Source organism: Citrobacter sp. Cpo103 (assembly GCF_030332605.1).
Taxonomy (GTDB): Bacteria; Pseudomonadota; Gammaproteobacteria; order Enterobacterales; family Enterobacteriaceae; genus Citrobacter; species Citrobacter portucalensis.
The window spans coordinates 57,672-115,342 of the sequence record NZ_JAOWHO010000020.1; the positions used below are offsets into that span (position 1 = coordinate 57,672).

Genomic DNA, 57,671 nt, shown 5'->3' on the forward strand with positions numbered 1-57,671 from the left:
AGCTGTAATTAGCGCTGAACTCCCCCACCGAAGCCCGATAGCGCGAGGAGAGATAAGCGCCGTAGCCCACGTTGTTATCGGTGTAGGTTTGCTGAAGGTTGTAATTTAAGTTGTTGTTTTCCAGCAACGAGCCGCTAACGCCCGCCTGGTGCGAGGTGTTACCTTTTTTCGAACTGGTCAGGTTATAGGTGCCCCAGGAGTTCGCCAGCCAGCGCGAGAGCGGAATGTTAATCGAAATCGAAACCTGCTGGTCGTTATCGGTCGATGGCGTTTTCGTCAGGCTATAGTTCAGCGACCAGTTAACGCCCTGCCAGCTGCTGCTGTAACCCAAGCTGACGCTGCGCTCATGGCCTTCCATTCCCCAGTAGTCCTGCTGATAGGCGTTGGCATATACCGACCCCCAGCTATGTAACGACTGTGAAAGGTTTAGCTGTAAGCGGCTCCGGCGGTTAAAAGCATTGCGATAGCTGTAAATGCTGTCGTCGTCATAGGCGTTATTGCGCTGATCGAGAGCCTCCTGAAAGGTATAAAATCCAGAGGTGGAATAACGATAGCTGGCCAGCGTGATCGTGGTATTGGTCAGCGGAAAATCTTTTGCGTACTGCGCGCGCCACGACTGGCCGTTCGCATCTGCGCGACCGTCGTCAAATGCGGTTCTGGCGGCCGTCAAATCCATCGACACTGAACCAAAATCGCGTAAATCGGCCCCGATGCCGACCAGCCCGGCATGATACATCGACGCGCCCTGCAGACCGCCGTAGGCGGTAATTCCGAAAGGTAAGCCGTAAATTGCCGTCGCCTGGCCAAATTCCGGTTCTTCGCCGTTATCCACATCGCGATATTTACCTGCCGCCAGGCTGTACTTCAGCGCGCCTTCGCGCTGCATAATCGGCACCGAGGAGCTGGCCTGAATAAAGCTGCGCTCCGTACCGTCGGCCTCCGTCACGGTGACTTCCAGATCCGCTCCTGCCGTGACCTGGGTTAAATCACGGATTTCAAACGGGCCGGGCGAGACGTTGGTCTGGTAGATGGTGTAACCGTTTTGTTTGATGGCCACTTTGGCATCGCTGTTGGCGATGCCGCGCACCACCGGGGCGAATCCCTGTAATCCGCTGGGCAGCATGCTGGTATCGGTCTCCAGCTTCACCCCGGTCATTTGTACGCTGTCAAACAGTTCGCCGTTGGTGTAGGTTTGCCCAAGCTGAAGCTGGCTGCGCAGGCGTTTGATATCACGCTCCAGCGTTGTGCTTATAGATTGCCAGCCGCTGTCATTCCCCCAGCTACTGGAATTGCGCACTCGCCATGGGCCAATGTTCATACCCGAATTGAGACTGGCCCAGTTAGAGGCATTGTTGTCCCTATTCGACTGCTGATGCGAGCCCGAAACATAGTAGCTGGTCCACAGAGCCGGAATGCCATCGTCCCAGGAAGCGGGATTGCTTTCGCCCGAAATTTGTTTGTCGCGGTAGATTTGCGGAATACGTAATTGCAATACCTGAGTTTCCGGGCTGAAGTCATAGCGCGCATCAGCAATATATTCACTAATATCGCCCAATGCGGCATTATCATTAATATTCTTTAACGCCGGGATGGAATCAACTTTGACGCCCAGTTCACGCAGTTCTGCTTTAGTAAACTGCGGAACCAGTTTGCTGTTATCTTTTGAAAGGACGTAATTTAAATTTCGTTTATCGATGCGATCCCGATCCCAGACAATGGACGTTAAATACCGCCCTGGCGATAGACCATTATTGCGTAAATAAGCTTCCAGCGCGCCGGTATTCTCCAGCGGCGTCCCCGTTTCCAGCGCACTGAGATTGAAATAATCGTCAGCGCAAACGGAACCACTCGCCGTTAATATCGCGAATGTCAGCGTATTGAGCGCAAAAAGCCGGACAGTACGATGAGAAGACATAAACGCCACCCGTAAGAAATCGATAGCTCATTTACAGCGGCTGTTTACGCTGTCCGGTTTCTGATCCGAAATCATTAATCGCGGTCCAGGCTACGTCGCCTTTTGCTCCGGAAGATAACGGGAAACGCTGCTCAGCAAACGGGGCGACCATCATGGTTAATGCCGAGGGTGAATGCTGATCCACTGCGGATTTAATAGCTTTTCCCGCAACCGTAAGCTGGCCGAAGGTGACATAAAATGGCGTGGGATTTTTCACTACCAGTTGATTTTGGCTGCGGCTAAACTGCAATGACTGCCAGGCCGTTTTCGCCTCACTTTCTTTCAGCGAAGCCGGGCGATAGAACAGCTTTAACTTGGTCTTAATTGCAAATTGTAGCGTGTTGTTATCACGTAACTCTTCCGGGATCGCAGAAACCGATTTAACATTCGCCATAAACAACGATTCGCGATCCTGCGGCAGGGCCGTTTTATTACCGGTATAAACTACGTGCAGCAGCGTCTGGCGATTTTCGTCCAACTTATAAATTGGCGGTGTAATAACAAATGGCGCTTTACTGTCATCAATATTACTCACCCAACTTTGCACCAGATAACGTTTATCATTATCTTTATTTTTTAGGGTTACCTGTACTTCAGACTGGCTGGCAGGATAAATAATTCGCGTTCCGCCAATCACCACCCCCGCATGAGCAATATTTATGCCGGTAGTGAGTACCAAAGCTAATATTGTAATAAGTCGTTTCATTTTCCATTCCATTGAAATACTGGCCCAGCCTGGGCCAGTGCGTACAACGATTAACGATAAATCAGGGTATAGGTTGCTTGCGCGGTATAATCACCGGTGGTCGGTACTGTACTGCCAACCTGAATAACTTCAGCTTTATAATTGAAAACCACGCTCTCGCCATTGGCCTTATTCAGCGAATCATCTGGCTCCGAGCCATCAAATTTTACGTAATCACTGCTGCCTTCTGGCAACATACGTACGCCGAGATTTGTCGCCGTCCCCGTCGGTTGCAGCACTTCCTCGCCATAACCGGCAACACGCGTGCCATCAAATTTGATATTGAGGTTGGCAATCGCGGCATCACATTCCGTCAGTATGATGGCAAAAGATTGCGAGTCACCTACTTTTTTATCAGCGCCAAACGCGGTTTGCGACAGATTATTAAAGGTCACTGTACCGTTTGTCGACGTACCGTTGACATCCACGGCACAGCTATCAGGAATAATCTTGCCGTTAAAGGTGACTGTTCCGGTATCAACGGCCAACGCAGGCATCGCGGCCCCCGCCAGCACGCTGCTTACAAACAATGAGGTGAGAATTTTTTTGCACATAACGTATTCCTTACATATGCTCACAAAAACCAACAGAGGAGAAGTCAATTTTAACGAAAGGAAATAGAGACTGGTTGGAGATACAGATGCAACAGCATCCCTGGATGATATAATATATCTTTATCAACTTGTTCAATCCCAAACATTCCTTTGCATGAGTTATTCTACGATTTACGATAAATAAACGCTAACCAACCCATTCACACCAGCAAGGTCAAAATAAAAACAACACACTGATTTTAATAAAAAAATAATTCATGAAAGATTTACTTAAAATTAAATTTAGTTAACTTTAAATTATCACAGGGAATTGTTAATTACTTTTTTTAATACTGTAAAAAAAATAAAAAAAGGTGGAAAATCAATAAAAAAACCCACAAAAAATTAGTCAAAACCAAATATATACAAAAAAAATAATATGTTGAGTTTATGATTAATCGGGAAATGCCCTGCGGAAATTGCCATTACAGATCATAGATGAGGAACATGCAACACATATTAAAATGTGATCCACAACAAATTACAGCCTGACGTGAAGACCAGCAAAGGCATCCAGTTCCCAGAGAGGAAATGAATAGAAAGGCGATAACAGCGCGAAGAAGAAGTCCCCCACACCGGCCTGTGCCGATGCGGGGGAAGAACAGTTAAAACCAAAATCAGTTACTGCCGAACATGTCCTTAATCCAGCCAGCGACACCGTCGCTATCTTTCTTCTCCTGCTGCGGCGGTTGTTGCTGTTGCTGCTGTTGTGGCTGCTGCGACGGCGTTGACTGATCGAACGGATTACCCGACTGCTGCAGCATTTCACCCTGCTGACACAGCGAATCCGGATCGGTGGTCCACACCGGGAGCGTACGCATCCCGCCGCTACATACGAAGTTACCGTCGTAGTCCACGCCCATATCTACCACATCTTCAGGCGGCGTCAGCACCAGCGGGGTCGGCGTCTGGTTCGCCAGATAACGCTGATAAATCGACATCGCGCCGCTGGCACCGTACAGCTTGGTTGGCTGGTTGTTATCACGGCCTACCCAGGTGATGGTCACCTGGCTGCCGTCGATCCCGGCAAACCAGGTATCCACGTTGTTGTTGGTGGTCCCGGTTTTCCCTGCCAGATGCAGACCCGGATACTTCGCGCCGAGCTGGCGACCTGTACCACGCTGAACCACCTGCTGCATAGTCCACAGCGTCATATACGCTGCCTGCGCCGGAACAGCGCGCTCAGCCTGTGGGAAGCTCTGGTACAGCACGGTACCATCTTCGGCAATCACCGAACGCAGCGCCGACAGCGGCGCACGGTTCCCGCCGCTGGCGATAGTCTGGAATGCCTGAGCAACTTCGATTGGCGTCAGGTTCAACGCCCCCAGCAGCATGGCCGGAACCGGATTAAGCTGATCTTTCGGCGCGCCCAGCTTCAACCAGGTATCGGTTACCGCAGGCAGACCCAGCGCCATCCCCAGATTTACCGTTGGCACGTTCATTGAACGCGTTAACGCATCCACCAGCATCACTTTCCCGCTTTCGCTATAGCGACGGTCATCGTTCTGCGGCGACCACACCTGGCCGTTCGGCTGACGCAACGCAATCGGGGCGTCGGCAATCCAGGTATTCAGGCGGTACAGCTTCGGCTGGCTGAGCGCGGTCAGATAGGTCGCAGGCTTGGCCAGAGAACCAATTGAACGACGCGCCTGCATCGCACGGTTATAGCCCGCAAACTGCGGTTCGGCTCCACCGACCATAGCGCGGACTTCACCGCTAAAGCGGTCAACCACCACAATCGCCGTTTCCAGATCGCTCAGCTTACGCTGTTTCTTCAGCACCGGTATGCCTTCCACCGCCGCTTTTTCTGCAGCGTCCTGCGCCACGGAATCAAAGGTGGTGAAAATCTTCACGCCGGAGAGATCTTTAACTTTATCGCCCAGCTTCGCCTGAAGCTCCTGACGCACCATCTGCATAAAGGCTGGCTGCGGGGAGATCACCCCACCACGCGGCTGTACGCCTAACGGACGCGCGCTCAGCATGTCATACAGATCCTGGTCGATAATCTGCTGCTGTTGCAGCAAACGCAGAACCAGGTTACGACGCTCGAGCGCCAGTTTCGGGTTACGCCACGGGTTGTAGATCGACGCCCCTTTAACCATCCCCACCAGCAGCGCCTGCTGGTCGAGGCTCAGCTCTTCTACCGGACGGCCGAAATAATAGAGGCTTGCCAGCGGGAAGCCGCGAATCTCGTTATCACCGCTTTGACCGAGATAGACTTCGTTCATGTACAGCTCAAGAATGCGGTCTTTGCTGTAACGCGCATCCATGATCAGCGCCATATAGGCTTCGTTAGCTTTACGCCAGTAAGAGCGTTCGCTGGAGAGGAACAGGTTTTTCACCAGCTGCTGAGTCAGCGTACTGGCACCCTGTACCGTACGACCCGCCGTCAGGTTCGCCAGCACCGCACGACCGATGGAATAGAGGCTGATACCGTCATGTTCATAGAAGTGACGGTCTTCGGTCGCCAGCAGCGTATCCACCAGCAGATCCGGGAAGCCGCTACGCGGGACAAACAGGCGCTGCTCGCCGTTAGGTGAAGAGAGCATGGTGATCAAACGCGGATCGAGACGGAAGAAACCGAACTGGCGGTTGTTATCCATATTCTCGATGGTCTCCAGATGATCGCCGTCAAAGGTCAGACGCGCGCGCACCTGCCCTTCCTTACTGTCCGGGAAATCAAACGGACGACGAATCATCTCGATGCTCTTCGCCTGCACGGTAAATTCGCCCGGACGCGTCATCTTCGTCACCTGACGGTACTGCGTGGCCTCCAGCAGCTTCACCATCTCGTTCTTGCCGATAGGCATTTCTGGCTCAAGGTTAACCATACGGCCATATACTGCCGCAGGAAGCTGCCAGACTTTGCCATCAATACGGCTACGAATTTTTTGATCCAGATAAACGCCATAAATGGCGATCAGCACCAAAAAGACAATCGACAGTTTTACCAGCAGCCAGAACCAGCCGCGCTTACCACGAGGCTTACGCCCTTTGCCTTTACCCTTACGCGGCATCGGTTCTTCATCCTCATAGTCATCATCATCATAATCGTCGTCATACTCTTCATCTCTGAGTTGACGACGGCTCACCTTTTGTTTCACCGGACGCGAGGGTTTCCCTTTACGTCCAATTGGCTCGCGGTCATTCCCCGCCATGCTTTTTCTCCGCAACATTCAGGCGCAAGGGCCCGATTCTCTGTTCTTCCGTCCTGCGACAGAAGAAGAAATCTCTCAATTATTACCGCTCTTTCGCCGGATGCGGCATAACGCCTTATCCAGCCTACCGTTTCATTACGAATACTTTTTGGTGCGCCGCGTTGGCGCGGTATTCGCCGGATCGTCCGGCCAGACATGTTTGGGATAACGCCCTTTCATCTCTTTTTGCACCTCACGGTACGATCCCTGCCAGAACGCGCTCAGATCGCTCGTCACCTGTAACGGTCTTTGGGCCGGCGACAGCAGCTCCAGCACCAGCGGCACGCGCCCCTGGGCAATGGTTGGGGTCTTTGCTTCACCAAACATTTCCTGCATCCGAACTGCCAATACCGGAGGATTATCCTCATGATAGCGAATGGCAATCCGGCTTCCCGTCGGCACAGTGTAATGCGCTGGCAGTTCACTATCCAGACGTTGCAGCATTGACCAATCCAGCAAACCGCGCAACGCCAGCCCCATATTGAGTGCTTTTAATGCACGTAACGAGTGTACACCGCTCATGTGCGGCAGCAGCCAGCTCTCCAGCGTCGCCAGCAGAGACTCCTCATCTACCGCGGGCCAGTCGTATTCTGGCAACCAGTTTGCCGCACATTGCAGACGCAGGCGAAACTGCTCAGCTTCCGGCGTCCAGTTGAGCACACTTAGCCCTTTATCGCGAATGCCGTTCAACATCGCCTGGTGCAACTCCTCTTCCGAAGGTTTGGCCAATGGCTGTACTTTTACCGTGAGCTGACCAATGCGCGACCGACGCCATGCCTTTAACGTTCCCTGGGTTTCATCCCATTCGATGGTGTCGGACTGTTGTAGCAGCTCAGGACATGCCTGCATCAGCGACTCGATATCCAGCGGCAGAGCCAGCAAGATACGCGCGTCTGGCGAAGCGCTGCCCTGCAACAAAAGTGGCGCTATCAACCATTCATGGCGTCCTGAGGCATCATCGGCATCCAGCATTGCGCCCATGCCATTCGCCAGTTGATAGCGTCCTTCCTGCCCACGTCGACGCGCGATCCGATCGGCAAACGCCCGCGCCAGCAACGGGGAGAGCAGCGTGCTGTCCGGCTGTCCGCTGCTAACATTAAGCCGTTTCAGCAACTGTTGACTGCGCTGCTGCCAGGCAGGCTGGTTTCGCGAAAATGCCACGGTTAGATCGGTACTGCCACCGCGCGGCGGCTCTTCCAGAATCGCAGCCAGTTTTGCCGCCGTAGCCGCTTCGGTATTATTTTTGGCACCGACCAGCATCGCCGCTAAACGAGGATCGTTACCCAACGCCGCCATTTTCTGCCCCGTGGCGCTAAGCCTGTCGCCCTCAAGCGCGCCCAGCATCTGCAACAGCCGTTTTGCCGCCTGCAGGTTGATGGCGGGCGGCGTATCCAGCCAGTTCAGTTGCTCAGGGTCGGTACATCCCCATTGCAGCAACTCCATCAGTAGCCCGGATAGATCGCTCTGCAATATTTCCGCTTCACCCTGCGCTGCCGCTCTTTCTGCCTGCTCTTTGGCAAGCAGATGCAGGCAAATACCGGGCTCCAGACGACCTGCACGTCCCGCGCGCTGAGTCATCGAAGCCTGGCTGATGCGCTGGGTAATCAGTCGCGTCAGACCGGTACGCACGTCATAGCGCGTCACGCGTTCCTGAGCGCAGTCCACCACCAGTCGGATGCCTTCGATCGTCAAGCTGGTTTCAGCAATATTGGTGGCCAGCACCACTTTGCGTTTGCCTTGTGGCGCCGGCACAATCGCCTGACGCTGCTCGGAAAGCGTTAACGCGCCATACAGTGGACACAGCACAACATCGCTGCCCACACGCGTAGCCAATTGTTCCTGTACGCGCAGGATTTCGCCCACACCCGGTAAAAATAGCAGCAGTGACCCGCTTTCATGGCGCAATAGCTCCGCCGTCGCTATCGCCACCGCTTCATCAAAACGCAAATGCGCCGCCAACGGCTGATACCGCCGCTCAACGGGAAATGCGCGGCCTTCAGAAACGATCGTCGGCGCATCGGGCAACATCTGCTGCAAACGCCCGTTATCCAGAGTGGCGGACATGATCAACAGTTTCAGATCGTCCCGCAGCCCTTGCTGCACATCCAGCAATAGCGCCAGCGCCAGATCAGCCTGTAAACTCCGTTCGTGAAATTCGTCGAGGATCACCAGCCCGACGCCCGTCAGCTCGGGATCGCGTTGGATCATCCGCGTCAGGACGCCCTCTGTTACCACTTCCAGCCGGGTCTGCGGCCCTACGCAGCTTTGCGCGCGCATGCGATAACCCACGGTCTCGCCAGGCTTTTCATTCAGCAATTCCGCTAACCGCTGCGCCACGTTACGCGCTGCCAGGCGCCGCGGCTCCAGCAAAATAATCCGTCCCTTGATACTGCGATGCTCAAGAAGTCGTAACGGCAGCCAGGTCGATTTCCCGGCACCGGTCGGCGCCGTCAGCAAAACCTGCGACGAGGTATCAAGAGCGGTAAGCAGTTCAGGCACTACGGCGGCAACGGGCAACGACGTCACAAATGACTCCAGAGGGTTAACATTCTTCGCGCTGCATTGTAGCATCGCGTTAATTCATAACCGAGTATCCATCATGTCTGAACCAAAAAGGCTGTTCTTTGCGATTGAATTGCCAGGCGAGGTTCGGGAGCAGCTAATCCACTGGCGAGCCGCGCAGTTCCCCCCGGAAGCGGGTCGTCCCGTCGCGTCTGATAATTTGCATCTGACACTGGCCTTTCTAGGCGACGTCAGCGACGAGAAGCAGCAGGCGCTGTCGCAACTCGCGGGACGTATTCGCCAGCCGGGTTTTACGCTCAAATTCGATGATGCCGGGCAATGGTTGCGATCCCGGGTTGTGTGGCTGGGAATGCGTCAGCCGCCGCGCGGACTGCTGCAACTGGCGAATATGCTGCGGGCACAGGCCGCACGCAGCGGTTGCTACCAGAGCCCGCAGCCGTTTCATCCACATATCACGCTGCTGCGCGATGCCGGCCACGCGGTGCCAATCCCGCCACCGGGCTTTGGCTGGTCGTTTCCAGTCACGGAATTTGCGCTTTATTCCTCCTCATTTGCACGAGGACGCACGCGTTACACGCAGTTGCAACGCTGGACGCTGACTGAATAATCAAAGGAATGTTTATGCAATTTTCTCCACCTTTACAACCTGCAACGCTCATTCAGCGCTATAAGCGCTTTTTAGCGGATGTGATCACACCAGCTGGCACAGAGTTAACGCTACACTGCCCAAATACCGGTGCGATGACCGGATGCGCAATGCCAGGTGACACCGTTTGGTATTCGACATCAGAAAATACTAAACGCAAATATCCACATACCTGGGAATTAACGCAAACTCAATCCGGTGAATTTATTTGTGTTAACACGCTGTGGGCCAACAGATTAACGAAAGAGGCGATTCAGCAGGCGTTAATTTCGGAAGTTTCAGGCTACAGCACTTTGAAAAGTGAAGTAAAATACGGTGCCGAAGGGAGCCGCATCGACTTTTTGTTACAGGCAGATTCCCGACCTGACTGCTATATTGAAGTGAAATCAGTCACGTTGGCGGAAAAAGAACAGGGTTATTTTCCCGATGCCATCACTGAACGAGGTCAGAAGCATCTTCGGGAATTGATGAGCGTAGCGGCTGAAGGCAAGCGGGCTGTGATATTTTTCGCCGTGCTACATTCAGCCATTACACGGTTTTCACCCGCGCGCCATATCGATGCGAAATATGCGCAATTATTAGTTGAAGCACAGCTTAAGGGGGTAGAAATTCTGGTTTATAAAGCGGAACTTTCTGCCCACGGTATGACTCTTAAAGAGCCGTTGCCCATTACCTTGTAATGGTGTAAATATCTGGTCAATTAGTATTCCGGGCGCGTGGGCAAATACGCTTTTCCTCACAGGGTTGTCAAGTGTTACGTTTAGATAATTGCTATCCGGAAAAGCATCTGCTATTTATAGCGACCTGATTTTTCCCCCGAACATGGGGATCGATAGTGCGTGTTAAGGAGAAGCAACATGCAAGAAGGGCAAAACCGTAAAACATCGTCCCTGAGTATTCTCGCCATCGCTGGGGTGGAGCCGTACCAGGAGAAACCGGGCGAAGAGTATATGAACGAAGCCCAGCTGTCGCACTTCAGGCGTATTCTTGAGGCATGGCGCAATCAACTTAGGGATGAAGTCGATCGCACCGTAACTCATATGCAAGACGAAGCGGCTAACTTCCCTGATCCGGTGGACCGCGCCGCACAGGAAGAAGAATTCAGCCTTGAGCTGCGTAACCGTGACCGTGAGCGCAAACTGATCAAAAAGATCGAGAAGACGCTGAAGAAAGTAGAAGACGAAGATTTCGGCTACTGCGAATCATGCGGCGTAGAAATTGGTATTCGCCGTCTGGAAGCGCGTCCGACAGCCGATCTGTGCATCGACTGTAAAACGCTGGCAGAAATCCGCGAAAAACAAATGGCAGGTTAATTCCGGTCATTTTTACCACGTTTACTACAGGCGGGAGCATCTCCCGCCTTATTATTTGTTAGTCCGCAAAATGAGCGATTCACATTATATTGGCCGCTTCGCCCCTTCCCCCTCCGGCGAACTGCATTTCGGTTCACTGATTGCCGCCCTCGGCAGTTACCTGCAGGCTCGTGCCCGGCGCGGAATCTGGCGAGTACGCATTGAAGATATTGACCCCCCTCGTGAAGTTCCCGGTGCTGCAAATACGATTCTGCATCAGCTGGAACATTACGGACTGCACTGGGATGGCGATATTTTATGGCAATCTCAGCGTCATGACGCCTACCGCGAGGCGCTTGCCTGGCTACACCAGCAGGATCTGAGCTATTACTGCACCTGTACGCGGGCGCGTATTCAAAGCGTCGGCGGTATTTACGATGGTCACTGCCGTGAGCTGCGCTGCGGACCTGAACAGGCCGCAGTTCGCATTAAGCAACGCCATCCGGTAATGCAGTTTACGGACCAGTTGCGCGGGGTGATTCAGGCTGACCCTCAGCTTGCAGGCGAAGATTTTATTATCCACCGACGCGACGGGCTGTTTGCCTATAACCTCGCCGTGGTGGTTGATGACCACTTTCAGGGCGTAACGGAGATTGTACGCGGCGCCGATCTTATCGAACCCACGGTGCGGCAAATCTCTTTGTATCAGCAGTTTGGCTGGCAAGCGCCTGACTATATTCATCTTCCGCTAGCGCTCAACGAACAAGGCGCTAAACTTTCAAAACAAAATCATGCACCTGCGCTGCCGCAAGGCGATCCGCGTCCGGTGATTATTGCCGCGCTACGCTTTCTCGGCCAACGTGCCGATATCCCGTGGCAGGAGATGCGTGTCGACCAGATCCTGGCGTTTGCCGTTGAGAACTGGCGTCTGACAGCGGTGCCTGAATCGGCGATCTTAAATCCGGCATTCTCAAATGCATCATGCTGAGCTATGATTAGCCGCTATTTTTACACAGCAACACTTGTTCTGATTGAAGTTTGACACTACCGAGGTGCACTATTTTTACCCGAGTCGCTAATTTTTGCCGCAAGGTGCTAAGCCGCGAGGAGCGCGAGGCTGAGCTCGCCGTCGCCCGTCCACATATGACGGTAATTCCGCGTGAGCAGCACTCTATCTCCCGCAAAGATATCAGTGAAAATGCCCTGAAGGTAATGTACAGGCTCAATAAGGCCGGATACGAGGCATGGCTGGTTGGCGGTGGTGTACGCGATCTTTTGCTGGGCAAAAAGCCGAAAGATTTTGATGTCACCACTAACGCAACGCCGGATCAGGTGCGCAAACTGTTTCGTAACTGTCGCCTGGTCGGTCGCCGTTTCCGTCTGGCCCATGTCATGTTCGGCCCTGAAATTATCGAAGTGGCGACATTCCGCGGTCATCATGAAGGCAGCGAGTCCGATCGCACAACATCCCAGCGCGGACAAAACGGAATGCTGCTGCGCGACAACATCTTCGGCTCCATTGAAGAAGATGCCCAGCGTCGCGACTTCACGATTAACAGCCTGTATTACAGCGTGGCCGATTTCACCGTACGTGATTACGTCGGGGGAATGCAGGATCTCGAAGAGGGTATCATTCGCCTGATCGGTAATCCGGAAACGCGCTATCGCGAAGATCCTGTGCGCATGCTGCGCGCCGTACGCTTTGCCGCCAAGCTCGACATGCGTATCAGCCCGGAAACCGCAGAGCCGATCCCGCGTCTGGCAACGCTGCTTAACGATATTCCTCCCGCACGCTTGTTTGAAGAAGCACTCAAACTATTACAGGCGGGCTATGGATACGAAACCTATAAAAAGCTGCGTGAGTACAGCCTGTTCCAGCCGCTGTTCCCCACCATTACGCGCTACTTCACCGAAGACGGTGACAGCCCAATGGAACGCATCATTGCCCAGGTATTGAAGAATACCGACAACCGCATTCACAATGATATGCGCGTTAACCCGGCCTTCTTGTTCGCGGCAATGTTCTGGTATCCGCTACTGGAAGCCGCACAGAAAATTGCGCAAGAAAGCGGTCTGGCCTACTACGACGCTTTCGCGCTGGCAATGAACGACGTGCTGGACGAAGCCTGCCGCTCGCTGGCGATCCCGAAACGTCTGACCTCGCTGACCCGCGATATCTGGCAGTTGCAGCTACGGATGTCCCGTCGCCAGGGTAAACGCGCCTGGAAGCTGATGGAACATCCAAAGTTCCGTGCAGCTTACGACCTGTTAGCGCTGCGTGCCGAAGTCGAACACAATGCGGAATTGCAGCGACTGGCGAAATGGTGGGGTGAATTCCAGGTTTCTGCGCCGCCGGAACAAAAAGGTATGCTGAACGAGCTGGATGAAGAGCCAGACGCACGTCGGCGCCATCGTCGCCCGCGTAAACGCGCGCCACGCCGTGAAGGTTCCGCATGACCCATCACGTATACCCAACAAATTTCGAGTCGCATCAAGGTGGTGACACAGATGCAGCTTGAAAAACGACGGGTATATATCGCCCTCGGCAGTAATTTAGCCTCCCCTCTGGAGCAGGTTAATGCTGCCGTTAAAGCGATCGGTGAAATCCCTGACAGCCGAATCGTGGCTGTCTCCTCGTTCTACCGTACACCGCCATTAGGCCCACAGGATCAACCCGATTACCTGAACGCCGCCGTCGCGCTGGAAACCACCCTCGCGCCGGAAGAATTGCTCAATCATACCCAACGTATTGAGTTACAGCAGGGCCGGGTGCGCAAAGCCGAACGCTGGGGGCCACGAACGCTGGACCTCGACATTATGCTGTTTGGCGATGAGGTGATTAACACCGAACGTCTGACGGTACCGCACTACGACATGAAAAACCGTGGTTTTATGCTGTGGCCGTTATTCGAAATTGCCCCTGAGCTTATCTTTCCGGATGGTATCAGCCTGCATCAGCACCTCACCCATCTTGGTGCTGCAAAACCTGCACACTGGTAAAGTATCTTCTCCCCTTTAGCGTTTACTGCTTTAGCGCCAAACGATTGCTTAAAACAATTGCCCCCCTGAATGTGACTGTTAGAATGCCGATAAATATGACTTTCATCATCAGGAAATGTTATGAAACCCACCACCATTTCACTGCTGCAGAAATGCAAGCAAGAGAAAAAACGCTTCGCGACAATTACCGCCTACGACTACAGCTTCGCTAAGTTATTTGCCGACGAAGGTATCAATGTGATGCTGGTTGGCGACTCGCTGGGCATGACGATTCAGGGGCATGACTCCACTCTGCCCGTGACCGTTGAAGATATCGCTTACCACACTCGTGCCGTGCGTCGTGGCGCGCCTAACTGTCTACTGCTCTCCGACCTGCCGTTTATGGCTTATGCCACTCCGGAGCAGGCGTTTGAAAACGCTGCGGTGGTTATGCGCGCGGGCGCTAATATGGTCAAAATCGAAGGCGGCGCCTGGCTGGTAGATACGGTGAAAATGCTCACCGAACGCGCGGTGCCGGTTTGCGGCCATCTGGGATTAACGCCCCAGTCGGTGAATATTTTCGGCGGTTATAAAATTCAGGGCCGCGGCGACGCCGGGCAGGTACTGCTGGATGATGCGCTGGCCTTAGAAGCCGCTGGCGCTCAGCTGCTGGTGCTGGAGTGCGTGCCGGTTGAGCTGGCGAAGCGCGTCACGGAAGCGCTGTCGATTCCGGTGATTGGTATTGGCGCCGGTAACGTCACCGACGGACAAATTCTCGTTATGCATGATGCGTTTGGCATTACCGGCGGCCACATCCCGAAATTTGCGAAGAATTTCCTCAATGAAGCAGGCGACATGCGCGCCGCAGTGCGGCAGTATATGGCTGAAGTGGAGTCCGGCGTTTATCCGGGCGAAGAGCACAGTTTCCATTAAGGAGTCTTGTTGTGTTAATCATTGAAACCCTGCCGCTGCTGCGCCAGCATATTCGTCGTCTGCGTCAGGAAGGTAAACGCGTCGCTCTGGTTCCCACCATGGGCAACCTGCACGACGGCCATATGAAACTGGTCGATGAAGCAAAAGCGCGGGCTGATGTGGTGTTCGTCAGCATTTTCGTTAACCCGATGCAGTTTGACCGACCGGACGATCTGGTGCGCTATCCGCGTACCCTGCAGGAAGATTGCGAAAAGCTGAACAAGCGTAAAGTCGATTATGTCTTTGCTCCGGCCGTTGAAGAGATCTACCCGCATGGTCTGGAAGGCCAGACTTTCGTTGATGTTCCCGGTCTCTCTACCATGCTGGAAGGTGCCAGCCGTCCAGGCCACTTCCGTGGTGTTTCCACTATCGTCAGCAAGTTGTTTAACCTGATCCAACCCGATATCGCCTGCTTTGGTGAAAAAGATTTCCAACAGCTGGCGCTGATCCGCAAAATGGTAGCGGACATGGGTTATGACATTGAGATCGTTGGCGTACCGATTATTCGCGCCAAAGACGGTCTGGCCCTCAGCTCACGTAACGGTTATCTGACGGCAGAACAGCGTAAAATTGCGCCAGGCCTGCACAACGTGATGAACGGTATCGCTGAAAAGCTGATTGCGGGTAATCGTGAGCTGCAAGAAATTATTACCATTGCCGAACAAGAACTGAATGAAAAAGGCTTCCGCGCCGACGATATTCAGATTCGTGATGCCGACACGCTGCTGGAGTTGACTGAAACCAGTAAACGCGCGGTGATTCTGGCCGCTGCATGGCTGGGTCAGGCACGTCTGATCGATAATCAAAGCGTTACATTAGCCCAGTAGACAGGGGTTAAAAATCGGGCAATACTGCCTGAAGATTTCTCAAAGCAGGCCAGTCGCGCCTGCTAAGCCAAGGTAAACGACAGGGTATAGAAGTTATGATTCGCACCATGCTGCAAGGCAAGCTCCACCGCGTAAAAGTCACGCAGGCGGACCTGCATTACGAAGGCTCCTGCGCCATCGACCAGGATTTCCTTGATGCCTCAGGTATTCTGGAAAACGAAGCTATTGATATCTGGAACGTGACCAATGGTAAACGTTTCTCAACCTATGCCATTGCGGCTGAACGCGGCTCCAGAATCATCTCGGTGAACGGTGCAGCGGCACACTGCGCTGAAGTTGGCGACATTGTGATTATCGCAAGCTTCGTCACCATGTCTGACGAAGAAGCCCGTACATGGCGTCCGAAAGTGGCTTACTTCGAAGGTGACAACGAAATGAAGCGCACAGCAAAAGCGATTCCGGTACAGGTTGCCTAAAACAGGTATTCAAAATTTATATACAAGGAGTCAATTAATCATGACTCCTTTTAAGTCTCTCCCCCAAAAAATCAACATAACAACAGACGTTAATCATCATAAATAATGCTCAAATAAATAATATTCAAATAAAAAATATCAAATACACTTTAGAGAAATAAATTATATGATATAAAAATATCACCCCTCCCCTTATTATCTAAAAAACAAATAAAATAAAACAAAAACATACATTGAATTTATTTTAGAAAAATTTAAAAATCATTACACATAAACTAATTTGATGCTGACAACCCACATCTAATACACTCCTCGAAAATTAATATATAACTCAATTAGATGTTATATTTAACGGCAAGAAGCTAAAGATATAAATTATATCTTTAGTCCCTATCAATCAATATGGATATTTATTATCATGGCATTTAAAAAATACACACTGGCTGTAGCAGTAATGGCTATCATGTCTGGTTCTGCAATGGCAGAGAATCTCAACGCTGGTCACATCCAGTTTAACGGTCTGGTAAACCCGAATACCTGTACTGTTAAAATGCTGGCCGATTCAGTGACTCAGAATCAAGAAGATTTCAGAATTGCATTGAAAACCGTAGACATTACTGACTTCACTGGTGCTTCTAATAACGACGTAGCCAGTGTTCTCGGTGAAACTAACTTCACTATGGATGTAACTTGCCCTGGTACAGTTACTCCAGACGCACAGAAAAATATCAGCGTACAGTTCAATACGTTTAACGGCACAACTACCGACTCTAGCGGCCTGTTGTTCCCGCAAGAAAATATTGAAGGCGCAGCCGATAACGTTGCACTGGTGCTGAAAAACGCTGACAACAGCCAGGTCAAAATGGGTCAGGCAAACAATGACCAGAAACAACCGTTAGATGCAAACGGTCATGCTTCACTGACTTATAAAGTTGCCTACACCAAGACAGATACTGCCGTGACTGATGGTACCGTTACCGCTTATACCACTTACACCATTAGCTATGAATAAGTAATAAGGCCGTTGCCTTTCTACATCCCTTGGCGACTCCAGGGGATGTTTCTTTCTAATCCAACAGGAAGTGGATCCCATGATGTTCAGCTCACACACGAAAACAGGGTTAAAAACGCTTATAGCCGCAGTTATTGGTTTCGCCTCTTTTCAGAGTAGCGCCGATGTTGTGATCTCCGGCACGCGAATTGTTTACCAACAATCCATGAAAGATGTGATTGTGAATATGACTAACCGGGGTCAAAACCCACTGCTGTTGCAAATCTGGATGGACGACGGACGCGCAAATATCAGCCCACAAGAATTAAAATTGCCGTTTGTCATAACACCGCCTATTACGCGAATGGATCCTGGCAAAGGCCAGTCTGTCCGCGTGACCTATCTGAATCAACCGTTAGCACAGGATCGGGAGTCGTTATTCTGGTTTAACGTTCTGGAAATCCCCAAAAAATCAGCCCAAAAAGAAGGTGAAGGCCAGAACCAATTGCAGCTCGCTTTTCGCACCCGTATTAAGGTATTTTTCCGTCCTGATGGGCTGAAAGGCACCGCTAAAGAAGCGATGAAACAAGTGAAATGGTCACAAACGCTGCAAGGTGGCAAGCTGTCTGTTGTTGGCCGTAATGACTCCCCGTACAACGTTTCCATCTCTGGCGCGGTATTTAAAATTGGCGACAAAAAATATGAAATTAATACACAGTCAATTAAACCCTTCTCTAGTGAAACGATGCCAGTAAAAGGTCTTAGCAGTACGACCAGTGGTGAAGTGGAATATATCGCTATTAATGATTATGGCGGCACCGAGAAAATAGTATCTAAAGTAACAAAATAAACGAGTTAATACACAACATCATATATAAGAACCATCTTCATTTATTTTCTGGGGTTGCTATGTTTTTTCGACGCTCTTTATTATGCCTCGCTATCAGCGCGACGTTCCCGCTTTCGATTCAAGCGGCTGAAAATACATCTACGCAATCAACTAAGCCTGAAACTGAAGAACAGGTAGAATTTAACGAGCAATTTTTATTGAATATGGGCAGCACTGTTGATGTTAACAGATATGCTCAGGGCAACCCTGTTCCGCCGGGTATTTACCGGGTCAAAATCAGCCTAAACGGAATAAATACCGTTACGCAAGAGGTGGAGTTTAAAGACAACGGCACATCCCGCGCCACGCCTTGTATTACGGCTCAACTGCTTAAACAAGCCGGTATTGATATCAAAGCCGTGCCAGATGATAGCATGGGCGAGTCGACCTGCGTCGATATTAAAAAAATCTACCCCAGCTCATCGGTGAATTTCGACAGTTCAAAACTGGTTCTGGAATTGACCGTGCCACAACTTTACGTGTTAAAGCGTCCACCGGGTTATGTCGATCCGTCTTTATGGGATGCGGGTATTCCCGCAGCGTTATTATCATACAATATTAACAGCTGGCACCGGGAAACCGATGGTTATACAACGGATACCGCCTATGCGGGCCTGCAATATGGCCTCAATTTGGGGGCATGGCATCTGCGTTCTCGCGGCACTCTGGACTGGGATAGCGACAATGGCACATCGTACACCAGCCAGGATATTTATCTCCAACGCGATATTCCCGTGCTATCCGCTCAACTTGTGGCGGGTGAAACCTACACCGATGGCGATACCTTTGATTCCGTCAGTATTCGCGGGATGCGTTTGTACAGCGATGACCGCATGCGCCCGGAAGGGACTACCTCCTATTCGCCTGTAATCCGTGGCGTCGCCAACAGCAACGCCAAAGTCAGCGTCGAGCAAAGCGGCCGAAAAATATATGAAACGACCGTCCCGCCAGGGCCATTCGAATTAAATGATTTGAGTACCACCGGTTTTGGTAACGATCTCGAAGTGACCGTTGAAGAGTCTGACGGCAGCAAGCATACCTTTGTGGTGCCTTACTCTTCTGTGACGCAAATGGTGCGTCCTGGAGCTACACGCTGGGAGTTTGGCGCGGGTGAGCTGAACAATGACTCACTGTATGATGCCCCCCAGGTCGGCTATGCCACCGGTTATTACGGCATCAATAACACCTTTACCGGTTATGCTGGCGTGCAGTTTACCGATATGGATTTTTACGCTGGATTGTTGGGTGTCGCGATGAATACGCGTATCGGTGCTTTTGCATTGGACGTCACGCACTCACAGGCGGATATTGAGAATCTGGGCTCGCTCTCAGGTCAGAGCTACCGTTTGACCTACAGTAAAATGATCGAAGCGACCGACACGTCATTCAACATCGCGGCATATCGCTTCTCAACGAAAGATTATCTCAGCCTGAGCGATGCGGCGCAGCTTAACGACGACATTAAACATGGTCGCGACGATCGCAGCATCTACGACTCTAGCGAAGCGCTCTACAGCAACTATCAGCGTACAAAAAACCAGTATCAGGTAAGCATTAGCCAACCGCTGGACTTTTACGGGGAAAATTACGGCTCTTTCTATGCCTCTGGTTCCTGGGAAGATTACTGGAACAACAGTGGTAACACCTCCAGCTATAACATCGGCTACAGCAACAGCTTCCGCTACGGCAGTTATAGCCTCTCCGTGCAACGCTCCTACGACGAAGAAGGGGAGCGCGACGATAGTATCTACTTTAGCATCAGCGTCCCATTGGATGTGTTCTCCAGCGATGGTAAAGGTGTTGCCGGTTTCAACACGCTGAATATGAGCGTAAATAGCGATACAAAAGGCAGCGCCAATATCAATAACTCCGCGAGCGGCAGCGCCCGGAACGGGTTGTTTAACTACTCCATCAGCACGGCCAACAATATCAACAATGATGATAGTAACCTGAATCAGGTGAGTGGCTATGGTTCATGGCGAAGCCCATACGGGCCGCTCTCTGTTTCGTCCTCGTTCTCTGACGATGGCAGCAGGCAGTATTCCGCGAGCTATAACGGCGGGATGGTGCTGCACTCAGGCGGCGTAACTCTGTCACCCGGTTCATTAGACAACAACTCGCCGATTATTCTCGTTCACGCCAGTGGTGCCGAAGGCGCGAAACTGGGCTACGGACAGGGTGAGTTGAATAGCTCCGGTTACGCGCTTATGCCTTACGCCTCCGCCTACCGTGAAAACCGCGTGGGATTAAATATCAGCACGCTGGAGCGTGATGTGGAAGTGAAAAATACCAGTGAAAACGTCGTACCGCGCGATGGCGCAGTGGTAAAAGTCGAGTTTGCAACTGACGAGGGCCGTTCAGTCATCCTTGAATTATTGCGCGATGATAAGGGCTTTATCCCGCTGGGTGCCGATGTTCTGAGCGAGAAAGGCGAACGGGTTGGCGTTGTGGGTCAGGCGGGACAAGCCTATGTGCGCGGCGTGGAAGAAGAAGGCAATCTGCGGGTGGTCTGGGGTAACGAAGCAGATAGCGACTGTACCGTCCATTATAAAATTACGGATAGCGCACAAAAGGCGGGTTTAACAACCGTCCTGGATGGTCAGCGCTGCCATATGCAATAAGTCATTATTTTACAGGGAGCTTCCTTAATGACACATCAAAACGTTAAATATTGCCGTGGTCTGCCGATCGCCATGTTGGCGTTGGCCATTGGTTCTGCCATTCCTCTCACAACCCATGCGACACCAAGTCAATTTGATGTCACGTTTACCGCCAGAATACTGGCAACGACCTGCAACATGGCGGTTAATGATGGTGCCGCGGGCGGCGCAGCCACTGTTTACATTGGCGACGCCGATCACAAAGTCACGTTGGGTGACCTCATCAATGAGCAAAACAGTACCGCGACCTCGGGCCCGACTATCGCCGCCTTTAATATCAAGGCCAGTGGCTGCCCAACATCGCTGCAAAGCATTAAAACGACCATTACAGGCACCCAAAACGGCAACAAGGTATTAGTTCCCAGCAGCACAAGCGATGGCGACGCAAAAGGCGTCGGTGTGAAGATTGCTCGTGCCAGCGCACCAGATCAACCGTTCACCATCTTCACGAGTAAGACCGCGAGCACGGATGGTTCAGAAGTGATTCTCTGGGACACAGCCAGTGAAGTGGGTGATGGAAAACAACTGGATTTGATTGCCCATTTAGTTCCAACCACGACCACCACAGTCGGTCTGACCACGGGTAAGTTTAACGCGATCGCAACGTTTAACTTTGACTATGAATAATTCCAGCGATGATATTACGGAGCGCTACAATGAAATCTAATTCTCTTTTTCTCGCCCTGGTGATGGCTGGTGGGTTATTCAGCACGGTGAGCTATGCCGCAACGACAGGTACAGACTCATTAGCCATTACGTTTTCATCTGAACTTATTCCTGGCACATGTAATTTTGAGGTGCAGGACGGAACAGGCGCTGCGACAAGTACCGTGGATATTGGCAATATCTATAAAAATGATGTTGGGACAGATGCGGCCAAAAAACCGTTTTACATTGCATTCAAAGAGTGTGCGGGGGTGTCCGATATTTATATTACCGCGCAGGCAACCGGCGGCACCTGCGACAGCACCAATTACCCCACTAACGATGTGACGAATACCAACACCTCCATAAAAATACATCAGGAAGAGCACAGCTCACAGAAAACACCGCATCCGCTTAACTGTGCAATGACCCCCACGGGAGGCGATGACACGATCCACCATAGCTTTGGTGCCAGCAGATTAAGCGCTAGCGTCACCTTTGATATGTACGCCACACTGGTACTGGCAAACGGTAAAACGGCATCAGATATTGGCGTCGGCACAGCTACTGCACCCGTTACCTTTTCAATAAGTTACGAATAAGCCATGGATGGGCAACAATGCAACAGAAACTCCTTTCTACACGACCCATCTTCGTTTTACTGGCTGCGCTGGCAGCGGGGCTATGGTCTGCTGCCAGTCCGGCGGAGGACAGCGGAGTGAACGTGAATTTTACGGCCAGGATCCTTGCGAATACTTGCCAGATAAATTTAAAAGACGGTAGTGATGTGACGTTGCCCACAGTGTCTCAGGACTGGTTTTACAACGCAGATAACAGCAACCGCCTGCAACCAGAGACCGACGCAGGCGGTACGCCGTTTGTCATCCAGGTGGTGAGCTGCGATATTTCCGGTACGGAAAGCAACAACAGCCAGCAGGTTCATTTTCAGTTTACGCCGCAATTTGGTATTGACCCGCTTAATAAACGCGTGTTTGCCAATAATGCCACCAGCGGCCAGGCCAGTAACGTTGGGGTAGTGGTTTTTTCTGAAGCGTTCCATACCAACGTATTGAACGATGATGGCAGTTCCGATGTGGTGTATGACCTTTCCGGGAAAGCCGAACCGCGCTTTCCTGCGGATTACACGTTTTACGCCCGTTATCAGAACACCGGCGACGTAGGCAACGGAGTCATCACCAGTAATGTGGTGGTCGACGTCACCTATCAATAAAGGGATTTATGATGAGATTGCGTTATTTACTGCCGTTACTCTTCTGTGTGCTCTCTACATTTGCAGGACAGGCACTGGCGTATAACTGTTGGTTCAGTAAAAATTATACGATTACACTGCCTGATGTCTGGACGAGCAACCAGGCTATTGGGGCAATAGGTGGCCTGACGCTGCCGGAACCCTTCACTGATGTCAACCCAGAAAGTTCTCTACTGTTTTCCGGTATGAGTGACGTAATAACGTGCCCTGTTGAAGGTACCAATAACGTCGTTGAATTATTCCCACCCGATGCCAGTATGGTGGATGCCACCTACACGGCAACATACACTGACGGTGCGACGGTTGGGCTACTAAAAACCAACGTCCCAGGTATTGTTTATACCTATGTGGTCAGATGTACGAGTAACTGCCTTGGCGGTCAGCAATTGTATTTAAACCTGCCGCCTCAGGGAAAAACAACAAAAAGTAGCGCTTCCAGTGCAGGTTATAAAGGGAGTGAAAAAAACTGGGATGTCTTTTTCACGCTGTACCAGACCCCGGAGTATCGCCCTCATCCAGGGCAGACACAGGTAAGGGCCATAGGCGGCACCATCGGCTCTATGCAGATGGGAACGCTGTACGCAAATAAAGTCACGATGAATATCAGCAGTGGTTCGGTGTTATTCACATTAGCCGAACCCACTTGCCGAAGCTACGGCGTCAATGGCGATGCTTATGATCGCACCGTTAACTTTGGTGATTTCTACACGTCCGATTTTAGCAGCGGTGACACTACGGAGAAGAGAACCTTTACACTCGATTTATTCCAGTGCTCGATGAACAAATTCTCCATAACAGTAAATGGCCCAAGCGATGCTTCAGGCAATTATTTGACCAATGGAGCGAGTGGCACCGCTGAAGGCATTGGTGTCGCACTTGCCGCACAGGTAAACGGCAACTGGCATTCAGTCAAATTTGATGGTACCGAAGCATTTGGTGTAGAATTTTCAGGCGATGCCGATTGGTATCATGAAAGTTACTCCATTCCGTTCACCGGACAGTTAAAGAAACTGGGTACGGTTAAAGCCGGCACTTTCGAAAATGCGGCCACGTTCACCGTCAGCTACGAATAAACATCTTACCCCTGCGGCTGGTTGCTGATCAGCCGCGCCATCGTCTCGAGAGAATCCGTTCTTAAAATATACAAACGCTTCAGTAAGAACGGATTATCCCCCGGCTTCACCTTCCCTTTCACCGTCGTCACCGCCAGATGAAAACCAGCGTCGCTCGCCGCCTGTACCGCCGTAGTGTTATAGCCGCCAAACGGATACGAAAGATACTGGACGTGAGGATTGAACTGGGACAGCGCCCGGCGAGAACGGGCAAAATCAAACAGAATGTTGTGATAGCTTCGACTCAGCAGGATTGGCCGGTGATTGGCATCCACACGGTGCAGGAAATGAGTATGCGACTGGAAGTCGAACACGTCGCGGATCTCGTTCAGTTCAGAAAGGCTCATAAACTGCAGCGATTTCGGATCCCACTTCTGCGGGTGACGCTTGATACGTGAGCTAATGATAAACGCCGTGGCTTTAAAGCCATACTGCTTCAGAATCGGGTAAGCATAACGACTCACCGACTTCAGGCCATCGTCGAACGTCAGCACCACCGCCCGCGCCGGGAGGTTCATATTGTTGCGTACATAGCCTTCCAGTTGATACATCGTCAATGTGGTGTAGCCGCGGTCCTGGAGCCAGGCCATCTGGTTACTGAAGGCACGTACGGAGGTCGTCGTGGAGGTATGGCGAAAGCGGGTATTCTCTTCATCGCGCAGAATATGGTGATACGTTAACACCGGGATGCCGTTGTCTTCCTGCGCATCCAGAGCACTGATATAAGCCAGCCTGCCGCCAATGCGGATCTGGAACCACGTCTGGTTGAGTCGATCTTTAAGCTTACTGATAATGGGATAGCGCAGATTATCTGCCAGCACGCCAAACGGGGCGCTACCGATATCTGGAGCGTTATACACCGGCGTATCTTTCCAGGTTACCAGGCTTTGATTGCTAAGCGGTTTATTGAGATCGCCCAGACCATCGTCAACTTTCTGCCTCCCCTGAACCGGCTCCAGATGTCCCTTATCAATAAATCCGGTGCCAAAGCCAAAGGTAAATTCGTAATAGTCTGCCGCAATCGGCTCAACGGCAAGGATCTGCCCGGCGCGAATATTCCCGACCGTCACCATCTTATTGCCAATCTGCGCCCATACGGCGGCCGCTTCGGTGGTTTGCATATAGCGAGCAGGCAAAGCCGCGGCGACGCTGCCAGAGAACAGGAGCACTACAACAAGCAGAACGCGCATAACCATATGAGATAACCGAGGCGAGAAACCTCGGTTATTGTAGCAAAAGCGCCATCAATACCAATGATTAATACTCATACAAATCATGCTTCAACACGAAGGGGGGATTTTTTTGTTGTTGATGCCAGAGGCTGGAGACTTCGGGGCCGCCAAGCGCGACGATGCAATCGCGAAACGCAGAACTGCTCAGCGATTCCCGCGACGAAACCATTCGTTCAAGTAATGGGTAGCTGATACCTGAAATCACTTCACACTGGGGGTGTTTGTGGCTCATTAACGAGGCCACGCGGTACGGCGCGGCCCCGGCCATATCCGTCAGGAAGATCACGCCCTCGCCTGAGTCGGTGGCATGCAGGGCATGGCACATCATGCGGCTTAACATATTCGAGCTGAGCCCACGCCAGAAACTTACCGCCTGACATTGCTCCAACGGACCGTACTTTTTCTCCAGACGATGCAGCATATCCTGTGCCTTATCGTCATGACAGGTAATTACCCAACCTAACATTGCCTACCTCCTTAGCAGGCAAGTAGTTTATCAGGGTGATAAATCGGTAATGGTGATAAGCATCAAAAGTCTTCCTCTCCCGGCCAGGAAGAGGAAGAAAGAATTAGCTACGCAGGCCGCGTCCGCGCTGAATCAGGTACCAGCACAGCAAGTAAAACGCCGCAATGAACACCACCAGCACGCCAAACGTGGTGACCAGCGGAACATCATGAATACCCAGGAAGCCGTAGCGGAAGCCGCTAATCATGTAGACAATTGGGTTCAGATGCGACAGTCCCTGCCAGAACGGCGGCAGCAGCGTTAACGAATAGAACACGCCACCCAAATAGGTCAGCGGCGTCAACACGAAGGTGGGGATCAGGCTGATATCATCAAAGGTTTTTGCAAAGACTGCGTTCAACAAACCGGCCAGCGAGAACAGTACTGCCGTTAGCACCAGCGTGAGCGCCACAAAGACCCAGGAATGCACCTGGAACGGCACGAAGAACAGTGAAATAGCCGTCACCAGAATGCCTACGCACAGGCCACGCGCCACGCCGCCGCCGACGAAACCGGCAATAATCACGTGCGTCGGCACCGGGGCGACCAGCAGCTCTTCAATATTGCGTTGAAACTTGGCGCTAAAGAACGACGAGGCCACGTTGGCGTACGAGTTGGTGATCACTGCCATCATAATCAGCCCCGGCACAATAAACTGCATGTAGCTAAAGCCATGCATTTCGCCGATACGCGAGCCGATCAGGTTACCAAAGATAATAAAATAGAGCGTCATGGTGATGACGGGAGGCACCAAAGTCTGGACCCAGATACGCATAAAGCGGTGGATCTCTTTCGCCCAGATGCTTTTCAGCGCAACCCAGTAAAGCTGCATCATGCGCGATCTCCTTGTTTTTCATGAACCAGAGAAACAAACAGTTCTTCCAGTCGGTTCGCTTTGTTACGCATACTCAATACCTGAATGCCCTGCGCACTCAGCTGAGAAAAGACGCTGTTGACCCCTTGTTCACGCAGAACCTCCACTTCCAGCGTGGAAGTGTCAACCAGCCGGTACTGATAACCTTCCAGTTTCGGCAGCGGGCTTTTCGGCGCCAGATCGAGGATAAAAGTCTCGGATTTCAGTTTGGAGAGCAGGCTCTTCATCGAAGTATTTTCCACCAACTCACCATGCTGAATAATGCCGATATTGCGACACAGCATTTCCGCTTCTTCGAGATAGTGGGTGGTCAGAATAATGGTGGTGCCTTTGTCGTTTAAATCCTTTAAAAAGCCCCACATTGAACGACGTAACTCAATGTCGACGCCCGCCGTTGGTTCATCCAGAATGAGTAATTTCGGCTCGTGCATCAGCGCACGGGCAATCATCAGACGGCGTTTCATCCCGCCGGAAAGCATGCGCGCACGCTCGTTACGTTTTTCCCATAAATCGAGCTGCTTTAAATATAGTTCGCTGCGTTTGACCGCTTCTTTATGCTCAACACCGTAGTAACCCGCCTGGTTGACCACGATCTGCTGCACGGTTTCAAACGGGTTAAAGTTAAACTCCTGCGGCACCAGACCAAGCTGACGTTTAGCATTAACCGTGTCTTTTTCGAGATCGTACCCGAAGACGCTCACCCGCCCGGAGGTTTTATTCACCAACGAGCTGATTATCCCAATGGTGGTGGACTTTCCTGCGCCATTCGGTCCCAAAAGCGCATAGAAATCACCCGCTTCGACTTGCAAATCTATGCCGCGTAACGCTTGAACGCCACCGGGATAGGTTTTTTTAAGTTGTTGAAGTTCCAGAGCAATGGTCATGTTTTTATACTTACCTTACGTTCTGACATTTTATATATAGTTTAATTAATGCTGGAGTTACCCTATATTAGCCCATCGAATTTATCTGGCTTCGGGTCGTACAACTCCATGAAAGACATAGATACACTCATCAGCAACAATGCACTATGGTCAAAGATGCTGGTAGAAGAGGATCCCGGATTTTTTGAAACGCTGACGCATGCCCAGAATCCGCGTTTTCTATGGATTGGATGTTCCGATAGCCGCGTTCCCGCTGAACGTTTAACCGGTCTTGAACCGGGTGAACTGTTTGTTCACCGTAATGTTGCTAATCTGGTTATTCACACCGATCTGAACTGTCTCTCAGTCGTTCAGTATGCGGTGGATGTGCTGGAAGTGGAACATATTATTATATGCGGCCACTATGGATGCGGCGGCGTCCAGGCGGCAATTGAAAATAAAGAACAGGGGCTGATTGATAACTGGTTACTGCACATCCGCGATATCTGGTTCAAACACAGCTCACTGCTGGGCGAAATGCCGCAGGAACGTCGCATGGACACCCTGTGCGAACTGAATGTCATGGAACAGGTCTATAACCTGGGCCACTCAACCATTATGCGTTCAGCCTGGAAGCGCGGTCAGAAAGTGACCATTCACGGCTGGGCATACGGCATTCATGACGGTCTGCTGCGCGATCTGGACGTCACCGCCACCAGCCGCGAAACGCTGGAGCAGCGCTATCGCCAGGGCTTATCTAACCTGAGTCAGAAACACAGCAACCATAAATAATGTGACATTGCCGGGAGGCGGCGACGCCTTACCCGGCCTACAAACCTACACCGTAGGTCTGATAAGCGAAGCGCCATCAGGCGCTCCAGCCAATTACTCGTCCAGCAGCACCACTTTGCCAACATACGGCAGATGACGATAACGCTGCGCATAATCAATGCCGTAACCGACCACAAACTCATCAGGAATTGAGAAGCCGATAAACTCGACCGGAACATTCACTTCACGACGAGAAGGTTTGTCCAGCAGCGTACAAATAGCCAGGGATTTCGGCTCGCGCAGGCTCAGAATTTCACGCACTTTGGACAACGTATTGCCGGAGTCGATGATGTCTTCGACAATCAGCACGTCCTTGCCACGAATGTCTTCATCCAGGTCTTTCAGGATTTTAACATCACGCGTGGTAGACATTCCGCTACCGTAGCTGGATGCCGTCATGAAATCGACTTCGTGAGAGACATGCACTTCGCGGCACAGATCCGCCATAAACATAAATGAGCCACGTAACAGACCAACCAGCACCATATCGCTGCCGCTGTCCTTGTAACGTTCGTTAATCTGGCGCCCCAGTTCAGCAATACGCGCTTTGATCTCCGCTTCCGGGATCATCACTTCAACAGTATGTTTCATAAACCCTATAACTCACTGATTTTTATCAGTTGACACATCATGCAGATCGAAAGAAAGCGCTTACGTTGATACACCGACTGACAGACGGCGACCCGCTCTAACCACAAAACTTGCGACAGCATACAAACAATTCAGTTGATGAAGTATACCAGTAAAGAGAGCGGGTTCCTCTGATAGTTCACAGGAGAACCCGTTTGCGTCGTTTTTTGTACGCTTATTAATCAACACCAGGAGCGCACGGCAGCCTGTGGCTAAAACGTTTCCCAGTGTGGGTCTTGTGGCGAACTCCCCGCGGAGGTCGCTCGTGGAGTATCCTTAGGTGGTTTTCGATGCTCACTGTTGGAGGCATCGCGAGTGATGCGAAATGCCGCCACGGCCAGGCGTAGCTGTTCAGCTTGTTGTTCCAACGAAGCGGCGGCGGCGGCAGACTCCTCTACCAGCGCGGCGTTTTGTTGTGTGACACTGTCCATCTGCGAGACCGCGAGACTCACCTGCTCAATTCCCCGACTCTGCTCCTCCGAGGCGGAGGCGATTTCCCCCATGATGTCCGTCACGCGGGTAACCGCAGCGACAATCTCTTTCATCGTTTTACCCGCGTCCGACACCTGCTGAGATCCCATCCCCACGCTGTGGGTTGAGTTATCAATCAACGCCTTGATCTCTTTGGCTGCCTGAGCGCTACGGCTTGCCAGGGTACGGACTTCGCCCGCCACAACAGCAAATCCGCGGCCCTGCTCTCCTGCTCTGGCAGCCTCAACCGCCGCATTGAGCGCCAGGATATTGGTCTGGAAAGCAATACTGTCGATGACGCTGGTGATCTGCGCAATTTGCTGTGAACTACCGGCAATTTCACTCATTGTATGCACGACAGTATCAACAACCCGTCCACCACGTGCGGCAGTATCAGACGCATTCTTAGCCAGTTGAGTTGCCTGTTTCGCATTGTCCGTATTTTGCTTCACGGTCGCGGTAAGCTGTTCCATGCTGGCGGCTGTCTCTTCAAGTGAAGCAGCCTGCTGCTCGGTACGCGAAGACAGATCGTTGTTACCTGATGAGATTTCCGCTGCACCGCTATGAATCGTTTCTGAGCTGTTACGCACCGACGTGACTGTCGAAATCAGCGACTGTCGCATTTCATCTAAGCCCGTCGCCAAACGCCCCATTTCATTACGTCCCTGGACGTCGAGTTGATGGGTCAAATCACCACGGGTAATAATGCGAATATGCTCCATAATCTGCGCCAGGGGTTTAAGCAGCATATGCTGCAACCCGCTCCAGATCATGCCCAGAACAATGAGCACAGCGACGACAATTGCCCCTAATGTCCATTGCATGCGGGTAAAGCTGTGTTGATTCTCCGCCGCCGCGTGCTGAAGCAGCGCGTTATTTTCGTTACGCCACTGGTCATAGCTGGCTTCCATCTCATCCTGCGCCTTCTGAGCATCAAGATCGCCATAGGCTTGATAGTTATTCGCGCGCAGATACTCTATCGATAACGCCATCACGTCGTGCATCTGCCGATACTGTTTTTCCATTTCAGATGCAATTTGCGGATTCTGCCCCGACACCTGCGGCAATGACTGATAATGCGCAAAGTATCCCTCAGCCTTCTTCATCGACTCACTCGCCGTTTTTAGCAAAGTATCAATTGCCGCCAATGAGGCCGGATCGCGTTGGTTCTTTAAGAAACGAATTGCTACACGGGTTACCGTTACCCGGGTTTTAATCAGCGTATTGACGCTATCACTCAGATTTTCCTGTTGGGCGTTCAGGGTGCCTGAGTTCTGGAAATTATGGCGATCATTGTTTACCGCAGAATAAAAAAAGCTTCCTGTCACGACCTGTAGCAAACAGAAAATGGCGAGAACCAGAAGAATGCCGGTAATAACGCGCACATTTTTAATCATAGTATTTCATCCATTGAACTCACATTGGGTACCCAATGATTATCGGCTCCAAAGGCGATTACTTTATGTGCAATAGCAGAATTTGCAGGAGGAGGGAGTCGTGCGATGAAACGCTGTAAAGAGACAGTGTTTTATCCGGCCTACGAGAGATTTCTGCAGGCCGGATAAGCACAGCGCGATTTATTTAGACGGTGAAGCCGAGCATCATTCCGGTATCTTCATGCTCTAACAGATGGCAGTGCGCCATATAGGCATGCTCTTTTGGCGCATCGTGGTCAAACTTCACCAATACCTCGCTCACGCCGCCTTCTACCCGCACCGTGTCCTTCCATCCCGCGCGGTGTGCGGCTGGCGCTTTGCCATTCTCAGACAAAATGCGGAACTGCGTGCCGTGAATGTGGAACGGATGCAGCATCATGTCGCCCTGACCGGAAATTACCCAGCGTTCGTGCTGCCCTTTCGCCGCGGCAAACATCGGTTTATTCATATCAAACGCCTGACCATTAATCCGGTTGGCGTTATGGAAATCAAACGATCCGCCATGCTTCATGTTGCCCATATCACCATGCTGCATATTCCCCATCTCACCGTGGTTCATATTGCCATGATTCATATTGCCGTGGCCCATATTGTCATTATTCATATGGCCCATCATCTTCCCATGATCCATACCCGCCATGGCCTGAGCACCGTATTTCTTCATCAGCATTTGCATGCCCATCATATCGAGCATCGGATCCATCGACAGCTGCAGCTTGCGCACCGTCAGACCTTCCAGTGACGGCAGCGATGGCATGGATGTCAGCGAATCTGGCAGCGTGCCGGAAGCGGTAATCAGCAACGGTTGAACGCGCATCACCGGGTGCGGCTTATCAAATGGCGCGATCGCCATCCCCATCTGGCTGACTGGCAGAGTGACCAGATCAAAAGCTTTGCCGTCACTGACATCCACCAGCACTTCAAAGCGCTCACCCATCAGCATAGGAAGCTCGGTCACTTTTACCGGTTCCGCCAACAGTCCACCGTCGCTGGCAATGACGTACAAAGGACGATTGTCGCTGGCCGCAATGTTCAGTGAGCGTGCGTTACAACCATTCAGCAGGCGTAGACGCAACCAGCCACGCGGTGCGGCATGCTGAGGATAAATCGCCCCATTGGTCAGCAGCGTATCGCCAAACCAGCCGACGGCGGCGGTCATGATGTCCAGTTGATAATCAACCTGCCCATCAGCAGAGAACTGTTTGTCCTGAATAATCACCGGTACATCATCAATGCCCCACTGCTTAGGCAGCATCAGCTTGCGAATCTCTTCATCTTCAATCAGCACCAGTCCGGCCAGCCCCATCGCTACCTGACGGCCGGTCTTTCCATGCTGATGCGGGTGGAACCAGCATGTTGCCGCCCGCTGATCCGGCGTGAAGGTCACTGAACGTTTCCCGCCCGCCGGGATAATGCCTTGCGGCCCACCGTCGACTTCACCGGGGATTTCCAGACCGTGCCAGTGCAACGTCGTCTCTTCGGCAAGCTGGTTATGGATATCCACGGTCACCGATTGCCCTTTGTTCAGCTTGACCGCAGGTCCGAGTAAATTGCCGTTATATCCCCACGTCGTCGCTGTTTTACCAGCAAAGCTCGATTTTCCGGCTTGCACCACCAATTGCATACGGTTTGAGGCATCCGCGGTTAGCAGGTCAGGAATGGGCAATGCAGGGCGGTCTGCGGCAAATACGCTCCGGCTCCACAGAGGTAACGCTGACGCGACGCCCAGCGCCACGGAGTACTTTAAAAAGTCACGACGTTGCATAATCACTTCCTTATATTCAGCAGCTTAAGCAGGCTATCTTTTAAGCATAAGCCTTCCCCTTACGGGAAGGTCAAGTGAACGGCTAATAATAAAGGTCGTCGCTTCGCTCGCAGTATGCTAACGTTTAAATTCCGTGATGCAGTGGTAGAAGCAATGAAGACGTTTTTCAGAACAGTTTTGTTCGGCAGCCTGATGGTCGTATGCGCAAATAGCTACGCGCTCAGCGAGTCCGAAGCCGAAGATATGGCCGATTTAACGGCAGTTTTTGTTTTTCTGAAAAATGACTGTGGATACCAGAATTTGCCTAATGGGCAGATTCGTCGCGCACTGGTCTTTTTTGCCCAGCAAAACCAGTGGGACCTGAGTAATTACGACACCTTCAATATGAAAGCGCTGGGTGAAGACAGCTACCGCGATCTCAGCGGTATCGGCATCCCGACGGCAAAGAAATGCAAAGCGCTGGCACGTGACTCTCTGAGCCTGCTGGCCTACGTTAAATAGATAGTTTTGCGGAGCCCTCAGGCTCCGCATGAATTAACGCTGTTGCACAAATTCGCGGTATGCCGCCACAACCTGAAGAAAGTCCTCTACACCACAGAGAGAAAAACTTTCTTCGTCGTAGTAGCTCATCCCCTCTTCCATCTCATCGCCAGAGAACTCCAGCTGATTAGCGCGGACCATCACTTCTTCGCCATCCAGCCAGAGCGTGTATTCATGCCCTGCTCTCTGCCAGGAGCGCTCACTGCCCTTAACCGCACGCGCCGCCTGTTCCACTTCATCAAGTAAGGCCAGGTTTTCTTTCACTTCTTCGTTAAACCAGTGCCCCACCACCTCGTGGCCCATGGACATACGCACTTTTACCACTCCGGTAATATCGCGCAGAAATTCGTAATCCATAATGTCTTCCTCTGCTCCCGGCAATGCGCCAATACCGCATTGCGCCTTGCTGTAATTATCGCAGCAGCGCGGCAGAAAAAAAGCGTAGCGGGTATAAGGAATAAAAATAAAAATGCCCGGAGAAGCAGACTTCTCCGGGCATTGATGTGTTTTTACACAAAACGCGTTAGCGCATTACACCGCGGTCTGGAAAATCACACCATCGGCTTTCTCGGTATACTGAGACAGCTGGTCGAAGTTCAGATAACGGTAAGTATCTACGGCCGTTTTATCTACCTGCGCTACATAGGTCTGGTACTCTTCCGCCGTCGGCAGTTTGCCGATCAGCGCCGCAACCGCCGCCAGCTCCGCAGAAGCCAGATAGACGTTCGCCCCGGTACCTAAACGGTTCGGGAAGTTACGGGTAGAGGTCGACACCACCGTTGCGCCGTCGGCTACACGCGCCTGGTTACCCATGCACAGAGAGCAGCCTGGAATTTCGATACGCGCACCGCTCTTACCGAATACGCTGTAGTAGCCTTCTTCAGTCAGCTGAGCGGCGTCCATACGGGTTGGCGGAGCCACCCACAGACGCGTCGGCAGCTGGCCTTTGTGCGCATCCAGAAGCTTACCAGCGGCACGGAAGTGCCCGATGTTAGTCATGCAGGAGCCGATGAACACTTCGTCAATCTTCTCGCCCTGTACGTCAGACAGCAGACGCGCATCGTCCGGATCGTTCGGTGCACACAGGATTGGCTCTTTGATATCCGCCAGATCGATGTCGATCACCGCCGCGTATTCTGCGTCAGCGTCGGCTTCCAGCAACTGCGGATCCGCCAGCCATTTTTCCATGCCCTGCACACGACGTTCCAGCGTACGACGATCGCCATAACCTTCTGCGATCATCCACTTCAGTAGAACGATGTTAGAGTTCAGATACTCAACGATCGGCTCTTTGTTCAGCTTGATGGTACAACCGGCAGCGGAACGCTCAGCGGAGGCATCGGTCAGTTCGAACGCCTGCTCCACTTTGAGATCCGGCAGACCTTCGATTTCAAGGATGCGGCCAGAGAAGATGTTTTTCTTACCTTTCTTCTCAACGGTCAGCAGACCCTGTTTGATCGCGTACAGCGGAATGGCGTGAACCAGATCGCGCAGGGTGATGCCCGGCTGCATTTTGCCTTTGAAACGCACCAGAACGGATTCCGGCATATCCAGCGGCATCACGCCGGTCGCCGCAGCAAACGCCACCAGACCAGAACCTGCCGGGAAGGAGATCCCGATAGGGAAACGGGTATGGGAGTCACCACCGGTACCTACGGTATCCGGCAGCAGCATACGGTTCAGCCAGGAGTGGATAACGCCATCGCCCGGACGCAGGGAGACACCACCACGGTTCATGATGAAGTCTGGCAGCGTATGGTGCGTATTGACGTCCACCGGCTTCGGATAGGCCGCGGTGTGGCAGAAGGACTGCATCACCAGATCAGCAGAGAAGCCCAGGCACGCCAGGTCTTTCAGTTCGTCACGGGTCATTGGGCCAGTGGTATCCTGAGAACCGACGGAGGTCATCTTCGGTTCGCAGTACGCGCCCGGACGGATACCTTTCACGCCACAGGCGCGGCCAACCATTTTCTGTGCCAGGGAGAAGCCACGGCTGCTTTCCGCCACGTCTTTCGCCTGACGGAATACGTCGCTGTGCGGCAGACCCAGCGCTTCGCGCGCCTTGGTAGTCAGGCCGCGACCAATGATCAGCGGAATACGGCCACCGGCGCGAACTTCGTCGATCAGGACTTCAGTTTTCAGCTCAAAGCTTGCCAGCAGTTCGCCGGTTTCGTGGTTGCGTACTTCGCCTTTGAACGGGTAAACGTCAATCACGTCGCCCATATTCATGTTCGACACGTCCACTTCAATCGGCAGTGCGCCCGCATCTTCCATGGTGTTGAAGAAGATAGGTGCAATTTTGCCGCCGAGGCACAGGCCGCCGCCGCGCTTGTTCGGCACATGAGGAATGTCGTCACCCATGAACCACAGCACGGAGTTGGTTGCGGATTTACGCGAAGAACCGGTACCGACAACATCACCCACATAAGCCAGCGGGTAACCTTTTTTCTGCAATTCTTCGATCTGTTTGATCGGGCCAACCACGCCCGGCTGATCCGGTTCGATACCTTCACGGGCGTTTTTCAGCATCGCCAGCGCGTGCAGAGGGATATCCGGACGAGACCATGCATCCGGTGCCGGAGAAAGGTCATCGGTGTTGGTTTCACCCGTCACTTTGAAGACGGTAACGGTGATTTTTTCAGCCAGAGCCGGACGGTTCAGGAACCATTCGGCATCAGCCCAGGATTGCATTACCTGCTTCGCATATTCGTTGCCCGCTTTGGCTTTTTCTTCTACGTCGTAGAAGTTATCGAACATCAGCAGTGTTGAAGAGAGCGCTTTAGCGGCAATTGGTGCCAGTTTTGCGTCGTCCAGCGCGTCGATCAGCGGATGAATGTTGTAGCCACCCTGCATGGTGCCCAGCAGTTCAATGGCTTTTTCTGGGGTAACCAGCGGGGAGGTGGTGTCGCCTTTCGCGACAGCGGCGAGAAAACCAGCTTTAACATAAGCGGCTTCATCTACGCCAGGAGGAACGCGGTTGATCAACAGGTCTAACAGGAATTCTTCTTCGCCCACAGGCGGGGTCTTCAGCAGCTCGACAAGTGCAGCCATTTGGGTTGCGTCTAAAGGTTTTGGCACAATCCCCTGGGCAGCACGCTCAGCTACGTGCTTACGGTATTCTTCTAGCACGACGATATCTCCTCGCTCTCATTGTCATAATGCGGCGCTTTTGTAGATGGGCGATTCTCTTCACGCTCCTGTGAGACAGTAGTTAGTAGGGTAAATGCCCGGTACCGCATAAGGCACAATAACAGGATTTTCACTAAGTGTTAATCCGTTTACAAAAAAGCAACATAAAAAATTGGCTGAATCGTTAAGAATGGTATAGCGACAAGGCGCAACGCAATTTAGGCTGCCTGAAACCTCCCTGAAACGGTTGATTTTTAAGCGCGATCGGCTGAATATTCCAGCGATTTTCCCGCCATCAGATATAATTGTGTAATAAATCTTCACACTCTTTTTCCGGACTTACCGGGCGAATCCCCAATAAAAGTCAAAACTGTCTAACACGGGTGAATAATACTCGCGGCAACAGGAACGCCTCACGGCACAGCGCTTGTCTCGTTGGAGTCATTTTATGAAGTTGCCCCTTAAGCCACATCTGCTTGTCCTTTTGTGCAGTGCCGGGCTGTTTGCCGCCTCTGGCGTGATGTTCGTTAAAAGTCGCACAACGGAGCCTGCTGCTCCGGCCCCCGTTGCGCAGCAACCGTCAACACCGGCCCCAGCTCCGGTAGCAGCCCCTGCCCCGGTAGAGCAAACTGCGCCCGCCGCGGCACCAACCTACTCGGCAGCACAAATCGATCAGTGGGTTGCGCCTATCGCGCTCTATCCAGACTCGCTGCTGTCGCAAATTTTGATGGCCTCAACCTATCCGGCTAACGTTATCCAGGCCGCACAGTGGTCAAAAGACAATCCCAAAATGCAGGGCGATGCCGCCATTCAGGCCGTTGCCAGCCAACCCTGGGATCCCAGCGTGAAATCGCTGGTTGCCTTTCCTCAGTTGATGTCGCTGATGGGTGAAAATCCGCCGTGGGTACAAAGTCTGGGCGATGCTTTCCTCGCACAGCCGAAAGACGTCATGGATTCCGTTCAACGTCTGCGCGCGCTGGCGCAACAGACCGGTGCGTTGCAATCAACACCGCAACAGACCGTCACTACCGTGACCAAAGCGGCGCCAGCTAAAACCGTCACCAGCGAGTCGACGACCAGTTCAGCGACCACAACAGCCACAACCACCTCAACAAGCCCAACGGTTATCAAGATTGAATCCGCCGATCCGCAGGTGGTGTACGTTCCTACCTATAACCCGAACACGGTTTACGGTACCTGGCCGAATACCGCTTATCCGCCAACTTATCTGCCGCCTACGCCCGGCGAGCAGTTTGGCAACAGCTTCGTTAACGGTTTAGGCTTCAGCCTCGGTGTTGCCACAACCTATGCCATCTTCAGCAACATCGACTGGGATGACGACGATGATCACCATCATAATGATGACTGGGATAACCATGGCGGCTATAACCGTAATGGTGATAACAACATCAACATTAACGTTGATAACTTCAATAAAATCAGTGGGCAACGGCTGACAGATGCCAACCGTACCTGGCAGCATAACCCGGCCTATCGTGAGGGTGTGCCATACCCAAATAACCAGCTCAATAACCGCTTCCACTCCACTAACACAGCTACGGGCTTAAGTTCGACCCAGCAAAGACCGGTCAATCGTGATAGCCAGCGCCAGGCTGCGATGAGCCAAATGGAAAAATCAACGGGGAAAACATTCCCACAGACAGCGCGCTCGGGCACGAAAGACGCTCAGCGTCAGGCGTCCAGCCAACAGCTGAAGCAAATTTCACAGCGTAATAACTACCGCGGTTACGATACCAAGCCACAAACCGCGAAACGGACAAGCACACAGCAACGTGAGAATCGTCAGGCAGTCGCCCAGCGACAGGAGAAAAGGGTCACGCAACCGGCGCAGCAACGCAATGTGCAACAGCGCAATCTTCAACAGCGAACCAGTCAGCCGCGCGCTAATGCGCTGAGCGGTAACGACAGTCGCTCCGCCAACTGGCAGGCACAGCAACAGCGAGGTGCCCAGAGCCGGCAGGTCGCCCGTAATCAGCCATCGCGCCAGCCTTCTGGCGGGCGTGCTGAGCACCGTGAATTCCGTCATCGTTAAGGGAACCAACATGAAAAATAAACTACTCAGTGGAATGGTGTTGTTCATGGTTTCGGCTACCGCGATGGCACAACAATCCTTCAGCACACCAGACCAGGCGACCGATGCGCTGGCAAACGCGATCAGTGAGCAAAATGAAAGTGCAATGAGCAACCTGCTCGGGGAAAACTGGCGTGATTTTCTGCCGCCAGAAGGCGTCGATCCTGATGCGGTTGACCGCTTCCTGCGCGACTGGAAGGTTCGCCATAGCACCGTTATCGACGGCAATACGGCGCATCTTGTGGTTGGGGACAGCGACTGGCAACTGCCAATCCCGGTCGTCAAAAACGCTTCAGGCTGGCAATTTGATATCAAGGAAGCGGCCGAAGAGATCCTGACTCGTGAGATTGGACGCAACGAACTTGCTGCCATCGAGGCGTTGCACGCCTATGTGGATGCTCAGCAGAGCTATTTTGCGATGAACCAGAAATACGCGCAAAAGATTGTCAGTTCTGAAGGGAAAAAGGATGGTCTGTACTGGCCTGTTTCGCCCGGCGAAGCGCCAAGCCCGCTTGGCCCAGCCTTCAGTCCACAGGAGCCGGGCATGGGCTATCACGGCTATAGCTTCCGAATCCTTCCCGATAAAACCAGCGGCTTTGCCATGGTGGCCTGGCCCGTTAGCTACGATCACACCGGCGTGATGAGTTTTATGATTAACGGTGAAGACAAAGTCTACCAGGCCGATCTCGGTGTTGAATCACAGCAGAAAGCACAAGCGTTAACCACATTCCATCCGGATAAAAACTGGCAACCCGTAGCACCGTAAAGCGAGGTTAAGCCGTAGGCCGGGTTAGCACTAGCGCCACCCGGCATGTTGCCCGAAATAACGGGTAGCTTCAGGCAAAAAAAAACGCCTCCGAAGAGGCGTTTTCACAAAAGGGAGAAGATTACTTCTTCTTCGCTTTCGGGTTTGGCAGGTCGGTAATGCTACCTTCAAAGATTTCTGCCGCCAGGCCCACTGACTCGTGCAGAGTCGGGTGCGCGTGGATGGTCAGCGCGATATCTTCAGCGTCACAACCCATTTCGATCGCCAGACCGATTTCGCCCAGCAGCTCGCCGCCGTTGGTACCGACAATCGCACCACCGATAACACGGTGAGATTCTTTGTCGAAAATCAGTTTGGTCATACCGTCTGCACAGTCGGAAGCGATAGCACGGCCAGAAGCAGCCCACGGGAAGGTGGCGGTTTCGTAGCTAATGCCTTTTTCTTTCGCTTCTTTCTCGGTCAGACCAACCCATGCAACTTCTGGTTCAGTGTATGCAATGGATGGGATAACTTTCGGATCGAAGTAGTGTTTCTTGCCGGCGATAACTTCAGCGGCAACATGACCTTCATGAACACCTTTGTGTGCCAGCATCGGCTGACCGACGATATCGCCGATAGCAAAGATGTGCGGCACGTTGGTGCGCAGCTGTTTGTCAACGCGGATGAAGCCACGGTCGTCAACTTCCACGCCAGCTTTGCCCGCGTCGAGGTTTTTACCGTTCGGTACACGACCGATAGCAACCAACACAGCATCGTAACGCTGAGCTTCGGCAGGGGCTTTTTTACCTTCCATGGAAACGTAGATACCGTCTTCTTTCGCTTCAACGGCGGTCACTTTGGTTTCCAGCATCAGGTTGAATTTCTTGCTGATGCGCTTGGTGAAGACTTTAACCACGTCTTTGTCGGCAGCCGGGATAACCTGGTCGAACATTTCAACCACGTCGATCTCTGAACCCAGCGCATGGTACACGGTACCCATTTCCAGACCGATGATACCGCCGCCCATTACCAGCAGGCGCTTAGGAACAGTTTTAAGTTCCAGTGCATCGGTGGAATCCCACACGCGCGGATCTTCATGCGGAATAAACGGCAGTTCGATCGGACGGGAACCCGCCGCGATGATCGCGTTGTCGAAGTTGATCACGGTTTTGCCGTTTTCGCCTTCAACTTCCAGGGTGTTTGCCCCGGTAAATTTACCCAGACCGTTAACCACTTTCACTTTACGGCCTTTGGCCATACCCGCCAGACCGCCGGTCAGCTGAGTGATAACTTTTTCTTTCCAGGTACGAATCTTGTCGATATCGGTTTTCGGCTCGCCAAAAACGATACCGTGTTCAGCCAGTGCTTTGGCTTCTTCGATAACTTTTGCTACGTGCAGCAGCGCTTTAGAAGGGATACAGCCGACGTTCAGACAAACACCGCCAAGGGTGCTGTAACGTTCTACGATGACGGTCTCCAGACCTAAATCTGCGCAACGGAAGGCAGCAGAGTAACCTGCAGGGCCTGCCCCAAGTACCACGACCTGAGTTTTGATTTCAGTGCTCATCATGACCTCTTAATTTATACCCGTCGTCCAGCGGGTCGTTCTATCCGCCCGTATTTTACAAAATTGTTAACAATTTTGAAACAACAAACGGCAACCGATTTGTCTTTCGCACAATAACCTCACTGACTTCATGAGATTACCAGAAAAAAGCCGGCCGTCGGGCCGGCTTTTTCGCTTACATCACCAGGCGGCGAATGTCAGACAGCATGTTGTTGATGATGGTGATAAAGCGCGCACCATCCGCACCGTCAATTACACGGTGGTCGAAGGAGAGCGAAATCGGCATCATCAGACGCGGCATAAACTCTTTACCGTTCCACACTGGCTCCATAGAGGACTTGGAGACACCGAGGATAGCCACTTCCGGCGCGTTCACAATCGGCGCGAAGTGGGTAGTACCCAAGCCACCGATGCTGGAGATGGTGAAGCAACCGCCCTGCATTTCGCCAGCGGTCAGCTTGCCATCACGCGCTTTCTTGGAGATCACGGTCAGTTCACGAGACAGCTCGGTAATGCTCTTCTTGTTCACGTCTTTGAAGACCGGAACAACCAGACCATTCGGAGTATCAACCGCTACACCGATGTTGATGTATTTCTTCAGGGTCAGGCGCTGACCGTCTTCAGACAGGGAGCTGTTGAAGCGCGGCATCTGTTCCAGAGCTGCGGCAACGGCTTTCATGATGAAGACTACTGGGGTGAATTTCACGTCCAGTTTACGTTTTTCAGCTTCGGCGTTCTGCTGTTTACGGAACGCTTCCAGATCGGTGATATCGGTCTTATCGAAGTGAGTAACGTGCGGGATCATCACCCAGTTACGGCTCAGGTTAGCACCAGAGATTTTCTGGATACGGCCCAGTTCCACTTCTTCGATTTCACCAAACTTGCTGAAGTCCACTTTCGGCCAAGGCAGCATGCCCGGGATACCGCCGCCTGCTGCTGCAGCCGGAGCCGCTTCAGCACGCTTGATAGCGTCTTTCACGTAAGCCTGAACGTCTTCACGCAGGATACGACCTTTACGGCCAGAACCTTTCACTTTCGCCAGGTTCACACCGAATTCACGCGCCAGGCGACGAATCAGCGGCGTTGCATGAACATAAGCGTCGTTTTCAGCAAACTCAGATTTGCCTTCCGCTTTTGCGGCCGGAGCTGCGGCTTGCGCAGGCGCTGGTGCAGCGGCCGGAGCCGGAGCAGCTGCTTGTGCAGGAGCGGCTGCAGGTGCTGCGCCTTCGACTTCGAAGACCATAATCAGAGAACCGGTTTTAACTTTGTCGCCGGTGCTGATTTTGATTTCTTTCACGGTACCTGCGAACGGTGCCGGAACTTCCATCGACGCTTTATCGCCTTCAACGGTGATCAGTGACTGCTCAGCGGCAATTTTATCGCCCACTTTAACCATCACTTCAGTGACTTCAACTTCGTCACCACCGATATCCGGTACGTTAACTTCTTTCGAGCCGGAAGCAGCCGGAGCCGCCGCTGCTGCTGGAGCAGCCGCCTGAGCCGGTGCAGCAGCAGGCGCTGCGCCCGCCACTTCGAAGACCATAATCAGGGAACCGGTAGACACTTTGTCACCCGTGTTGATTTTGATCTCTTTAACGGTACCTGCGAACGGCGCCGGAACTTCCATAGAGGCTTTGTCACCTTCAACGGTGATCAGAGACTGTTCAGCCGCAACGGTATCGCCCACTTTAACCATGATCTCGGTAACTTCTACTTCGTCACCGCCGATGTCAGGTACGTGTACGTCTTTCGCCGCAGAGGCAGCAGGTGCTGCTGCCGGAGCTGCTTCTTTCTTCTCTTCTGCCTGAGCAGGTGCAGCTGCTGCTGCACCGTCGGCGGAATCGAAAATCATGATCAGTTTGCCGGTCTCAGTTTTGTCGCCAACAGAGACTTTGATCTCTTTAACGATACCCGCCTGAGGGGACGGAACTTCCATAGAGGCTTTGTCGCCTTCTACGGTGATCAGCGACTGTTCAGCTTCAACTTTGTCGCCTACTTTGACCAGGATCTCGGTGATTTCAACTTCATCAGCCCCGATGTCCGGTACATTGATTTCGATAGCCATTATTCTTTTACCTCTTACGCCAGACGCGGGTTAACTTTATCTGCATCGATGTTGAATTTGATGATTGCATCTGCAACCACTTTCTTATCGATTTCGCCACGTTTAGCCAGTTCGCCCAGGGCCGCTACAACCACGTAGGAAGCATCAACTTCGAAGTGGTGACGCAGGTTTTCACGGCTGTCAGAGCGACCGAAACCGTCAGTACCCAGTACGCGATAATCATCAGCCGGTACATAAGTACGAACCTGTTCCGCAAACAGTTTCATATAGTCAGTAGATGCTACTGCCGGAGCGTCGTTCATCACCTGAGCGATGTACGGAACGCGCGGAGTTTCCATCGGGTGCAGCATGTTCCAGCGCTCACAATCCTGGCCATCACGCGCCAGTTCAGTGAAGGAGGTTACGCTGTAAACGTCAGAACCTACACCGTAGTCGTTCGCCAGGATCTGTGCTGCTTCACGCACGTGACGCAGGATAGAACCGGAGCCCAGCAGCTGAACTTTACCTTTCTTACCTTCGAGGGTTTCGAGTTTGTAGATACCTTTACGGATACCTTCCTCGGCACCTGCTGGCATTGCCGGCATGTGGTAGTTTTCGTTCAGCGTGGTGATGTAGTAGTAAACGTTCTCTTGTTTCTCACCGTACATACGCTCCAGACCATCGTGCATGATGACCGCAACTTCGTACGCGTAAGACGGATCGTAAGAGATACAGTTCGGGATAGTCAGAGACTGAATATGGCTGTGACCATCTTCGTGCTGCAGACCTTCACCGTTCAGCGTAGTACGACCAGAAGTACCACCAATCAGGAAGCCACGAGCCTGTTGGTCGCCTGCCTGCCAGCACAGGTCACCAATACGCTGGAACCCGAACATGGAGTAGTAGATGTAGAACGGGATCATCGGCAGATCGTTGGTGCTGTAAGAAGTCGCAGCAGCCAGCCAGGATGCGCCTGCACCCAGTTCGTTGATACCTTCCTGCAGGATCTGACCTTTCTCGTCTTCTTTATAGTAAGCAACCTGCTCACGGTCCTGCGGGGTGTACTGCTGACCGTTCGGGCTGTAGATACCGATCTGACGGAACAGACCTTCCATACCGAAAGTACGCGCTTCGTCAGCGATGATCGGAACCAGACGATCTTTGATCGACTTGTTCTTCAGCATCACGTTCAGGGCACGAACGAAAGCGATAGTGGTGGAGATTTCTTTGTTCTGCTCTTCCAGCAGCGCACCGAAGTCTTCCAGAGCTGGCAGTTCCAGCTTCTCGGTGAAGTTCGGCTGACGAGCTGGCAGGTAGCCATGCAGTTTCTGACGCTGAGCGTGCAGATAAGTGTGCTCTTCAGAACCTTCCGGGAAGGTGATGTAAGACAGGTTTTCAACCTGCTCATCGGTCACAGGAACGTTGAAACGGTCGCGGATATAACGCACGCCGTCCATGTTCATTTTCTTAACCTGGTGAGCGATGTTTTTACCTTCAGCAGTGTCACCCATGCCGTAACCTTTAATGGTATGGGCCAGGATTACAGTTGCTCTGCCTTTGGTTTCCTGCGCTTTTTTCAGTGCAGCATAGACTTTCTTCGGATCGTGACCACCACGGTTCAGAGCCCAAATCTGCTCGTCAGTCCAGTCAGCAACCAGTGCTGCGGTTTCCGGGTATTTACCGAAGAAGTGCTCACGTACGTATGCGCCATCTTTGGATTTGAAGGTCTGGTAGTCGCCGTCAACGGTTTCGTTCATCAGCTGGATCAGTTTACCGCTGGTGTCTTTACGCAGCAGCTCATCCCAACGACCGCCCCACATGACTTTGATAACGTTCCAGCCAGCGCCCGCGAAGATGCCTTCCAGTTCGTTAACAATCTTGCCGTTACCGGTTACCGGGCCGTCAAGACGCTGCAGGTTACAGTTGATAACAAAGACCAGGTTGTCCAGTTTTTCACGGGTCGCGATGGTGATCGCACCTTTAGATTCTGGCTCATCCATCTCGCCGTCGCCCAGGAAGGCGTAAACGGTCTGTTTAGAGGTATCTTTCAGGCCACGGTGTTCCAGATATTTCAGGAATTTAGCCTGGTAGATAGCACCGATTGGGCCCAGCCCCATAGATACGGTCGGGAACTGCCAGAATTCTGGCATCAGTTTCGGGTGCGGGTAGGAAGACAGGCCTTTGCCATGTACTTCCTGACGGAAGTTGTTCATCTGCTCTTCAGTCAGACGACCTTCCAGGAATGCGCGTGCGTAGATGCCCGGAGAGATGTGACCCTGGAAGTACACCAGATCGCCGCCATCTTGCTCGTTGCGTGCACGGAAGAAGTGGTTGAAGCAAACATCATATACCGTTGCGGAGGACTGGAAGGATGCCATGTGGCCACCCAGCTCGAGGTCCTTTTTAGACGCGCGCAGTACGGTCATGATGGCGTTCCAGCGGATAGCAGAACGAATACGACGTTCCAGCTCCAGATTGCCCGGGTATTCCGGTTCATCTTCAACGGCAATAGTGTTTACATAATTGCTGGCCCCTGCACCTGCCGCTACTTTCACGCCGCCTTTGCGAGCTTCTGAAAGCAGTTGGTCGATCAGATACTGAGCACGCTCAACACCTTCTTCACGGATGACCGATTCGATCGCCTGTAGCCAGTCGCGAGTTTCGATCGGATCCACGTCATTTGGGAAACGTTCTGACATGGGGGTATTCCTTATCTATCTAATACGTTGAGTTATCTGGAACCTGTCCCATTACGTTCTCGCCAGAGAGCGTAATAAGACAGGTTCTGCGTTTAGTTGCCGCGCACTTTATATGGCGCTTGATTTACAACATCTTCTGGTTAACGTTCTGCCAGAAAAATCACTAATTCTTTCGTTGCTCCAGACGGCGTAAGGCGCGTTCACGACGGCTTTCCTCACGGCTTCTGTCCAGCAGAATCTCTTCGATAAACGCCAGGTGACGGTGGGACGCTTCACGCGCCTCTTCCGGCTTCCCGGCAATAATTGCTTCAAAAATACGGGTACGGTGACTGCTAACCAGTGGCAGCATTTCACGACGCGCATACAGCAATTCGAAGTTTTGCCGAACGTTCTGGGCCAGCATCGGCTCCATACACCTTAGCAAATGGAGCAGCACCACATTGTGTGCCGCTTCGGTGACAGCAATTTGATACTGGAGTACTGCATCAGATTCGCCGTCAAGATCGCCGGACTGTTGAGCAAGCTCGATCGCATGGTGGAGTTCACGGATACGCGTTTTGTCTTCATCCGTGCTGCGCAGTGCAGCGTAATAAGCTGCAATACCTTCCAGCGCATGGCGCGTCTCAAGCAGGTCAAACTGGGATTCAGGATGGTCGGAGAGCAGCTCTACCAGTGGGTCGCTAAAGCTCTGCCACAGGCTGCTCTGAACAAAAGTGCCACCGCCCTGACGACGAAGCAGTAAGCCCTTCGCTTCAAGGCGTTGGATCGCCTCGCGTAAGGAGGGGCGGGAGACGTCGAACTGTTTTGCCAGCTCGCGTTCCGGTGGGAGTTTTTCTCCGGGGCGAAGTGTCCCCTCAAGAATTAAAAACTCCAGCTGCTGCTCAATCACATCGGAGAGTTTTGGTTGGCGGATTTTGCTGTAGGCCATGATTTCCTGTCTTAAGCCATTTGCCCGGAGTCAATTGGTCTTACCAATTTCATGTTCTTGACGCTAAAGTAACAAAGTATTCACCTTCTGTCCATACAGGTTTTGATTGAAATCAGTAAAGGAGGCATATTTTAACAACATTACAGAAATAACGTTTCAAACATGTAACTATGCACAAATGTTAAATTTACCCACCCCGGGGTAGTTTTAACGGAATTGAAACGAAAAATTATCTCATCTGAACCGATTCACCTGCTTATTTATCGATATATCAACCACTATTATTGAATAGAAATTCAAAATGGAAATTTTGTGGTAGATAAACTCGCATTTACAAATGGTTTCTTTTTATTCAACTCGTCATCTTCCCCGCATAAAGCAGGTGCATTCGCGCTCGCATATCATTATTCTGATCAAGACAAAAGTATTAAGGCAACATTTCATCAAAAGCATCTGTAAACAAATTAATACAACAAACGGAATTGCAAACTTACACACGCATTGCTGCGTAGTTCAAAAAATAAGCACTCGAAATATGAAGAGTAAAACCACACACGAGGTTTCATGATGGAAAGTCAACAGCATGGCGATCAGCTCAAGCGCGGCCTTAAGAACCGCCATATACAGCTAATCGCGCTGGGTGGCGCGATTGGTACCGGGTTATTCCTTGGTAGCGCATCCGTTATCCAGTCTGCAGGACCGGGTATTATTCTGGGTTACGCTATTGCCGGCTTTATCGCCTTTTTGATTATGCGTCAGTTAGGTGAAATGGTGGTTGAAGAGCCCGTTGCAGGCTCATTTAGTCACTTTGCTTATAAATACTGGGGCGGTTTCGCGGGGTTCTCTTCCGGCTGGAACTATTGGGTGCTGTACGTGCTGGTTGCCATGGCTGAGCTAACTGCCGTGGGTAAATACATCCAGTTCTGGTACCCGGAGATCCCAACATGGGTGTCTGCGGCTGCCTTCTTTGTGTTGATCAACGCCATCAACCTGACCAACGTGAAAGTGTTTGGTGAGATGGAGTTCTGGTTCGCCATTATTAAAGTCATTGCCGTCGTAGCGATGATCCTGTTCGGCGGCTGGTTACTGTTTAGCGGTAACGGCGGCCCGCAGGCCAGCGTCAGCAACCTGTGGGACCAGGGAGGCTTCCTGCCGCATGGCTTCACCGGTCTGGTGATGATGATGGCTATTATTATGTTCTCTTTCGGTGGGCTGGAGCTGGTCGGGATCACCGCAGCAGAAGCGGATAACCCGGAGCAAAGCATTCCCAAAGCGACCAACCAGGTTATCTACCGTATCCTGATTTTCTATGTGGGTTCGCTGGCGGTTCTGCTTTCCCTGATGCCGTGGACGCGTGTCACGGCCGATACCAGCCCGTTTGTCCTTATTTTCCACGAGCTGGGCGACACCTTTGTTGCTAATGCCCTGAACATCGTAGTGCTGACTGCCGCCCTTTCTGTCTATAACAGCTGCGTATACTGCAACAGCCGTATGCTGTTCGGTCTGGCACAGCAGGGCAATGCGCCGAAAGCGCTGATGAACGTAGATAAACGCGGTGTACCGGTGAACACCATTCTGGTTTCCGCACTGGTGACGGCTCTTTGTGTGCTGATCAACTACCTGGCACCGGAATCCGCCTTTGGCCTGCTGATGGCGCTGGTGGTTTCCGCACTGGTGATCAACTGGGCAATGATTAGCCTGGCGCACATGAAGTTCCGCAAAGCCAAACAGCAGCAGGGTGTTACCACCCGCTTCCCGGCGCTGCTCTATCCGCTGGGTAACTGGGTGTGCCTGATTTTCATGGCTGCAGTACTGGTGATTATGCTGATGACGCCGGGCATGGCGATCTCGGTATACTTAATCCCTGTATGGATTGCCATTCTTGGCATCGGCTACCTGTGTAAACAGAAAACGGCCGGCGCGGTTAAAGCGCATTAATCCCCCCTCCCCCCACCTGCGTCAGGTGGGGGTTGTTACCTGTCTCACACTTTCCCACTCACGACTGTTTAGTCCATATCAGCGGCGTTATCCTGCAACGCAAAAACACCAGTGCCGGACAATAATTCTCTCCATATTTCATTAATGGAGAGCAGTTGATGGAAACCAGTAAGCTCACGGTGAAAGAAAAGATCGGCTATGGAATGGGCGACGCCGGATGCAACATCATCTTTGGCGCCATCATGTTGTTTGTTAACTATTTTTACACAGACATTTTTGGTCTGGCACCTGCACTGGTCGGCGTATTACTGCTCTCAGTACGCGTTATCGACGCCGTTACCGACCCAATAATGGGCGCGATGGCCGACCGCACCCGTAGTAAATATGGTCGATTTCGTCCATGGCTTTTATGGATGGCTTTCCCGTACGCATTATTCAGCGTACTAATGTTTACCACCCCTGAGTGGACCTATAACAGCAAAGTTATCTATGCGTTCGTTACCTACTTCCTGCTATCTATTACTTATACAGCGATCAACATTCCCTACTGCTCGCTCGGTAGCGTCATCACCAACGATCCGAAGGAACGCGTCGCCTGCCAGTCATATCGCTTTGTGTTGGTAGGCATTGCAACCCTGCTTCTGTCTCTCACCTTGCTGCCAATGGCCGACTGGTTCGGCGGGGAAGACAAAGCCAAAGGATATCAGATGGCGATGGCGGTTCTGGCTTTCATCGGCATGTGTATGTTCCTGTTTTGCTTCGCTACGGTCCGTGAACGCGTACGCCCTGCTGTCCAGACCAATGATGATTTAAAAGCCGATCTGAAAGACGTGTGGAAGAACGATCAGTGGGTAAAAATTCTGCTGTTAACACTGTGCAACGTCTGTCCGGGCTTTATTCGCATGGCTGCCACCATGTACTACGTGACCTGGGTTATGCAGCAAAGCACGCAGTTCGCAACGCTGTTTATCAGTCTTGGTGTGGTCGGCATGATGATCGGCAGTATGCTGGCGAAGGTATTAACCGATCGCTGGTGCAAACTGAAAGTCTTCTTCTGGACCAATATTATCCTGGCGATTTTCTCTGCCGCGTTTTACTTCTTCGATCCGAAAGCAACCATGATGATTATGGTGCTCTACTTCCTGCTCAACATCCTGCACCAAATTCCTTCTCCGCTGCACTGGTCGCTGATGGCGGATGTCGATGACTATGGCGAGTGGAAAACCGGTAAACGCATCACCGGAATCAGCTTCTCCGGTAACCTGTTCTTCCTGAAACTGGGCCTGGCGATTGCCGGAGCGATGGTCGGCTTCCTGCTCTCCTGGTACGGCTACGACGCTGGGGCGAAAGCGCAAAGCGACTCTGCCATTAACGGTATTATGCTGCTGTTTACCATCATACCGGGCGTAGGCTACCTGATTACCGCAGGCGTGGTTCGTCTGCTGAAAGTTGACCGCGAGTTTATGCAACAAATCCAGACAGATTTAGAAAAGCGCCGCACCAACTACCGTGAACTGAATGAATACCACGATATAAAAACGACTGAAACCGTAAGGAAAGCCTAATGAATCAGTGGCCAAATCCCTTTATTGAACAGCGTGCCGATCCGTTTATCTTACGTGACGGTAGCCACTATTATTTCATTGCTTCAGTACCCGAATATGACCGCCTGGAGATACGCCGGGCCGACTCACTGGAAGGGTTGCGCACCGCCGCCCAGGTTGTCGTCTGGCGCAAACCAGAAAGCGGCCCCATGAGCCAACTCATCTGGGCACCCGAAATCCATCATCTGGCAGGCAAGTGGTACATCTATTTTGCTGCCACCCATACACAGTCGCTCGACAAGCTGGGGATGTTCCAGCATCGCATGTTTGCGCTCGAATGTGCCGACGCCGATCCGCTGACCGGCCAGTGGACTGAGAAAGGTCAGATTAAAACGCAGTTTGATACCTTTGCGCTTGATGCCACCACCTTTAACCATCAGGGAAAACAGTGGTACCTCTGGGCGCAGAAGTCTCCCGATATCGCCGGAAACTCAAATATCTATCTCGCAGAGCTGGAAAATCCATGGACGATTAAAGGCGAGCCGATCATGCTAAGCCACCCTGAGTATGACTGGGAATGCCGGGGTTTTTGGGTCAACGAAGGTCCTGCCGTCATGGTTCATGGCGATAAGCTGTTTATCAGCTATTCCGCCAGCGCCACCGATGAGAACTACTGTATGGGATTATTGTGGATTGACCTCAACGCCGATCCGCTCAACCCACAGAACTGGCACAAATCACCGCGCCCGGTCTTTACCACCAGTTATGAAAACCGCCAGTTTGGGCCAGGACACAACAGCTTTACACAAACGCCGGAAGGTGAAGATGTGCTGGTGTATCACGCGAGAAACTACACCGAAATCGAGGGCGATCCGCTGTACGACCCAAACCGCCACACTCGTCTGAAGCTCGTGCGTTGGGACGAAAACGGCATGCCAGATTTTGGCGTGCCGCCTGCTGATACGAACTAAACCGTTGCACTGCCCGCTGGCGCTAACGCTTACCGGGCCTACACGTTTTTTCATTTTAAGCCGGATAAGCGTTAGCGCCATCCGGCACAACGCTATACTAATGCCCCATAAATGGTGAGCACCGCAATAACCACCACCACCACAAACGAGGTTTTCTTCGCCAGCGAAACGGCGGCTTTTGGCGTTTCGACTTTATCGGTGTGCGGTTCACGCGCCAGCGAGAACTGCGCCAGACGCGTAAGCACCTGATATTGCGACGTGTGCAGATCCGCAAGCGAGGCAAACCAGGCCGGCAGCGCTTTCTCGCCGTGTCCCAATAGCGCATAGACCACGCCCGCCAGACGCACCGGGATCCAATCCAGCACATGCAGGATCGCATCAATACCTGAATGCAGACGCTGGTGCGGTGTCTGATAGCGCGCCAGCCAGGACTGCCAGGCACGTAAAAAAGCATAACCAACCAGCGTCACAGGTCCCCACGGACCACCGACAATCAGCCAAAATAACGGTGCCAGATAAAAGCGGAAGTTGTTCCATAACAGCGCGTTCTGCAGTTCGCGCAAGAATTCACGCTCATCGCAGTCCGGCGGAACCCCATGGATAAGCGTCAGCTCGCTGGCCATCGCATCACGGGCGTGAGCATCATCGCGAGCAGCCGCGTTCAGGTAAGCGTGATAGTGAAGGCGCGCCTTGCCAGCACCGATGCACAGCAAGCCAATTAAGATCCACGCCACCAGCAACGGAACATTAAACAACAGCCCATGAAGTGCGCGCAGTAGCAGAAATGTCACTCCCATCGCAATAAGAGTCATGCCTACCGTACGCATCATCGAGAAATGCTTAGTCCGGCGGAAAAAAGCTTCAATCCGGTGATCAAGCTGCCAGTGCTCACCCAGCTTAAACAGGCGTTCAACAATCAACACCAATAATGTTGTAAACAGCGTCATGTCATCTCCTTGTGCGACGAGGGGGTGACCAGGGCGCGGAACCTTGCCCAGTCAAAGGACGGCCCGGGATCGGTCTTACGCTCGGGCGCAATATTGCAATGTCCTGTCATGTTGTTAGCAATGGCCGGATAACGCGTAACCAGAGTATTCGTCACGGCAGCCAGTTGCTGATACTGCGCATCGGTATAGGCCAGCGTATCCGTCCCTTCCAACTCAATACCAATTGAAAAATCATTACAGCGTTCTCGCCCTTGATAGCTCGACACACCCGCATGCCAGGCGCGTTTATCAAAAGGCACATATTGCACGATTTCACCGTCACGGCGAATCAAACAATGGGCCGAAACACGCAGATGGGCGATCCCGGCAAAATAAGGATGGGCGTTGGGATCAATCGTGCCCGTAAACAGCGCATCTATCCACGGGCCGCCAAACTCGCCGGGCGGCAAGCTGATATTATGCACCACCAGCAGAGAAGGGTTTTCGTCATCCGGGCGGCAATCGTAATGCGGAGAGGGAACGCGTCGCGCCTCTGCCAGCCAGCCCTCGTCTAACAACATGCAGAATCTCCTTATTGGTGGTGCTCATATCTGGTTCAGGGTAGCATGTTTCCACCTTATGATTCGTTAGCTATTTGGAGTTTTATCATGCCGCCTCGCCGCTATAACCCTGACTACCGACGTGACGCGCTGTTGGAACGCATAAATCTGGATATCCCTGCCGCTGTAGCTCAGGCGCTGCGTGAAGATTTAGGCGGAGAAGTTGATGCCAATAACGATATCACCGCACAGCTTTTACCCGAAGACATGCGCTCCCATGCCACCGTAATCACCCGCGAAGATGGCGTTTTTTGTGGAAAACGTTGGGTGGAAGAGGTCTTTATTCAGCTGGCTGGCGATGATGTCAACATCACCTGGCATGTCGAAGATGGCGACAGCATAAAGGCCAATCAGCCGCTGTTTGAACTGGACGGCCCTTCCCGCGTTTTACTGACCGGTGAACGTACTGCGCTGAATTTTGTGCAGACGCTTTCAGGTGTAGCGAGCGAAGTGCGTAAATACGTCGACCTGTTAGTGGGAACCAAGACCCAACTGCTGGATACGCGTAAAACACTGCCGGGACTGCGTACCGCGCTAAAATACGCCGTATTGTGCGGCGGCGGCGCGAATCATCGTTTGGGGCTCTCCGACGCCTTCCTGATAAAAGAAAACCACATTATTGCTTCCGGCTCGGTACGTCAGGCCGTCGAAAAAGCCTTCTGGTTGCACCCGGATGTGCCGGTTGAAGTCGAAGTAGAAAGCCTGGATGAGCTGGACGACGCGCTGAAAGCCGGGGCCGACATCATCATGCTCGATAACTTCGAAACTGACCAAATGCGCGAAGCGGTAAAACGCACCAACGGCCAGGCGCGTCTGGAAGTGTCGGGCAACGTCACCCATGAAACGCTGCGCGAATTTGCCGAAACCGGTGTCGACTTTATCTCCGTTGGCGCACTGACCAAACATGTTCGCGCACTCGATCTCTCCATGCGATTTCGCTAATTGCTGATTGTATTGCCCGATGACGCTTCGCTTATCGGGCCTACTACACAAGTTTATTCTGTAAGCCGGATACGGCATTTACACCACCATCCGGCAGTTTCTTCGAGTCTCTTCGCAAATACATTGTCTGACTCTGTAATTTCGTAAAAATCCTCTGAACCCGCTTTCCCGTTTTGTTTTTTGTCTCTCGTCGTCCTCCCGTCGGTTTGCCAAAGTAGCGCCAGCAAACTCAAGGAGCGAACGATGAACAAGCAACGAGGCTTTACACTTATCGAACTCATGGTGGTAATTGGCATTATTGCCATCCTTAGCGCCATCGGCATTCCGGCATATCAAAACTATCTGCGCAAAGCCGCGCTGACAGACATGCTGCAAACCTTTGTCCCCTATCGCACGGCGGTTGAGCTCTGTGCACTGGAGCATGGCGGAACAGATACCTGCGATGCCGGAACGAATGGTATTCCCTCTCCAACAACTACCCGTTACGTCTCAGCCATGAGCGTTGAAAAGGGAGTTGTCAGTCTTAGTGGGCAGGAAAGCCTGAACGGGCTAAGCATCACCATGACGCCAGGTTGGGACAATGCCAACGGTATTACCGGTTGGAACCGAAACTGCGTCATCCAGAACGACAGCGCATTGCAGCAGGCCTGTGAAGACGTTTTCCGCTTTGATACCCACTAAGGAACAGAGATGAACACCACCCAACTTACGGCGCTATGCCAACGTTATCAGGCAATATTACTGGATGCAGACAATGAAGTGGTGCATATCGCCGTCGTAGACGCCCCATCACACGAGCTGCTGGATGCGCTGCATTTTGCCACCACCCGGCGCATCGACATTGTCTGCTGGACACGTCAGCAAATGGAAGGCCACACACATACACCGCAGACAATGCTCCCGGCAGTGGTCACGAAAAGCAGCGCCAGCGCAGCAGACTTGCTGAATCAGACGTTTCATTCCGCTCTGACGCAACGGGCTTCTGATATTCATTTTGAACCCGAGGAAAATCACTATCGAATCAGATTACGCGTAGATGGCGTGCTTCACGCTTTACCGGAAGTCACGACCGAGATGGGCATTGCCATCACCGCAAGGTTAAAAGTATTAGGCAGCCTGGATATCGCCGAGCATCGGCTTCCACAAGACGGACAATTTACCGTTGAGATTTCAGGAGAGCCGGTCTCGTTTCGCATCGCCACCCTGCCCTGTCGCGACGGCGAAAAGGTCGTGTTGCGGCTACTTCATCAGGTCGATCAGTCACTGGAGATCGCCGCGCTGGGAATGCGAGACGCGCAGCTGACCGCATTTTCGCAAGCCTTGCAGCAGCCTCAGGGGCTGATTCTGGTTACCGGGCCTACCGGAAGCGGCAAAACGGTCACGCTGTACAGTGCGCTGCAAACCCGAAACACCCCGGATGTGAATCTTTGTAGCGTGGAAGATCCGGTAGAGATCCCGATCGCAGGTCTCAACCAGACGCAAATTCACCCACGTGCCGGCCTGACTTTTCAGGGAGTCTTACGTGCTCTGCTGCGCCAGGATCCCGACATTATCATGGTGGGTGAAATCCGCGATGGCGAAACGGCCGAAATAGCCCTTAAAGCAGCGCAAACCGGCCATCTGGTTCTTTCTACGCTGCATACCAATTCCACCAGTGAAACGCTGGTGCGCCTGCAACAAATGGGTGTCGCACGCTGGATGATCGCCTCCGCGCTGACGCTCGTTATTGCACAGCGGTTGGTCAGAAAGTTGTGCCCCCATTGCCGACAACGTCAGAGTACGCCTATCACGCTCCCGAAAGCTGTCTGGCCTACACCACTACCGAATTGGCAGGCCCCTGGCTGTAAACATTGTTATCACGGATTTTATGGTCGTGCTGCATTGTTTGAAGTGCTCCCTGTTACTCCGGCATTACGTCAGAGTATTGCCAGTGGCACATCCGTAGACGAAGTGGAGTCTGATGCTCAGCAATCAGGAATGAGAACGCTATTCGAGAATGGCTGTCAGGCCGTCGAGCAAGGGTTAACGACATTTGAAGAGCTGATTCGTGTACTGGGCATGCCTCATGTCCACTAAACAGCTTTGGCGCTGGCAAGGTATTAACAACGAAGGTAAATCGCTGGAAGGCACACTATGGGCCGATACCCGACCGTCATTGATGCTGGCTCTTGAGAAACAACAGATTACGCCGCTGCGCATTAAACGTATGCGTGTCAAAACCTCGCACTGGAGCCGTACAAGAAGTGCCGAAACCATACACCAGTTGGCGACATTACTAAAGGCAGGGTTAACGCTCTCAACAGGGCTAGCTCTGCTTGCTGACCAGCATCCCAGCAGTCAATGGCAGGCGCTACTGCGTACGCTGGCTTACGATATGGAACAGGGCATTACCCTCTCCACCTCGTTATCACAATGGCAACACGTTTTTCCGCCCCTTTACCAGGCAATGATCCGCACCGGAGAGCTTACGGGTAAGCTGGACGACTGCTGTTTTGAACTCGCCCACCAGCAAAAGAAACAACAGCAACTTGCTGATAAAGTTAGAAAAGCCCTGCGCTATCCGATCATCATCATAACAATGGCAGTGATGGTCGTATTTGCGATGCTGCAGTTTGTACTCCCTGAGTTTGCCGCTATCTACCAAACGTTCAACACCCCGCTACCGGCGCTCACTCACTGGATTATTACCATCGCACACTGTAGCAGCCAATGGGGATGGCTGACGGTAGCACTTGGCCTGGTAACAGTTGCCACACATCATTTGATAAAGCAGAAACCGTACTGGCTCATTCTGCGCCAGAAATTGCTGCTCAGCCTCCCGGTCATAGGGCCGATGGTGAGAGGGCAAAAACTCACGCAGATATTCACTGTTCTGGCGTTAACGCAAAATGCGGGCATTCCCTTTTTGCAGGGTCTTGAGAGCGTTACCGAAACGCTGGCTAACCCTTTCTGGTCGCAACGTTTAGCACTGGTTCAGCAGGATATCAGCGCTGGAAAACCGATCTGGTTAGCGCTTAAAAATAGTGATGAATTCAGCCCATTGTGTATACAGCTGGTCAGAACGGGTGAAGCTTCCGGCTCGCTGGATGCAATGCTGCGCAATCTTGCGCATCACCATGGCGATAAAACCCTGGCTCAGGCTGAGAATTTGGCTGCATTACTTGAGCCTGCGTTGCTGATCATTACGGGGCTTATCATCGGTACCCTAGTCGTCGCGATGTATTTACCGATTTTCCATTTGGGAGATGCGATGAGCGGAGTGGGATAAATTCAAATGCCGGATGGCGGCGTAACGCCATCCGGCATTTCACAGAACTAGCTGTTCTTACAGGCTATTGAAAACACGGTTTTCTTGTTCCTGTACACGAATAAACGTTGTACGTTTGGTCAGCTCTTTCAGACGGGATGCGCCCACATAGGTACAAGCAGAACGCAAACCGCCGAGGATATCGCGAGCGGTATTATCAACCGGGCCGCGCAGTGGCAGCTTGACGGTCTTACCTTCTGCAGCGCGGTACTGTGCAACACCACCTACGTGACGCGTCATTGCAGATTCAGAGCTCATACCGTAGAACAGCATGAATTTCTCACCGTTCTCTTCAACAATTTTGCCGCCACTTTCTTCATGACCAGCCAGCATGCCGCCGAGCATCACGAAGTCTGCGCCGCCACCGAACGCTTTTGCCACGTCACCCGGCATTGTGCAACCGCCGTCGCTGACAATCATGCCACCCAGACCGTGGGCTGCATCGGCGCATTCAATAACTGCAGAAAGCTGTGGATAGCCAACGCCGGTTTTTACACGTGTGGTACATACTGAACCTGGGCCAATGCCGACTTTGACAATATCAGCACCGGAGAGCACCAGCTCTTCACACATTTCACCGGTGACCACATTGCCCGCACAGATCGTTTTTGTCGGCCATGCTTCACGCGCTTTCGACACGAACTGAACAAAATGCTCTGAGTAGCCATTGGCCACATCAATGCAGATAAAGTTCAGCGCGGGGTTGAGCGCCAGAATCTGTTTAGTTTTTTCGAAATCTGCATCAGACGTACCGGTTGAAACCATTACGTGTTTGAGCACATCGGCAGAGCTCTCTGCGATGAAGGCGGCCCAGTCTTCAACAGAATAGTGTTTGTGCACAGCGGTCAGGATGTCGAAGGATGCCAGTGCCGTTGCCATGGCAAACGTCCCGACAGTGTCCATGTTCGCGGCAATAATAGGTACGCCGGACCAGGTCTGACCTGAATGCTTAAAGGTAAATTGACGTTCCAGCTCAACATCGGAACGGCTTTTGAGAGTAGAACGCTTAGGGCGGATAAGAACGTCTTTGAAACCTAACTTCAGATCTTCTTCGATACGCATGTGCGGATTCCTGGGGTTAATGGCGAAAAATCGAAACTCACAACTCCAGTGACGCTATCATACGCACTAATCAATGCCGCGCAAGACTGCGAAATTCTCTTTTTTTACGCTACAATCCCATAAATTTACCTGGCGAATAGTAGGTTAATCCTGCAGCAGCCTCGCCTTCGCACGCATAACTTTTAACTGTTTGATAATCAAACTTAAACTCCAGGATCGGCATCTATGAGGTATACGGT

At 52.2% G+C, this 57,671-nt stretch carries 49 protein-coding genes (2 of these 49 cut by a window edge); 28 read left to right on the forward strand and 21 right to left on the reverse strand.

Annotated features, from left to right (window positions below):
* From OGX89_RS02930 to hrpB, 5 genes are all read right to left on the reverse strand, one after another.
* Positions 1–1,915, reverse strand: the 5' portion of a protein-coding gene (locus OGX89_RS02930) for a fimbria/pilus outer membrane usher protein (RefSeq protein WP_003829209.1). The gene continues 569 nt to the left of window position 1, outside the view; only the first 1,915 of its 2,484 coding nucleotides appear in the window; the start codon lies at positions 1,913–1,915; the stop codon falls past the left edge of the window.
* Positions 1,916–1,946: 31 nt separating this feature from the next.
* Entirely contained in the window at positions 1,947–2,660 is a 714-nt protein-coding gene (locus tag OGX89_RS02935) for a fimbrial biogenesis chaperone (protein ID WP_003829210.1), read from the reverse strand.
* A gap of 50 nt (positions 2,661–2,710) precedes the next feature.
* Positions 2,711–3,253, reverse strand: a complete 543-nt coding sequence (locus tag OGX89_RS02940) for a fimbrial protein (protein WP_003829212.1) — start codon at positions 3,251–3,253, stop codon at positions 2,711–2,713.
* A gap of 656 nt (positions 3,254–3,909) precedes the next feature.
* A complete protein-coding gene (gene mrcB, locus OGX89_RS02945; protein ID WP_063941129.1) occupies positions 3,910–6,450 on the reverse strand; it encodes a bifunctional glycosyl transferase/transpeptidase in 2,541 nt (846 codons plus the stop codon).
* Positions 6,451–6,585: 135 nt separating this feature from the next.
* The gene (gene hrpB / locus OGX89_RS02950) at positions 6,586–9,015 is read right to left on the reverse strand and encodes an ATP-dependent helicase HrpB (protein ID WP_279891809.1); all 2,430 of its coding nucleotides are present in this window, start codon (positions 9,013–9,015) and stop codon (positions 6,586–6,588) included.
* Between the two features lie 73 nt (positions 9,016–9,088).
* Here hrpB and thpR point away from each other — a divergent pair, with 73 nt between their 5' ends.
* The 16 genes from thpR (at position 9,089) to OGX89_RS03030 (ending at position 23,732) form a co-directional block, all read left to right on the forward strand.
* The gene (gene thpR / locus OGX89_RS02955) at positions 9,089–9,619 is read left to right on the forward strand and encodes an RNA 2',3'-cyclic phosphodiesterase (protein ID WP_003829217.1); all 531 of its coding nucleotides are present in this window, start codon (positions 9,089–9,091) and stop codon (positions 9,617–9,619) included.
* Positions 9,620–9,633: 14 nt separating this feature from the next.
* Positions 9,634–10,338 (forward strand): DNA/RNA nuclease SfsA, encoded by a 705-nt coding sequence (gene sfsA, locus OGX89_RS02960; RefSeq protein ID WP_003829219.1) that lies wholly within the window; start codon positions 9,634–9,636, stop codon positions 10,336–10,338.
* A 177-nt stretch (positions 10,339–10,515) separates the two neighbouring features.
* Positions 10,516–10,971 carry an RNA polymerase-binding protein DksA gene (dksA, locus tag OGX89_RS02965; protein ID WP_003829221.1) on the forward strand — a complete coding sequence of 152 codons (456 nt, stop codon included), beginning with the start codon at positions 10,516–10,518 and terminating at the stop codon, positions 10,969–10,971.
* A gap of 70 nt (positions 10,972–11,041) precedes the next feature.
* Positions 11,042–11,938: a tRNA glutamyl-Q(34) synthetase GluQRS gene (gluQRS, locus tag OGX89_RS02970; protein ID WP_126956864.1), complete on the forward strand. Its 897-nt coding sequence runs from the start codon at positions 11,042–11,044 to the stop codon at positions 11,936–11,938.
* Between the two features lie 71 nt (positions 11,939–12,009).
* Positions 12,010–13,407, forward strand: coding sequence for a polynucleotide adenylyltransferase PcnB (pcnB, locus tag OGX89_RS02975; RefSeq protein WP_204192014.1), 1,398 nt, complete (start codon positions 12,010–12,012; stop codon positions 13,405–13,407).
* A gap of 51 nt (positions 13,408–13,458) precedes the next feature.
* On the forward strand, positions 13,459–13,950 hold the full coding sequence (gene folK / locus OGX89_RS02980; RefSeq protein ID WP_003829228.1) for a 2-amino-4-hydroxy-6-hydroxymethyldihydropteridine diphosphokinase: 492 nt from the start codon (positions 13,459–13,461) through the stop codon (positions 13,948–13,950).
* A gap of 120 nt (positions 13,951–14,070) precedes the next feature.
* Positions 14,071–14,862 carry a 3-methyl-2-oxobutanoate hydroxymethyltransferase gene (gene panB / locus OGX89_RS02985; RefSeq protein ID WP_003829230.1) on the forward strand — a complete coding sequence of 264 codons (792 nt, stop codon included), beginning with the start codon at positions 14,071–14,073 and terminating at the stop codon, positions 14,860–14,862.
* Between the two features lie 11 nt (positions 14,863–14,873).
* Positions 14,874–15,728, forward strand: a complete 855-nt coding sequence (gene panC, locus OGX89_RS02990; protein WP_003829231.1) for a pantoate--beta-alanine ligase — start codon at positions 14,874–14,876, stop codon at positions 15,726–15,728.
* A 95-nt stretch (positions 15,729–15,823) separates the two neighbouring features.
* Positions 15,824–16,204 (forward strand): aspartate 1-decarboxylase, encoded by a 381-nt coding sequence (gene panD, locus OGX89_RS02995; RefSeq protein ID WP_000621526.1) that lies wholly within the window; start codon positions 15,824–15,826, stop codon positions 16,202–16,204.
* Positions 16,205–16,622: 418 nt separating this feature from the next.
* Positions 16,623–17,216 carry a fimbrial protein gene (locus OGX89_RS03000; protein ID WP_063941127.1) on the forward strand — a complete coding sequence of 198 codons (594 nt, stop codon included), beginning with the start codon at positions 16,623–16,625 and terminating at the stop codon, positions 17,214–17,216.
* An 82-nt stretch (positions 17,217–17,298) separates the two neighbouring features.
* Positions 17,299–18,045 carry a fimbrial chaperone gene (locus OGX89_RS03005; RefSeq protein ID WP_126956950.1) on the forward strand — a complete coding sequence of 249 codons (747 nt, stop codon included), beginning with the start codon at positions 17,299–17,301 and terminating at the stop codon, positions 18,043–18,045.
* Between the two features lie 59 nt (positions 18,046–18,104).
* Positions 18,105–20,705, forward strand: a complete 2,601-nt coding sequence (locus tag OGX89_RS03010; RefSeq protein WP_126956866.1) for an outer membrane usher protein — start codon at positions 18,105–18,107, stop codon at positions 20,703–20,705.
* A 27-nt stretch (positions 20,706–20,732) separates the two neighbouring features.
* On the forward strand, positions 20,733–21,371 hold the full coding sequence (locus tag OGX89_RS03015; protein ID WP_126956868.1) for a fimbrial protein: 639 nt from the start codon (positions 20,733–20,735) through the stop codon (positions 21,369–21,371).
* 29 nt (positions 21,372–21,400) lie between these two features.
* Positions 21,401–21,991, forward strand: coding sequence for a fimbrial protein (locus tag OGX89_RS03020; protein WP_126956870.1), 591 nt, complete (start codon positions 21,401–21,403; stop codon positions 21,989–21,991).
* Positions 21,992–22,008: 17 nt separating this feature from the next.
* Positions 22,009–22,620 (forward strand): fimbrial-like protein, encoded by a 612-nt coding sequence (locus tag OGX89_RS03025; protein WP_126956872.1) that lies wholly within the window; start codon positions 22,009–22,011, stop codon positions 22,618–22,620.
* 8 nt (positions 22,621–22,628) lie between these two features.
* A complete protein-coding gene (locus OGX89_RS03030) occupies positions 22,629–23,732 on the forward strand; it encodes a fimbrial protein (protein ID WP_126956874.1) in 1,104 nt (367 codons plus the stop codon).
* 5 nt (positions 23,733–23,737) lie between these two features.
* Here OGX89_RS03030 and OGX89_RS03035 read toward each other — a convergent pair whose 3' ends face one another.
* The 4 genes from OGX89_RS03035 to OGX89_RS03050 form a co-directional block, all read right to left on the reverse strand.
* Positions 23,738–24,967, reverse strand: a complete 1,230-nt coding sequence (locus tag OGX89_RS03035; protein WP_126956876.1) for a polysaccharide deacetylase family protein — start codon at positions 24,965–24,967, stop codon at positions 23,738–23,740.
* 61 nt (positions 24,968–25,028) lie between these two features.
* A complete protein-coding gene (locus tag OGX89_RS03040) occupies positions 25,029–25,469 on the reverse strand; it encodes a PTS sugar transporter subunit IIA (protein ID WP_126956878.1) in 441 nt (146 codons plus the stop codon).
* A 103-nt stretch (positions 25,470–25,572) separates the two neighbouring features.
* A complete protein-coding gene (locus tag OGX89_RS03045) occupies positions 25,573–26,343 on the reverse strand; it encodes an ABC transporter permease (protein ID WP_003829467.1) in 771 nt (256 codons plus the stop codon).
* Positions 26,340–27,266: an ABC transporter ATP-binding protein gene (locus OGX89_RS03050; RefSeq protein ID WP_003829469.1), complete on the reverse strand. Its 927-nt coding sequence runs from the start codon at positions 27,264–27,266 to the stop codon at positions 26,340–26,342. The genes OGX89_RS03045 and OGX89_RS03050 overlap by 4 nt, the downstream gene beginning before the upstream one ends.
* 108 nt (positions 27,267–27,374) lie before the next feature.
* Here OGX89_RS03050 and can point away from each other — a divergent pair, with 108 nt between their 5' ends.
* Positions 27,375–28,037 carry a carbonate dehydratase gene (gene can, locus OGX89_RS03055; RefSeq protein WP_003018654.1) on the forward strand — a complete coding sequence of 221 codons (663 nt, stop codon included), beginning with the start codon at positions 27,375–27,377 and terminating at the stop codon, positions 28,035–28,037.
* Between the two features lie 93 nt (positions 28,038–28,130).
* Here can and hpt read toward each other — a convergent pair whose 3' ends face one another.
* The 3 genes from hpt to cueO form a co-directional block, all read right to left on the reverse strand.
* Positions 28,131–28,667 (reverse strand): hypoxanthine phosphoribosyltransferase, encoded by a 537-nt coding sequence (hpt, locus tag OGX89_RS03060; protein ID WP_003018658.1) that lies wholly within the window; start codon positions 28,665–28,667, stop codon positions 28,131–28,133.
* A gap of 251 nt (positions 28,668–28,918) precedes the next feature.
* Positions 28,919–30,574 (reverse strand): methyl-accepting chemotaxis citrate transducer, encoded by a 1,656-nt coding sequence (gene tcp, locus OGX89_RS03065; RefSeq protein ID WP_063941119.1) that lies wholly within the window; start codon positions 30,572–30,574, stop codon positions 28,919–28,921.
* Between the two features lie 184 nt (positions 30,575–30,758).
* Positions 30,759–32,378 carry a multicopper oxidase CueO gene (gene cueO, locus OGX89_RS03070; RefSeq protein ID WP_063941118.1) on the reverse strand — a complete coding sequence of 540 codons (1,620 nt, stop codon included), beginning with the start codon at positions 32,376–32,378 and terminating at the stop codon, positions 30,759–30,761.
* 153 nt (positions 32,379–32,531) lie between these two features.
* Between cueO and OGX89_RS03075 the strand changes: the two genes are divergently transcribed.
* Complete coding sequence (locus tag OGX89_RS03075) at positions 32,532–32,879, forward strand: YacC family pilotin-like protein (protein WP_286559905.1); 348 nt, start codon at positions 32,532–32,534, stop codon at positions 32,877–32,879.
* 33 nt (positions 32,880–32,912) lie between these two features.
* Here the strand turns inward: OGX89_RS03075 and yacL are convergent, their stop codons facing one another.
* Both yacL and acnB read right to left on the reverse strand, forming a co-directional pair.
* The gene (gene yacL, locus OGX89_RS03080) at positions 32,913–33,275 is read right to left on the reverse strand and encodes a protein YacL (protein WP_003018670.1); all 363 of its coding nucleotides are present in this window, start codon (positions 33,273–33,275) and stop codon (positions 32,913–32,915) included.
* Between the two features lie 174 nt (positions 33,276–33,449).
* On the reverse strand, positions 33,450–36,047 hold the full coding sequence (gene acnB, locus OGX89_RS03085; RefSeq protein ID WP_003829483.1) for a bifunctional aconitate hydratase 2/2-methylisocitrate dehydratase: 2,598 nt from the start codon (positions 36,045–36,047) through the stop codon (positions 33,450–33,452).
* A gap of 448 nt (positions 36,048–36,495) precedes the next feature.
* Here acnB and OGX89_RS03090 point away from each other — a divergent pair, with 448 nt between their 5' ends.
* Together OGX89_RS03090 and OGX89_RS03095 are read left to right on the forward strand one after the other, a co-directional pair.
* The gene (locus tag OGX89_RS03090; RefSeq protein ID WP_126956880.1) at positions 36,496–38,100 is read left to right on the forward strand and encodes a DUF3300 domain-containing protein; all 1,605 of its coding nucleotides are present in this window, start codon (positions 36,496–36,498) and stop codon (positions 38,098–38,100) included.
* A gap of 10 nt (positions 38,101–38,110) precedes the next feature.
* Positions 38,111–38,905 carry a DUF2950 family protein gene (locus tag OGX89_RS03095; RefSeq protein ID WP_003829485.1) on the forward strand — a complete coding sequence of 265 codons (795 nt, stop codon included), beginning with the start codon at positions 38,111–38,113 and terminating at the stop codon, positions 38,903–38,905.
* Positions 38,906–39,026: 121 nt separating this feature from the next.
* On the opposite strand, the gene lpdA is transcribed toward OGX89_RS03095, so the two are convergent.
* From lpdA to pdhR, 4 genes are all read right to left on the reverse strand, one after another.
* A complete protein-coding gene (lpdA, locus tag OGX89_RS03100) occupies positions 39,027–40,451 on the reverse strand; it encodes a dihydrolipoyl dehydrogenase (RefSeq protein WP_003829486.1) in 1,425 nt (474 codons plus the stop codon).
* 175 nt (positions 40,452–40,626) lie between these two features.
* Positions 40,627–42,516: a pyruvate dehydrogenase complex dihydrolipoyllysine-residue acetyltransferase gene (aceF, locus tag OGX89_RS03105; protein WP_003829487.1), complete on the reverse strand. Its 1,890-nt coding sequence runs from the start codon at positions 42,514–42,516 to the stop codon at positions 40,627–40,629.
* A gap of 14 nt (positions 42,517–42,530) precedes the next feature.
* The gene (gene aceE, locus OGX89_RS03110; RefSeq protein ID WP_048214932.1) at positions 42,531–45,194 is read right to left on the reverse strand and encodes a pyruvate dehydrogenase (acetyl-transferring), homodimeric type; all 2,664 of its coding nucleotides are present in this window, start codon (positions 45,192–45,194) and stop codon (positions 42,531–42,533) included.
* Between the two features lie 163 nt (positions 45,195–45,357).
* Positions 45,358–46,122 (reverse strand): pyruvate dehydrogenase complex transcriptional repressor PdhR, encoded by a 765-nt coding sequence (gene pdhR, locus OGX89_RS03115; protein ID WP_003018699.1) that lies wholly within the window; start codon positions 46,120–46,122, stop codon positions 45,358–45,360.
* A 564-nt stretch (positions 46,123–46,686) separates the two neighbouring features.
* Between pdhR and aroP the strand changes: the two genes are divergently transcribed.
* The 3 genes from aroP (at position 46,687) to OGX89_RS03130 (ending at position 50,575) form a co-directional block, all read left to right on the forward strand.
* On the forward strand, positions 46,687–48,060 hold the full coding sequence (gene aroP, locus OGX89_RS03120) for an aromatic amino acid transporter AroP (protein ID WP_008786209.1): 1,374 nt from the start codon (positions 46,687–46,689) through the stop codon (positions 48,058–48,060).
* A 158-nt stretch (positions 48,061–48,218) separates the two neighbouring features.
* Entirely contained in the window at positions 48,219–49,625 is a 1,407-nt protein-coding gene (locus OGX89_RS03125) for a glycoside-pentoside-hexuronide (GPH):cation symporter (RefSeq protein ID WP_126956882.1), read from the forward strand.
* Positions 49,625–50,575: a glycoside hydrolase family 43 protein gene (locus OGX89_RS03130; RefSeq protein WP_126319236.1), complete on the forward strand. Its 951-nt coding sequence runs from the start codon at positions 49,625–49,627 to the stop codon at positions 50,573–50,575. Before OGX89_RS03125 ends, OGX89_RS03130 begins: the two co-directional genes overlap by 1 nt.
* A gap of 92 nt (positions 50,576–50,667) precedes the next feature.
* Here the strand turns inward: OGX89_RS03130 and ampE are convergent, their stop codons facing one another.
* On the reverse strand, positions 50,668–51,522 hold the full coding sequence (ampE, locus tag OGX89_RS03135) for a beta-lactamase regulator AmpE (protein WP_063941111.1): 855 nt from the start codon (positions 51,520–51,522) through the stop codon (positions 50,668–50,670).
* A complete protein-coding gene (gene ampD / locus OGX89_RS03140; protein ID WP_126956884.1) occupies positions 51,519–52,082 on the reverse strand; it encodes a 1,6-anhydro-N-acetylmuramyl-L-alanine amidase AmpD in 564 nt (187 codons plus the stop codon). Before ampD ends, ampE begins: the two co-directional genes overlap by 4 nt.
* Before the next feature lie 87 nt (positions 52,083–52,169).
* On the opposite strand from ampD, the gene nadC reads away from it, so the two are divergent.
* From nadC to hofC, 4 genes are all read left to right on the forward strand, one after another.
* Entirely contained in the window at positions 52,170–53,063 is an 894-nt protein-coding gene (gene nadC, locus OGX89_RS03145; protein ID WP_003829503.1) for a carboxylating nicotinate-nucleotide diphosphorylase, read from the forward strand.
* A gap of 243 nt (positions 53,064–53,306) precedes the next feature.
* A complete protein-coding gene (gene ppdD, locus OGX89_RS03150; protein WP_003829506.1) occupies positions 53,307–53,744 on the forward strand; it encodes a prepilin peptidase-dependent pilin in 438 nt (145 codons plus the stop codon).
* A 9-nt stretch (positions 53,745–53,753) separates the two neighbouring features.
* Entirely contained in the window at positions 53,754–55,139 is a 1,386-nt protein-coding gene (gene gspE, locus OGX89_RS03155; RefSeq protein ID WP_126956886.1) for a type II secretion system protein GspE, read from the forward strand.
* Positions 55,129–56,331: a protein transport protein HofC gene (gene hofC, locus OGX89_RS03160; RefSeq protein WP_126956888.1), complete on the forward strand. Its 1,203-nt coding sequence runs from the start codon at positions 55,129–55,131 to the stop codon at positions 56,329–56,331. Before gspE ends, hofC begins: the two co-directional genes overlap by 11 nt.
* Positions 56,332–56,388: 57 nt before the next feature.
* Here the strand turns inward: hofC and OGX89_RS03165 are convergent, their stop codons facing one another.
* Positions 56,389–57,432 (reverse strand): GMP reductase, encoded by a 1,044-nt coding sequence (locus tag OGX89_RS03165; RefSeq protein WP_003829510.1) that lies wholly within the window; start codon positions 57,430–57,432, stop codon positions 56,389–56,391.
* 225 nt (positions 57,433–57,657) lie between these two features.
* Between OGX89_RS03165 and coaE the strand changes: the two genes are divergently transcribed.
* On the forward strand, positions 57,658–57,671 hold the beginning of the coding sequence (coaE, locus tag OGX89_RS03170; RefSeq protein ID WP_003829511.1) for a dephospho-CoA kinase. It continues 607 nt past the right edge of the window; only the first 14 of its 621 coding nucleotides appear in the window; the start codon lies at positions 57,658–57,660; its stop codon lies beyond the right edge, outside the window.

Excerpts from the sequence above, each read along its gene's own strand:
- mrcB (WP_063941129.1), bottom strand. The coding sequence starts at position 6,450 with ATGGCGGGGAATGACCGCGAGCCAATTGGACGTAAAGGGAAACCCTCG.
- OGX89_RS03005 (WP_126956950.1), top strand. The coding sequence starts at position 17,299 with ATGTTCAGCTCACACACGAAAACAGGGTTAAAAACGCTTATAGCCGCA.
- panB (WP_003829230.1), top strand. The coding sequence starts at position 14,071 with ATGAAACCCACCACCATTTCACTGCTGCAGAAATGCAAGCAAGAGAAA.
- OGX89_RS03095 (WP_003829485.1), top strand. The coding sequence starts at position 38,111 with ATGAAAAATAAACTACTCAGTGGAATGGTGTTGTTCATGGTTTCGGCT.
- OGX89_RS03165 (WP_003829510.1), bottom strand. The coding sequence starts at position 57,432 with ATGCGTATCGAAGAAGATCTGAAGTTAGGTTTCAAAGACGTTCTTATC.
- thpR (WP_003829217.1), top strand. The coding sequence starts at position 9,089 with ATGTCTGAACCAAAAAGGCTGTTCTTTGCGATTGAATTGCCAGGCGAG.
- yacL (WP_003018670.1), bottom strand. The coding sequence starts at position 33,275 with ATGGATTACGAATTTCTGCGCGATATTACCGGAGTGGTAAAAGTGCGT.
- OGX89_RS03010 (WP_126956866.1), top strand. The coding sequence starts at position 18,105 with ATGTTTTTTCGACGCTCTTTATTATGCCTCGCTATCAGCGCGACGTTC.
- aceE (WP_048214932.1), bottom strand. The coding sequence starts at position 45,194 with ATGTCAGAACGTTTCCCAAATGACGTGGATCCGATCGAAACTCGCGAC.
- gspE (WP_126956886.1), top strand. The coding sequence starts at position 53,754 with ATGAACACCACCCAACTTACGGCGCTATGCCAACGTTATCAGGCAATA.
- OGX89_RS03090 (WP_126956880.1), top strand. The coding sequence starts at position 36,496 with ATGAAGTTGCCCCTTAAGCCACATCTGCTTGTCCTTTTGTGCAGTGCC.
- OGX89_RS03030 (WP_126956874.1), top strand. The coding sequence starts at position 22,629 with ATGATGAGATTGCGTTATTTACTGCCGTTACTCTTCTGTGTGCTCTCT.
- pdhR (WP_003018699.1), bottom strand. The coding sequence starts at position 46,122 with ATGGCCTACAGCAAAATCCGCCAACCAAAACTCTCCGATGTGATTGAG.
- folK (WP_003829228.1), top strand. The coding sequence starts at position 13,459 with ATGCAGCTTGAAAAACGACGGGTATATATCGCCCTCGGCAGTAATTTA.
- OGX89_RS03050 (WP_003829469.1), bottom strand. The coding sequence starts at position 27,266 with ATGACCATTGCTCTGGAACTTCAACAACTTAAAAAAACCTATCCCGGT.
- OGX89_RS03020 (WP_126956870.1), top strand. The coding sequence starts at position 21,401 with ATGAAATCTAATTCTCTTTTTCTCGCCCTGGTGATGGCTGGTGGGTTA.
- OGX89_RS03025 (WP_126956872.1), top strand. The coding sequence starts at position 22,009 with ATGCAACAGAAACTCCTTTCTACACGACCCATCTTCGTTTTACTGGCT.
- OGX89_RS03130 (WP_126319236.1), top strand. The coding sequence starts at position 49,625 with ATGAATCAGTGGCCAAATCCCTTTATTGAACAGCGTGCCGATCCGTTT.
- hpt (WP_003018658.1), bottom strand. The coding sequence starts at position 28,667 with ATGAAACATACTGTTGAAGTGATGATCCCGGAAGCGGAGATCAAAGCG.
- dksA (WP_003829221.1), top strand. The coding sequence starts at position 10,516 with ATGCAAGAAGGGCAAAACCGTAAAACATCGTCCCTGAGTATTCTCGCC.
- OGX89_RS02940 (WP_003829212.1), bottom strand. The coding sequence starts at position 3,253 with ATGTGCAAAAAAATTCTCACCTCATTGTTTGTAAGCAGCGTGCTGGCG.
- ampE (WP_063941111.1), bottom strand. The coding sequence starts at position 51,522 with ATGACGCTGTTTACAACATTATTGGTGTTGATTGTTGAACGCCTGTTT.
- OGX89_RS03015 (WP_126956868.1), top strand. The coding sequence starts at position 20,733 with ATGACACATCAAAACGTTAAATATTGCCGTGGTCTGCCGATCGCCATG.
- ppdD (WP_003829506.1), top strand. The coding sequence starts at position 53,307 with ATGAACAAGCAACGAGGCTTTACACTTATCGAACTCATGGTGGTAATT.
- OGX89_RS03000 (WP_063941127.1), top strand. The coding sequence starts at position 16,623 with ATGGCATTTAAAAAATACACACTGGCTGTAGCAGTAATGGCTATCATG.
- OGX89_RS03040 (WP_126956878.1), bottom strand. The coding sequence starts at position 25,469 with ATGTTAGGTTGGGTAATTACCTGTCATGACGATAAGGCACAGGATATG.
- aceF (WP_003829487.1), bottom strand. The coding sequence starts at position 42,516 with ATGGCTATCGAAATCAATGTACCGGACATCGGGGCTGATGAAGTTGAA.
- OGX89_RS03045 (WP_003829467.1), bottom strand. The coding sequence starts at position 26,343 with ATGATGCAGCTTTACTGGGTTGCGCTGAAAAGCATCTGGGCGAAAGAG.
- OGX89_RS03125 (WP_126956882.1), top strand. The coding sequence starts at position 48,219 with ATGGAAACCAGTAAGCTCACGGTGAAAGAAAAGATCGGCTATGGAATG.
- panD (WP_000621526.1), top strand. The coding sequence starts at position 15,824 with ATGATTCGCACCATGCTGCAAGGCAAGCTCCACCGCGTAAAAGTCACG.
- ampD (WP_126956884.1), bottom strand. The coding sequence starts at position 52,082 with ATGTTGTTAGACGAGGGCTGGCTGGCAGAGGCGCGACGCGTTCCCTCT.
- tcp (WP_063941119.1), bottom strand. The coding sequence starts at position 30,574 with ATGATTAAAAATGTGCGCGTTATTACCGGCATTCTTCTGGTTCTCGCC.
- lpdA (WP_003829486.1), bottom strand. The coding sequence starts at position 40,451 with ATGAGCACTGAAATCAAAACTCAGGTCGTGGTACTTGGGGCAGGCCCT.
- OGX89_RS03075 (WP_286559905.1), top strand. The coding sequence starts at position 32,532 with ATGAAGACGTTTTTCAGAACAGTTTTGTTCGGCAGCCTGATGGTCGTA.
- OGX89_RS03035 (WP_126956876.1), bottom strand. The coding sequence starts at position 24,967 with ATGGTTATGCGCGTTCTGCTTGTTGTAGTGCTCCTGTTCTCTGGCAGC.
- gluQRS (WP_126956864.1), top strand. The coding sequence starts at position 11,042 with ATGAGCGATTCACATTATATTGGCCGCTTCGCCCCTTCCCCCTCCGGC.
- OGX89_RS02935 (WP_003829210.1), bottom strand. The coding sequence starts at position 2,660 with ATGAAACGACTTATTACAATATTAGCTTTGGTACTCACTACCGGCATA.
- nadC (WP_003829503.1), top strand. The coding sequence starts at position 52,170 with ATGCCGCCTCGCCGCTATAACCCTGACTACCGACGTGACGCGCTGTTG.
- cueO (WP_063941118.1), bottom strand. The coding sequence starts at position 32,378 with ATGCAACGTCGTGACTTTTTAAAGTACTCCGTGGCGCTGGGCGTCGCG.
- hofC (WP_126956888.1), top strand. The coding sequence starts at position 55,129 with ATGTCCACTAAACAGCTTTGGCGCTGGCAAGGTATTAACAACGAAGGT.
- sfsA (WP_003829219.1), top strand. The coding sequence starts at position 9,634 with ATGCAATTTTCTCCACCTTTACAACCTGCAACGCTCATTCAGCGCTAT.
- aroP (WP_008786209.1), top strand. The coding sequence starts at position 46,687 with ATGATGGAAAGTCAACAGCATGGCGATCAGCTCAAGCGCGGCCTTAAG.
- can (WP_003018654.1), top strand. The coding sequence starts at position 27,375 with ATGAAAGACATAGATACACTCATCAGCAACAATGCACTATGGTCAAAG.